Annotated in this window: 47 protein-coding genes and 1 tRNA gene (2 of these 48 cut by a window edge); 29 read left to right on the top strand and 19 right to left on the bottom strand. The window is 59.3% G+C overall.

Going from position 1 to position 57671, the window contains the following annotated elements:
- The 7 genes from JFU47_RS20175 to JFU47_RS20145 all read right to left on the bottom strand — a co-directional run.
- Positions 1–879 carry the 5' portion of an iron-containing alcohol dehydrogenase gene (locus JFU47_RS20175; protein WP_201185143.1) on the bottom strand. It extends 270 nt beyond the left edge of the window, so 879 of the gene's 1149 nt are visible here — the first part of the coding sequence; it begins with the start codon at positions 877–879; its stop codon lies beyond the left edge, outside the window.
- Positions 880–1192: 313 nt separating this feature from the next.
- Positions 1193–2017 (bottom strand): ABC transporter permease, encoded by an 825-nt coding sequence (locus tag JFU47_RS20170; RefSeq protein ID WP_056741317.1) that lies wholly within the window; start codon positions 2015–2017, stop codon positions 1193–1195.
- 12 nt (positions 2018–2029) lie between these two features.
- Positions 2030–3277, bottom strand: coding sequence for an ABC transporter permease (locus tag JFU47_RS20165; RefSeq protein WP_201185141.1), 1248 nt, complete (start codon positions 3275–3277; stop codon positions 2030–2032).
- A 198-nt stretch (positions 3278–3475) separates the two neighbouring features.
- A complete protein-coding gene (locus tag JFU47_RS20160) occupies positions 3476–4519 on the bottom strand; it encodes an ABC transporter substrate-binding protein (protein ID WP_140674599.1) in 1044 nt (347 codons plus the stop codon).
- A 50-nt stretch (positions 4520–4569) separates the two neighbouring features.
- Positions 4570–5694, bottom strand: coding sequence for an ABC transporter ATP-binding protein (locus tag JFU47_RS20155; RefSeq protein ID WP_056741314.1), 1125 nt, complete (start codon positions 5692–5694; stop codon positions 4570–4572).
- Between the two features lie 341 nt (positions 5695–6035).
- A complete protein-coding gene (locus JFU47_RS20150; RefSeq protein ID WP_003210977.1) occupies positions 6036–6665 on the bottom strand; it encodes a response regulator in 630 nt (209 codons plus the stop codon).
- 141 nt (positions 6666–6806) lie between these two features.
- Positions 6807–9203 carry a PAS domain-containing sensor histidine kinase gene (locus JFU47_RS20145; RefSeq protein ID WP_201185139.1) on the bottom strand — a complete coding sequence of 799 codons (2397 nt, stop codon included), beginning with the start codon at positions 9201–9203 and terminating at the stop codon, positions 6807–6809.
- A 73-nt stretch (positions 9204–9276) separates the two neighbouring features.
- Between JFU47_RS20145 and JFU47_RS20140 the strand changes: the two genes are divergently transcribed.
- On the top strand, positions 9277–10269 hold the full coding sequence (locus tag JFU47_RS20140) for an alpha/beta hydrolase family protein (protein ID WP_201185137.1): 993 nt from the start codon (positions 9277–9279) through the stop codon (positions 10267–10269).
- Between the two features lie 65 nt (positions 10270–10334).
- Here JFU47_RS20140 and JFU47_RS20135 read toward each other — a convergent pair whose 3' ends face one another.
- The 3 genes from JFU47_RS20135 to JFU47_RS20125 are packed head-to-tail and all read right to left on the bottom strand — an operon-like array spanning position 10335 to position 12791.
- Positions 10335–11102 carry a TerB family tellurite resistance protein gene (locus tag JFU47_RS20135; protein ID WP_201185135.1) on the bottom strand — a complete coding sequence of 256 codons (768 nt, stop codon included), beginning with the start codon at positions 11100–11102 and terminating at the stop codon, positions 10335–10337.
- Between the two features lies 1 nt (position 11103).
- Positions 11104–11775 (bottom strand): N-acetylmuramate alpha-1-phosphate uridylyltransferase MurU, encoded by a 672-nt coding sequence (murU, locus tag JFU47_RS20130; RefSeq protein WP_123368665.1) that lies wholly within the window; start codon positions 11773–11775, stop codon positions 11104–11106.
- Positions 11772–12791, bottom strand: a complete 1020-nt coding sequence (locus JFU47_RS20125) for an aminoglycoside phosphotransferase family protein (protein ID WP_201185133.1) — start codon at positions 12789–12791, stop codon at positions 11772–11774. The genes murU and JFU47_RS20125 overlap by 4 nt, the downstream gene beginning before the upstream one ends.
- 130 nt (positions 12792–12921) lie before the next feature.
- Between JFU47_RS20125 and JFU47_RS20120 the strand changes: the two genes are divergently transcribed.
- From JFU47_RS20120 to JFU47_RS20070, 11 genes are all read left to right on the top strand, one after another.
- Positions 12922–15738, top strand: coding sequence for an LPS-assembly protein LptD (locus JFU47_RS20120; RefSeq protein WP_201185131.1), 2817 nt, complete (start codon positions 12922–12924; stop codon positions 15736–15738).
- Positions 15719–17035, top strand: a complete 1317-nt coding sequence (gene surA, locus JFU47_RS20115) for a peptidylprolyl isomerase SurA (protein WP_201185129.1) — start codon at positions 15719–15721, stop codon at positions 17033–17035. Before JFU47_RS20120 ends, surA begins: the two co-directional genes overlap by 20 nt.
- Positions 17032–18021, top strand: coding sequence for a 4-hydroxythreonine-4-phosphate dehydrogenase PdxA (gene pdxA, locus JFU47_RS20110; RefSeq protein ID WP_201185127.1), 990 nt, complete (start codon positions 17032–17034; stop codon positions 18019–18021). Before surA ends, pdxA begins: the two co-directional genes overlap by 4 nt.
- A complete protein-coding gene (rsmA, locus tag JFU47_RS20105; protein ID WP_140674630.1) occupies positions 18018–18836 on the top strand; it encodes a 16S rRNA (adenine(1518)-N(6)/adenine(1519)-N(6))-dimethyltransferase RsmA in 819 nt (272 codons plus the stop codon). Before pdxA ends, rsmA begins: the two co-directional genes overlap by 4 nt.
- A gap of 121 nt (positions 18837–18957) precedes the next feature.
- A complete protein-coding gene (gene apaG / locus JFU47_RS20100) occupies positions 18958–19338 on the top strand; it encodes a Co2+/Mg2+ efflux protein ApaG (RefSeq protein ID WP_123368659.1) in 381 nt (126 codons plus the stop codon).
- Entirely contained in the window at positions 19338–20219 is an 882-nt protein-coding gene (locus JFU47_RS20095; RefSeq protein WP_123368658.1) for a symmetrical bis(5'-nucleosyl)-tetraphosphatase, read from the top strand. Before apaG ends, JFU47_RS20095 begins: the two co-directional genes overlap by 1 nt.
- Before the next feature lie 33 nt (positions 20220–20252).
- Positions 20253–20582, top strand: coding sequence for a thiosulfate sulfurtransferase GlpE (gene glpE / locus JFU47_RS20090; protein ID WP_046045372.1), 330 nt, complete (start codon positions 20253–20255; stop codon positions 20580–20582).
- 296 nt (positions 20583–20878) lie between these two features.
- A complete protein-coding gene (locus JFU47_RS20085; RefSeq protein ID WP_033056218.1) occupies positions 20879–22801 on the top strand; it encodes a PrkA family serine protein kinase in 1923 nt (640 codons plus the stop codon).
- Positions 22802–23002: 201 nt separating this feature from the next.
- The gene (locus JFU47_RS20080) at positions 23003–24274 is read left to right on the top strand and encodes a YeaH/YhbH family protein (RefSeq protein ID WP_033056219.1); all 1272 of its coding nucleotides are present in this window, start codon (positions 23003–23005) and stop codon (positions 24272–24274) included.
- Positions 24271–25833, top strand: coding sequence for a SpoVR family protein (locus JFU47_RS20075; RefSeq protein WP_046045370.1), 1563 nt, complete (start codon positions 24271–24273; stop codon positions 25831–25833). Before JFU47_RS20080 ends, JFU47_RS20075 begins: the two co-directional genes overlap by 4 nt.
- 63 nt (positions 25834–25896) lie before the next feature.
- A complete protein-coding gene (locus JFU47_RS20070; RefSeq protein ID WP_201185124.1) occupies positions 25897–27126 on the top strand; it encodes a multifunctional CCA addition/repair protein in 1230 nt (409 codons plus the stop codon).
- An 84-nt stretch (positions 27127–27210) separates the two neighbouring features.
- Here JFU47_RS20070 and folK read toward each other — a convergent pair whose 3' ends face one another.
- Positions 27211–27729: a 2-amino-4-hydroxy-6-hydroxymethyldihydropteridine diphosphokinase gene (folK, locus tag JFU47_RS20065; RefSeq protein WP_201185122.1), complete on the bottom strand. Its 519-nt coding sequence runs from the start codon at positions 27727–27729 to the stop codon at positions 27211–27213.
- The gene (gene folB, locus JFU47_RS20060) at positions 27720–28076 is read right to left on the bottom strand and encodes a dihydroneopterin aldolase (RefSeq protein WP_030129997.1); all 357 of its coding nucleotides are present in this window, start codon (positions 28074–28076) and stop codon (positions 27720–27722) included. Before folB ends, folK begins: the two co-directional genes overlap by 10 nt.
- A 74-nt stretch (positions 28077–28150) precedes the next feature.
- On the opposite strand from folB, the gene plsY reads away from it, so the two are divergent.
- Complete coding sequence (gene plsY, locus JFU47_RS20055) at positions 28151–28720, top strand: glycerol-3-phosphate 1-O-acyltransferase PlsY (RefSeq protein ID WP_123368655.1); 570 nt, start codon at positions 28151–28153, stop codon at positions 28718–28720.
- Positions 28721–28743: 23 nt separating this feature from the next.
- On the opposite strand, the gene tsaD is transcribed toward plsY, so the two are convergent.
- Positions 28744–29769 carry a tRNA (adenosine(37)-N6)-threonylcarbamoyltransferase complex transferase subunit TsaD gene (gene tsaD, locus JFU47_RS20050; protein ID WP_046045367.1) on the bottom strand — a complete coding sequence of 342 codons (1026 nt, stop codon included), beginning with the start codon at positions 29767–29769 and terminating at the stop codon, positions 28744–28746.
- Between the two features lie 199 nt (positions 29770–29968).
- On the opposite strand from tsaD, the gene rpsU reads away from it, so the two are divergent.
- From rpsU to JFU47_RS20025, 5 genes are all read left to right on the top strand, one after another.
- Positions 29969–30184, top strand: coding sequence for a 30S ribosomal protein S21 (gene rpsU / locus JFU47_RS20045; protein ID WP_002551877.1), 216 nt, complete (start codon positions 29969–29971; stop codon positions 30182–30184).
- Positions 30185–30666: 482 nt separating this feature from the next.
- Positions 30667–32634, top strand: coding sequence for a DNA primase (gene dnaG, locus JFU47_RS20040; protein ID WP_056741298.1), 1968 nt, complete (start codon positions 30667–30669; stop codon positions 32632–32634).
- A gap of 67 nt (positions 32635–32701) precedes the next feature.
- Positions 32702–34552, top strand: coding sequence for an RNA polymerase sigma factor RpoD (rpoD, locus tag JFU47_RS20035; RefSeq protein WP_008147190.1), 1851 nt, complete (start codon positions 32702–32704; stop codon positions 34550–34552).
- Between the two features lie 122 nt (positions 34553–34674).
- A complete protein-coding gene (locus JFU47_RS20030; RefSeq protein WP_140674645.1) occupies positions 34675–38421 on the top strand; it encodes an EAL domain-containing protein in 3747 nt (1248 codons plus the stop codon).
- Between the two features lie 15 nt (positions 38422–38436).
- Positions 38437–38513 (top strand) — tRNA-Ile (locus tag JFU47_RS20025).
- A gap of 113 nt (positions 38514–38626) precedes the next feature.
- Here the strand turns inward: JFU47_RS20025 and JFU47_RS20020 are convergent.
- Positions 38627–39280 carry a peptidase M41 gene (locus tag JFU47_RS20020; RefSeq protein ID WP_201185286.1) on the bottom strand — a complete coding sequence of 218 codons (654 nt, stop codon included), beginning with the start codon at positions 39278–39280 and terminating at the stop codon, positions 38627–38629.
- A gap of 205 nt (positions 39281–39485) precedes the next feature.
- Here JFU47_RS20020 and JFU47_RS20015 point away from each other — a divergent pair, with 205 nt between their 5' ends.
- From JFU47_RS20015 to JFU47_RS19970, 10 genes are all read left to right on the top strand, one after another.
- Entirely contained in the window at positions 39486–39947 is a 462-nt protein-coding gene (locus JFU47_RS20015) for an Lrp/AsnC family transcriptional regulator (RefSeq protein WP_201185120.1), read from the top strand.
- 156 nt (positions 39948–40103) lie between these two features.
- Positions 40104–41786, top strand: a complete 1683-nt coding sequence (locus JFU47_RS20010) for a flavin monoamine oxidase family protein (protein ID WP_140674660.1) — start codon at positions 40104–40106, stop codon at positions 41784–41786.
- A gap of 12 nt (positions 41787–41798) precedes the next feature.
- A complete protein-coding gene (locus JFU47_RS20005) occupies positions 41799–42593 on the top strand; it encodes a carbon-nitrogen hydrolase family protein (protein WP_123368651.1) in 795 nt (264 codons plus the stop codon).
- 48 nt (positions 42594–42641) lie between these two features.
- The gene (pqqF, locus tag JFU47_RS20000) at positions 42642–45074 is read left to right on the top strand and encodes a pyrroloquinoline quinone biosynthesis protein PqqF (RefSeq protein ID WP_201185118.1); all 2433 of its coding nucleotides are present in this window, start codon (positions 42642–42644) and stop codon (positions 45072–45074) included.
- Positions 45075–45229: 155 nt separating this feature from the next.
- Positions 45230–45304, top strand: a complete 75-nt coding sequence (gene pqqA / locus JFU47_RS19995; RefSeq protein ID WP_009045898.1) for a pyrroloquinoline quinone precursor peptide PqqA — start codon at positions 45230–45232, stop codon at positions 45302–45304.
- 76 nt (positions 45305–45380) lie between these two features.
- On the top strand, positions 45381–46292 hold the full coding sequence (gene pqqB / locus JFU47_RS19990) for a pyrroloquinoline quinone biosynthesis protein PqqB (RefSeq protein ID WP_201185115.1): 912 nt from the start codon (positions 45381–45383) through the stop codon (positions 46290–46292).
- Positions 46293–46324: 32 nt separating this feature from the next.
- Positions 46325–47077 carry a pyrroloquinoline-quinone synthase PqqC gene (gene pqqC, locus JFU47_RS19985; protein ID WP_140674669.1) on the top strand — a complete coding sequence of 251 codons (753 nt, stop codon included), beginning with the start codon at positions 46325–46327 and terminating at the stop codon, positions 47075–47077.
- Positions 47074–47349, top strand: coding sequence for a pyrroloquinoline quinone biosynthesis peptide chaperone PqqD (gene pqqD, locus JFU47_RS19980; RefSeq protein WP_123368647.1), 276 nt, complete (start codon positions 47074–47076; stop codon positions 47347–47349). The genes pqqC and pqqD overlap by 4 nt, the downstream gene beginning before the upstream one ends.
- Positions 47350–47353: 4 nt before the next feature.
- On the top strand, positions 47354–48496 hold the full coding sequence (gene pqqE, locus JFU47_RS19975; protein WP_201185284.1) for a pyrroloquinoline quinone biosynthesis protein PqqE: 1143 nt from the start codon (positions 47354–47356) through the stop codon (positions 48494–48496).
- Positions 48462–50288 (top strand): alpha/beta hydrolase family protein, encoded by a 1827-nt coding sequence (locus JFU47_RS19970; protein WP_201185113.1) that lies wholly within the window; start codon positions 48462–48464, stop codon positions 50286–50288. Before pqqE ends, JFU47_RS19970 begins: the two co-directional genes overlap by 35 nt.
- A gap of 148 nt (positions 50289–50436) precedes the next feature.
- On the opposite strand, the gene JFU47_RS19965 is transcribed toward JFU47_RS19970, so the two are convergent.
- A complete protein-coding gene (locus tag JFU47_RS19965) occupies positions 50437–50595 on the bottom strand; it encodes a YqaE/Pmp3 family membrane protein (RefSeq protein ID WP_007904205.1) in 159 nt (52 codons plus the stop codon).
- 209 nt (positions 50596–50804) lie between these two features.
- The gene (locus JFU47_RS19960) at positions 50805–52088 is read right to left on the bottom strand and encodes an aspartate aminotransferase family protein (RefSeq protein WP_201185111.1); all 1284 of its coding nucleotides are present in this window, start codon (positions 52086–52088) and stop codon (positions 50805–50807) included.
- A 169-nt stretch (positions 52089–52257) separates the two neighbouring features.
- Between JFU47_RS19960 and JFU47_RS19955 the strand changes: the two genes are divergently transcribed.
- Positions 52258–53187 carry a LysR family transcriptional regulator gene (locus JFU47_RS19955; RefSeq protein ID WP_201185109.1) on the top strand — a complete coding sequence of 310 codons (930 nt, stop codon included), beginning with the start codon at positions 52258–52260 and terminating at the stop codon, positions 53185–53187.
- Between the two features lie 227 nt (positions 53188–53414).
- On the opposite strand, the gene JFU47_RS19950 is transcribed toward JFU47_RS19955, so the two are convergent.
- The 3 genes from JFU47_RS19950 to JFU47_RS19940 all read right to left on the bottom strand — a co-directional run.
- Positions 53415–55193 (bottom strand): acyl-CoA dehydrogenase C-terminal domain-containing protein, encoded by a 1779-nt coding sequence (locus JFU47_RS19950; RefSeq protein ID WP_140674684.1) that lies wholly within the window; start codon positions 55191–55193, stop codon positions 53415–53417.
- A gap of 187 nt (positions 55194–55380) precedes the next feature.
- Positions 55381–57177: an acyl-CoA dehydrogenase C-terminal domain-containing protein gene (locus JFU47_RS19945; protein ID WP_201185107.1), complete on the bottom strand. Its 1797-nt coding sequence runs from the start codon at positions 57175–57177 to the stop codon at positions 55381–55383.
- Positions 57178–57267: 90 nt separating this feature from the next.
- On the bottom strand, positions 57268–57671 hold the end of the coding sequence (locus JFU47_RS19940) for a GGDEF domain-containing protein (RefSeq protein ID WP_201185105.1). The gene runs 886 nt beyond the window's last position; the window shows 404 of its 1290 coding nt (coding positions 887–1290); the start codon falls outside the window, past its right edge; the stop codon is at positions 57268–57270.

Raw genomic sequence — 57671 nt, 5'->3', positions numbered from 1 at the left:
GGCCATTTTGTTCCAGGTCATGACATACGGCAGCAGCAAGGCGTTGCTGACGCCATGGGCAATGTTGTAACGGCCGCCCAGCGGATACGCCAGCGCGTGCACCGCGCCGACCCCGGCATTACCAAACGCCATACCGGCCATCAGGCTGGCGGTGGCCATGTCTTCGCGGGCCTGGAGACTGGACGGATTGGCGTAAGCCTTGGGCAGCGCCTTGGCGATGAGCTTGATGGCGCCGATGGCCAGCGCGTCGGTAATCGGTGAGGCGTTGAGCGACAGATAGGATTCGATGGCGTGCACCAGTGCATCGACGCCGCTGGCGGCAGTGACACTGCGCGGACAGGTCAGGGTCATTTGTGGACTGACGAGCGCCACGTCCGGCAATAGATAGTCGCTGACGATGCCTTTCTTCAGCTGCGCGACCTTGTCGGAGAGGATCGCCACGTTGGTGACTTCCGAGCCGGTGCCGGCGGTGGTCGGAATGGCGATCAGCGGCGGGCCTTTGCGCGGCACCTGATCGATGCCGAACAGATCCTCCAGCGCGCCGTGATAGCCGGCGTAGGCCGCGACACTTTTAGCGATGTCGATGGCACTGCCGCCGCCCAAGCCGATCAGTCCGTCATGCCCGCCCTCGCGGTAGACCCGCATGCAGTCTTCGACGATGGCGATTTCCGGGTCTGGCAATACACGGTCGAAAATTTCGTAGGTTCGGTCGCCCAGCTGCGCCAGCGCCAGCTCGACCGTGCCGGACTTGACCAATGCGGCATCGGTGACGATCAGCGGGTTGTCGATGTCCAGGCGTGTCAGTTCAGCCGCCAGTTGCTCGATGGCACCTGCGCCGGTGATTAGTTTGTGAGCGATTTTGAAAGAGGAAAGACTCATGTGCGCAGCCTCTTATAGATAGGGGAGCTGGGCACAAGAGTAGCTGGGGATTGGGGTTTGTCTGCTATTCAGGGGGTGAATGATCGATGGGTTTGTGGCGCGGGACAGAAATGGGGTGGGTCCGTTGGATCGACCCCTCACCCTAACCCTCTCCCCAGAGGGTAGAGGGGACTGACCGAGGTGCTTGTACTGAATACGTCGACCTGAAAATTCCGAGTCGAACTCCGCTTCTGAAAACACCGAAGATCGGCTCCCTTTCCCCCTCTCCGCCCTGGGGAGAGGGTTGGGGTGAGGGTGGTTCCTTAGCTCGCCACTAAACCTGGGCGGTACGCAGTTTTTCGCTGCGGCCGCGCAGCCATTCCAGGGTCAGCAGCAGGATCACCGAGAAGGCAATCAGCAACGTCGCCGCGGCGGCGATGGTCGGGCTGAGGTTTTCGCGGATGCCGCTGAACATCTGCCGTGGCAGGGTCGCTTGTTCAGGGCCGGCGAGGAACAGCGTCACCACCACTTCATCGAACGAAGTCGCGAAGGCAAACAGCGCACCGGAAATCACGCCAGGCGCAATCAGCGGCAACGTCACCCGACGGAACGCCGTCAGCGGCGAAGCACCCAGGCTCGCAGCGGCGCGCACCAGGTTTTGGTTAAACCCCTGCAACGTCGCCGACACCGTGATGATCACAAACGGCACGCCCAACACCGCATGCACAACGATCAACGAGATATAGCTGTTGCCAAACCCCAATGGGGCAAAGGTCAGGTAACTGGCCACACCGATGATCACCACCGGTACCACCATCGGCGAAATCACCAGCGCCATCACCAGCGGCTTGCCGGGGAAGTCACCCCGCGTCAGGCCGATGGCCGCCAGCGTACCGAAGATCATCGCCAACACAGTCGCTGCCGGAGCAACGATGATGCTGTTCTTCAGCGAACGCATCCACTCGGCCGAAGCGAAGAAGTCCTGGTACCAGTGCAGCGAAAAGCCTTGCAGCGGGTACACCAGAAAACTCCCGGAGTTGAACGACAGCGGAATGATCACCAGTACCGGCAGAATCAGGAACAACAGGACCAGCCCGCAGAGAATGCGCAAGCTGTAGAACCACACCCGCTCAATGGGCGACATATAAGGACTCAGCATTTCGTTCTCCCCTTAGCTCAGGCGCAGGCGACTGGCGCCCACCAGCCAGCTGTAAATCAGATAAAGCACCACGGTCGCCAACAGCAGCAGCCCACCGAGTGCGGTCGCCATGCCCCAGTTGATGCTGGTGTTGGTGTAGAAGGCGACGAAGTAACTGACCATCTGATCATTCGGGCTGCCCAGCAAAGCCGGGGTGATGTAGTAGCCGATGGCGAGGATGAACACCAACAGGCAACCGGCGCCGACACCGGCATAGGTCTGCGGGAAATACACCCGCCAGAAGCTGGCGAACGGGTGGCAGCCGAGGGAAATCGCGGCGCGCATGTAGGTCGGCGAAATGCCTTTCATCACGCTGTAGATTGGCAGAATCATGAACGGCAGCAGGATGTGCACCATGGAGATGTAAACCCCGGTGCGGTTGAACACCAGCTCCAGCGGTTTATCGATGATGCCCATCGCCATCAGGCCGCTGTTGATCAAGCCACCCGATTGCAGCAACACGATCCACGCGGCGACCCGCACCAGGATCGAGGTCCAGAACGGCAGCAGCACCAGAATCATCAGCAGGTTGCTTTGCCGTGACGGCAGGTTCGCCAACAGGTAAGCCAACGGATAAGCCAGCAGCAGGCAGATCACGGTGATGATCAGCCCCATCCAGAACGTCCGGGCGAAGATATCGAGGTAGATCGCCTGATCGGGCGTGGCCGGGGCGATTTCGCCGAGGTCGTCGATACGGTGATCGACTGCCGCCAGCAAGTAATAAGGCGTGATGCTGCTGGTGTTGCGGCGCACGGCTTGCCAGTAGGCCGGATCGCCCCAGCGCTCGTCGAGACCTTCCAGCGCTTCTTTATAAGAGGCCGGTTCGGTGGCAAACGGTAAGGCGCGTGCGGTTTTGGTCAGCAGGCTGCGGTAGCCGGCCAACTCCATGTTCAAGCGCTTGGACAAATCGCCCAGGGTCTGATGCTTGCGGGCTTCAGCGAGGTCTTCGCTGGCCGCCTTGTAAACCGGTTCTGCGGGCAGGCCTCGGCCATCCCAACTGGCGATAGCCGTCACGGTGCGCGGCATGCCGCCGACCACTTCCGGGTTACCGACACTTTTGTAGAGCAGCGCCACGATGGGCACCAGGAACACCAGCAACAGAAACAGCACCAACGGCGCGATCAAGGCTTGTGCTTTCCAGCGGTTGATCCGCTCGGCGTGCTTGAGCCGCTGCTTCAAGGTGGGGTCGGTGCCCGCGTTCAGGGGAATGGCGGTGGCCATGGCGTACTCCGGAAATCTTTGATCGTTACAGAAGCGGCAAACGCCGCCTCGAACTTTGGGTGCTGATCGTTCCCACGCTCTGCGTGGAAACGCATCCAGTGACGCTCTGCGTCACAGGGACGCGGAGCGTCCCGGGCGGCATTCCCACGCGGAGCGTGGGAACGATCATCCGGTGAACCGTCGTCCTGTGTGACTTGCTTACTTGGCAGCCCAGGAATTGAAGCGCTGTTCCAGTTGCTCACCGTTGTCAGCCCAGAAGCTGACGTCGATCTGCACCTGGTTGGCGATGTTTTCCGGGGTGGTCGGCATGTCTTTGAGGACATCCTTGGCCAGCAACGGTACGGCTTGAATGTTGGCCGGGCCGTAGGCGATGTTTTCCGAGTAGGTCTTCTGCTGCTGCGGCTGCACCGAGAACGCGATGAATTTCTTCGCCGCTTCAGCGCGTGCTTTATCCAGACCTTTCGGGATGGCCCATGCGTCGAAGTCGTAGATGCCGCCGTTCCACACGACTTTCAGGTTGCTTTCTTTCTGCACGGCAGCGATCCGGCCGTTGTAGGCCGAGCTCATGACCACGTCACCGGAAGCGAGGTACTGCGGCGGTTGAGCACCGGCTTCCCACCACTGGATGCTTGGTTTGAGCTCATCAAGCTTCTTGAACGCGCGGTCCTGACCATCCTTGCCGGCCAGTACTTTGTAGACGTCTTTCGGCGCAACGCCGTCGGCCATCAGAGCGAATTCCAGGGTGTACTTGGCGCCTTTGCGCAGGCCACGTTTGCCCGGGAATTTCTTGGTGTCCCAGAAATCCACCCAACTGGTCGGTGCAGATTTCAGCTTGTCGGCGTTGTAGGCCAGCACGGTCGACCACACGAAGAAGCCCACGCCGCATGGCTGGATGGCGCCTTTGACGTAGTCTTCGGACTTGCCGAACAACTTCGGATCAAGCTGCTCGAACATGTCTTCGTCGCAACCACGGGACAGTTCTGGCGATTCAACTTCTACCAGGTCCCAGGACACGCTCTTGGTGTCGACCATGGCTTTGACCTTGGCCATTTCGCCGTTGTACTCGCCTGCCACGATCTTGCCGTTACCTGCCGCTTCCCACGGTGCGTAGAAGGCTTTGACCTGCGCTGCCTTGTTCGCCCCGCCAAAGGACACCACGGTCAGGTCCGGGCCCGCCGCCATTGCGTGTGCCGCACCGATCATGCCCATGACCAAAGCGGTGAATTTCAGGGATCTCAACATTTATTGTTCTCTCCACGTGCAGGGTTGGTGTTGTTGAAGCAGGGGGGCGATCAATGCGCCTCTAGAAGTGGGTCGAGCGCGCGAACGTGTTCGACCTGCCAGCCAAGCGGTACTACGTCGCCGACGGCCAGCGCGGGATCGAGCTCGGCAATCGGTTGTTTCACAAAAAAATCGGTCTTGCCGCAGACTTCCAGGCGAACCCGGACGTGGTCGCCCAGATAGATGAATTCCTCCACCCTCCCTGAGAAGCGGTTGACGCATTGATCGCTTGCGCCGTTGAGGCTAATGCGCTCGGGGCGAATCGACAGCGTGACCGGTTCGCCGGTCTTGCCGACGTTGACCGCCAGGGCTTCAACCTTTTCACCGCGCCCCAACTCAACCACGCAGCGATCGCCGGTGTGGCTGTGCAAGCGGCCGTTGAGGCGATTATTCTCACCGATGAAGTTGGCGACGAAGGTGTTTTTCGGCTCTTCGTAGAGGGTGCGCGGCGGCGCGATCTGCTGGATTTCGCCCTGGTGGAAGACTGCCACGCGATCGGACATGGTTAGGGCTTCGCCCTGGTCATGGGTCACGTAGACCACGGTCACGCCGAGGCGCTGGTGCAGGTGCTTGATCTCCATCTGCATGTGTTCGCGCAGTTGTTTGTCCAGTGCGCCGAGGGGTTCGTCCATCAACACCAGTTGCGGTTCGAACACCAACGCGCGGGCCAGGGCCACACGCTGCTGCTGACCGCCGGACAGCTGTGCCGGATAACGCTGGGCGAAGGTGTCGAGCTGAACCATGCTCAGGACTTTTTTGACCTTGTCGCTGACATCGCTCTTGTTCAAGCCGCGGACTGTCAACGGGAACGCCAGGTTCTCGGCAACGGTCATGTGCGGGAACAATGCGTAGTTCTGGAACACCATGCCGATGTCGCGCTTGTGCGGCGGCACGTTGTTGATGGAGCGCCCGGCCAGCTGGATTTCGCCTGCGGTCGGTGTTTCGAAACCGGCGAGCATCATCAGGCTGGTGGTCTTGCCGGAGCCGGACGGCCCGAGCAAGGTGAGGAATTCGCCTTTGCGAATCTCCAGGTTGAGGTCTTTGACGATCAGGTTCTCGCCGTCGTAGCTTTTTTGTACTCCACGAAAGCTGACCAGAATATCGCTGGCCCCTGCGCTTGAATCGACCTGGCTCATACCCACACCTTTGTTGTGATGACTGCTGTGGACTAAGCCTAGTGGACGCTGCTGACCACGCAAATCGGGGTGCAGGAGAGAATGGCCTCAGCCGTATGGAAGGTTGGGGGTAGGGATTGCCCTACAAGGATGGCGGGGATGGATAGGGGCAGCGGCAATCTTGAAGCTGCAAGCCACAAGAATGGGCAAAAGCGGCTTTGCAGGATGTCGTAAATGGACATGCCATCGAAAACCTGTGGGAGCGAGCCTGCTCGCGAAAGCGGTGGATCAGACAAAGATATGCCGACTGACACACCGCTTTCGCGAGCAGGCTCGCTCCCACAGTGGTAGATCGGAGACCTTTAGAGGAGTTTGTGCTCCATGGCGTACTTCACCAGTTCCGCCAGGGAGGTGATGTTGAGTTTCTGCATCAGCCGCGCCTTGTGGGTGCTGATGGTTTTGCTGCTCAAGGCCAGTTGCTGGGCGATGTCGTTGACGTTGGCGCCCTGGGCCAGGCGTTCGAACACCGAGAATTCGCGCTCGGACAGCAACGAGTGCAACGGCCGCGAATCGGTCAGGCCGACTTCGAAGACCATGCGATCGGCCAGGTCCGGGTCGATGTAGCGCCCGCCCGCCGCGACCTTGCGGATCGCCGTCAGCAGCAGCGCCGGATCACTGTCCTTGGTCGCGTAGCCGGCCGCGCCGACCTTCAACGCACGGGCGGCCATTTGCGCTTCGTCATGCATCGACAACACCAGAATCGCCGGAGGATTGTTCAGCGCGCGAATCCGCGGAATCGCCTCCAGCCCGTTAACCCCAGGCATGGAGATGTCCAACAAGACCACTTCGCAGGGAACATGACGCAAGGTCTCGAGCAACTGCTCGCCATTGCTCGCCTCCCCTACCACCAGCAAATCCTTGGCCAGGCCGATCAATTGCTTGATGCCTTCGCGGACGATGGTGTGGTCTTCGGCTACCAGTACACGGATCACGTTCTTCTCCAGATTCAAGATCTTTCGCGAGCAGGCTCGCTCCCACAGTGATCGGGGTGTGTCGGAGATCTGTGCACTGACCCAACTCCCTGTGGGAGCGAGCCTGCTCGCGAAGGCGTCAGTACAACCAACACAAATTTGTCAGGCTTCATCCACCGGCACTCGCACGCTCAGGGTCGTGCCTTCACCCGGTTCACTCTCAAGCGACAATTGCCCGCCCATGATCAACACTCGCTCGCGCATGCCGACAACCCCAAAGGATGTCGACCTACCGGTGGCGGGGACAAATCCTACGCCATCATCGCTGACGGTCAGACACAACTCGTCGCCTTCCAGCGCCAATGTCAGTTCGACAGTATGCGCCTGGGCATGGCGCATGACATTGGTCAGCGCTTCCTGAAGGATCCGGAACAGGCCAATCGCCTTGGCGTCACTGAGCACCGGCAGGTTCTCCGGCACCTGCACCAGACACGGAATATGCGTGCGCGCCTCGAATCGGCGGGCCTGCCACTCGATGGCCGAGGCGATCCCGGCGTCGAGAATCGGCGGCCGCAGCGCCGTGGCCACGTCGCGTACCAGTTGGAACAGCTGAGCGATCAAGCGCTTCATGCTGTTCAAGCGTTCGTTCAGACCGGGGTCGAGCTGGGCGTAGGCCAGTTCACACATCGACGTTTCCAGCTTCAGAACGGTCAACATCTGACCCAGTTCGTCGTGTACTTCCCGGGCGATGCGGGCCTTTTCCTCTTCCCGCACGCTCTCCAGGTGCGCGGACAACTCACGCAACTGCTCGCGAGAACTCGCCAGTTCCAGTTCGATGCGCTTGCTCTCGCTGATGTCCCAGACGATTCCGTCCCAGACATAGGCGTCGTCTTCGAGTCGACGGGTGATGGCCTTGATCTCGGCCCAGCGTTGTTCGCCCGAACGGGTGAGAATCCGTCCCTGCCACGACCAGTCACTGTCGGTATCCAGCGCATGGTCCTGGGTTTGGTGATAACTGGCCTTGTCGTCCGGGTGCACGAGGCTGCGCAGGCCTTTGTCGCGATGGGCCAGGGTGGCCGGTGAGTAACCCACCAGGCTCTCGCTGCCTTCACTGATGTAGGCAAAGTCGATCTGCCCCGTCACCGGTGCCCGCTCCAGACGAAAGACCAGTCCTGGTACGTTGGCGGCGATCCCTTGCAGACGTGCCTCGCTTTCCTGCAACGCAGCCAATGCACGACGGCGCTCGGTGACGTCATTGAGGTAGACCACCAGGTATTCGCTGTCGCGAAATCGCAAAAAGCTCAGCGAAACATCCACCGGCAAATTGCTGCCATCCGCCCGTACGCAGTTGGTTTCGAAACTTTGCGGACCGTCCTCGCTGGCCCGGGCGCGTTTCCACAGGTTCAGCCAGCGATCCATGTGCAAGCCGGGCTCGAAGTCGATCAGCGGCCGATCAATGATCCCACCCGCCGGATAACCCAGCATGGTTTCGGCCGCGCGATTGGCGTAGCGCACATGGCTGTCCCAGTTGACCCAAAGGATGCCGACAGTGCTCTGATCGATGGAAAACTGGGTGAGGCGCAAGGCTTCTTCGCTGGCGGCACGCAGCGCAATGTCTTCGCGCGCTGCCCGCAAACGATGCTCAAGACTGTGCTGCTGCCGACGCTGCCAGAACACGATGGCCATGCTGCTGAGCATCAGCACCGCCAACAACAGACAGAGGTTTTGCCAGAAACCCGGGGACTCGGTCAGGCGCGGGTATTTGGGTTGCAGCCATTGGTTGTGCAGCTGCTCCAGGTCCTTGGCCGGGATCGCCCGCAGCGCGCTTTCGACGATGCCGGCCAGTTCTGGCCAATCCCGGCGCGTGGCCACCCGCAACAGTTGCGGCAGACCGATATCACCGACCACCACCAGCCCGGCGAACTCCGGTTCGGCGGACAAACGCCCCAGCTGCGCTTCGTCGACCACGGCGTAACTGGCCTGCTGACTCAATAACAGTTGCAGTGCCTGGCGTTCGATCGGGACGCCTTGAAGGTTCAGGTGCGGGTAATTGCTGCGCAGGTAATCGGCGGTGGCGCCGGGCATGCGCACGGCGACGCGGGTCTGGCTGTCGAGTTTTTCCAGCTCTACCACGCCGGTGCTTTTCTGGTCGCTGACCACCAGTTGCGGCACCCGCATATACGGGTCGGAAAACTGCCAGAGCCGCAGGCCCGCGGGGGTTTGGGTCAACCCCGGAGCGATGTCGATTTCACCCTCGCGCGCGGCGGCTTCCAGTTGCGCCAGGTCGGGAAAGTTGCGCCAGCTCAGCTCGACTTTGAGCGCCTTGGCCAGCCACTTCATCAGCTCGACATTGACCCCGGACAAACGCTGCAAGCGGCGATCGTATTGGGCGTAGGGCACTTGCAACACCAGCCCCACGCGCAATTCGCCATGTTGCGCCAGCCATTGCTGCTGGCCCGCGGACAATTGCGCGACGTGCACTGGTGGCGCGGGAGCCGCCCAGCCCATCAAGGGAAACCACAAACAGCCGATAACCCACAGGCAGCGAAAACGCATCATCGAAGTCTCACACACTGACAAATACTGACCAACCCATTAGGCTGCCGGAATAACTTCTGGCCTGGAATATCCGATGCCCCCTGTCTACCGCCTGGCACTGCCAGCATTGTGCCTGTCGCTGATCCTGCCTTGCGCCTTTTCCGTCGAGGCTGCCAACCCGGCACCTGCCACTACGGAAACACCCACCGAAGAAAAACCGGTCGAGCGCCAACCGCTGCTTGAGCGTAGTCAGGAAGAAGCGTCTGCACTTGAGCGACAGATCCCTGCTCAGGAACAGCAGCAACTGCAAGCGGGCAGCGACACGTTTCTGGCCTTGTGGAAACCGGCCAATACCGCCGACCCCAAAGGCGCGGTGATTATCATCCCGGGCGCCGGCGAAACCGTTGACTGGCCGCAAGCAATCGGTCCATTGCGACGTAAATTGCCGGACGCCGAGTGGAGCAGCCTGAGTATCACCTTGCCGGACCTGCAAAGCGACGCCATTGCGCCGCGTATCGTAGAAGTGGCACCCACACCCAAAACCCCTGACACCGGTAGCAAAGACTCGACCACCGCCGCGCCCATCGAGCAAGCGGCGGGCGGTGAAGCGGAGGTGGCGGACAAGGCGATCACCGAAACTACCGAGGAACAGGCCAAGGCTGACGCTGAACGAATCTTCGCCCGCATCGATGCCGCCATTGCCTACGCCGAACAGCAAAGCGCTCGCCGCATTGTCGTACTGGGGCATGGTACTGGCGCTTACTGGGCCGCGCGCTACCTGAGCGAGAAGCAGCCCCCGCAAGTGGAGAAGTTTGTGATGGTCGCCGCTCAGATGCCGGCAAAAGCCAAACCAGAGCTGGTCGAACTGACACCAACCCTGAAGCTGCCCACCGCAGACATCTTCTATATGGACAAGCCGCTGGATCGCAACCTGGCGCTGGAACGCTTGCAGGCCAGCAAACGGTTGAAGACTTCGGGGTTCAGTCAGGTCTCGCTCAAGGCATTGCCGGGTAATTCCAAGGCTGAGCAAGAGCAGCTGTTCCGTCGGGTACGGGGCTGGTTGAATCCACAGAACGCGGTGAACTGATAGACCGCGTCGCCCCATTCGACCTGCTCGCGATGGCGGCTTCAGAGACAACACAATCTGTTGCCCTAACGAAAATCCCGCCGCTCGCGAATCAATGTGTAGGCGCTATGCAGTTCGCGAGTCTTGTCAGTGGCTTCGCGCACCTGCAGCGCCGTCGCACCGCTGCCGGCGATCTTGTCCGGGTGATGGCGACTCAGCAGGCGTCGATAAGCATGCTTGATCTGCGCCGGCTCGGTGGTCGCCGAAACGCCCAAAAGCCGCAGAGCATCTTGATAGGTCAGGGCGCTGCTGGCCTGTGCAAACTTGTGCTGCTCGTAATCGGCTGACAGAGCCTGAACCTGTCGTGACGTCCAGCCCAGCCATTTACCCCACTGCCTGATCAGCTCTCGTTCAGCGTTACCGGCGCGGCCATCCGCCCAAATCATCCGCCAACAGGCGCGCAAGACGCCTTCGGCCGCATGGGGCTGAGCGCTCAAGCGGCGCAAATAACCGCGCAAGCGGTCATCTCCCGACTTGCCGCGATTGAACGCGGCAATGGCCCGGCGCTGGGCCGACTCGGTCATATCCAGAGAACGCATTTCCTGACGGGCCTGCTGGATGTGGCCTTCCACCACCCGTCCATCGCACTTGGCCAGCCGCCCCAGCAACACAAACAGCAGTTCATCGTTGCGCAGCACCGAGCGGCCACCGAGTTTTTCTCGCAAGTGCGCCCAGCTCTGTATGTGCAAGTGCCGGTCCAGCACCTGCCCCAACAAGGCGCCAAGCATGGCCCCCGGAATGCTGGCGATGTAAAAGCCCGCTCCGGCTCCAATCAGAGTCCCTGGCCACAACATGTCAGCGTCTCGCTTCTAACAGGGTTTCGACTTCAGCCAGACGTTCGTGAGTGCCAACATCCACCCAATGTCCATTCAGGTGCTCGCCGGTGACTTGTCCATCGGCCATGGCCTTGCGCAGCAGCGGTGCAAGCTTGAAGGCGCCGGCGGAGCAACCGTCGAACAGCTGCGGGTGCAAGACCGCGATGCCGCTGTAGGTCAGGGTTGCAGTGTCCGGTTGACCGTCGCGTACTTGCCCGTCGATGAGGCTGAAATCGCCGGTCGGGTGATGGGCAGGGTTGTCCGCCAACACCAAATGCGCCAGCCCGGTGATGGGTTGGTGCAACACGCTGAAGTCGTAGTCGGTCCAGATGTCACCGTTGACCACCATAAAGGCCTCGTCACCCAGCAACGGCAGCGCGCGGAAAATCCCGCCTCCGGTTTCCAGCGGCTCACCTTCCGGCGAGTACTGAATACGTACGCCGTATTGCGAGCCATCACCCAGGTAGTTTTCGATCAACTGGCCGAGCCAGGCATGGTTGATCACCACCTCGGTAAACCCCGCCACCGCCAAGGCTTTCAAGTGATACTCGATCAACGGTATACCGCCAGCGCGAACCAGCGGTTTCGGCGTGGTCAGGGTCAGCGGGCGCATGCGCTCGCCTTTCCCTGCCGCCAGAATCATTGCCTTCATGCATTCGCTCCAGCACGCAGACTCATCAGCAACACATCCAGCTCGGCCAGTTCAGGACGGCGGGCGATCACGGCATCTATATATGCAAAGAAGCGTGGCACATCGCCGAGATAGCGTGGCTTGCCGTCACGGTGGCAGATGCGGGCAAAGATGCCGATCACTTTCAGGTGCCGCTGCACGCCCATCAGGTCACTGGCACGCAGGAAATCTTCGAAGTCAGGCTGAACCGGGATCCCGAGATCGCCCGCTTGCTGCCAGTAGGCTTCCAGCCAGCCGCGCACACGCTCCTCGGGCCAGCTGAGGAACGCATCCTTGAACAGGCAGGTCACGTCGTAGGTCACGGGACCATAGACTGCGTCCTGGAAATCCAGCACGCCGGGATTTGGCTCGCTGAGCATCAGGTTGCGCGGCATGTAATCGCGGTGCACCAGCACTTTAGGCTGGGCCAGTGCGCTGTCGATCAATAGCTCAGTCACGTTCTGCCAGAGCATTTGCTGCGCCGAGTCGAACTCGATGCCCAACTCGCGCTTCACGTACCACTCAGGGAACAATTCCAGCTCGCGGCGCAGCAACGCTACGTCGTAACTTGGCAGTGGTGCAACCATCGGCAACTGCTGAAAAGCCAGCAGCGCTTGCAGGGCACCCTTGAACAAATCGTCGGCATTTTCGCTGTCGATCACGTCCAGATAAGTCTTGTTGCCCAGGTCATTGAGCAAAAGAAAACCACGTTCGAGGTCTTCGGCATAAATTTTCGGAACATTTATTCCGGATTTCGCCAGCAAAAAAGCGATATCCACGAAGGGTTTACAGTTTTCCTGGGGCGGTGGCGCGTCCATCACGACGAAGCTTCTGCCCTCGCCTTCCCAGCGAAAATAACGTCGAAAACTCGCATCGCTACTGGCCGCGGTCAACGTGGCCGGGGGTACGGCACCCCAACCCTGTTCTGCAAAGAGGGCAGCCAATTGCTCATCGAGCCAAACTTTCAGGTGTTGCAAACGTACATCTTGGTCAGGCATTGCAAGGGTCTCCGACGGCGCTAGCCGTCAAGCGGGTCATGCTTTATTATCCAGCATCTTTTTCAGACCATCGAGAGGCGTGCGGCCCACACCGCGGGCAGATGGCACGCAGGAAGCCCGGACTAATAAGATGGCATTGAAATCCCCCGCGTTTCGTAAAAAATTTCCGTTGTTGGTTACCGGCAGTCTGCTGGCCCTGCAACCTCTAGCCACTTCGTTCGTGGTCGCCGCGGAACAGTATGACTGCTCAGTCTCTGCTTCGGGTGCCTGGAACTGTGCGCCAAAATCTCCAGCAGCTGCGCTGCCACCTCGCCCCGTCCATGACGGCAGTGCGGCGGTAAGCTCGAGCGGCGAGACTCCGGCCGACAGCGGTTTAAGTCAAGACACCGGCGCCAAGCCTGTGCTGGTGACCGAATCCAAGGGCCGTGGCCTGAAGTCGCGTAGCGAAGACTACAGTCACCTCGATTGGGTTCCGCGCGAGAAGCTCACTGCAGCGCAATTGGCCGAAACCGGTCCTTACTGCGCTGGTTCCTATATCGAACCAATTCGCCCTGGCATGAATGACAAGACGAATAAAAGTGACGCTCCGACCTTTCTCGGCGCCAAAGCCTCTCGCTATAAGCAGGATGAGCAAGTCGCGACCCTCGCGGGTGACGTGGTCATGCGTCAGGGCAGCATGCAGGTCGAAGCCGATGAAGCGAACCTCTACCAGGCCGAGAGCCGTGGCGAACTGAGCGGCAACGTCCGTGTTCGTGACAACGGCGCGCTGATCGTGGGCGACCACGCCGACGTGCAACTCGATACCGGTGAAGCCAAGGTCGACAACGCCGAATACGTGATGCACAAATCCCGTATCCGCGGTAATGCGCTGTACGCCAAACGTGCCGAGAACGCGATCATCCGCCTCAAGGATGGTACGTACACCACGTGCGAACCGGACAGCAACGCCTGGCAGCTCAAGGGCAACAACATCACCTTGAACCCGGCCACCGGTTTCGGTACCGCGACCAACGTGACGTTGCGGGTCAAGGACATTCCGGTCCTTTACACGCCGTACATCTATTTCCCGATCGATGACCGTCGCCAGTCCGGCTTCCTGCCGCCGACTATCGGCACCGGCAGCGATACCGGCTTCATGCTGGTCACACCGTATTACTTCAACCTGGCACCGAACTACGATGCCACGTTGTACCCGCGCTACATGAGCAAGCACGGGCTGTTGATGGAAGGCGAGTTCCGTTACCTGACCAAATCCAGCGAAGGTCAATTCGGCGCCGCGTACCTGAACGACGAAGATACCGATCGCAAGCTGCAGACCGACTACGAAAAAACCCGGTACATGTACAACTGGCAGCACAAGGGTGGTCTCGACTCGCGCGTCTTCACGCAAGTCGACTACACCAAGCTCAGCGATCCTTACTACTTCCAGGATCTGCAAACTGATCAGATCGGTGTAAAAAGTGCCGATTACGTGAACCAGCAGGGTTCTGTGAGCTATCGCGGCGACAGCTACACCGCTCGCCTCAACGCCCAGGCCTATCAGCTGGCGACCGTATCGAACATCACGCCGTATGATCGTTTGCCGCAGATCACTTTCAATGGTCAGCTGCCGACTCACCCGGGCGGCCTGAACTTCGACTACGAGACAGAAGTCGTACGGTTTGACCGTGACTTGAAGGACGGTAACTTCGTAAACGAAGATGGCACCGTTGAACCGCGTCTTGATAACAACGTTCAAGGCCTGGCACGTGCCAACGGCGACCGTTTGAATCTCAAACCGGGTGTCAGCTTGCCGTTGGACTGGACTTATGGCTTCGTGAAGCCATCGCTCAAGTACCAGTACACCCAGTATCAACTGGATCTGGACGGTACCGGCAAGAGCCAGATCGCAGCTCAAAATCAAGCCGCAGCTGCAGCCGGGACCGAGAATCTCAATGGTCAATTCGGCAGCAGCCAGAACCGTGGCGTGCCAATCGCCAGCATCGACAGCGGCCTGTACTTCGATCGCAACACCCAATGGTTTGGCAAGAATTATCGCCAGACCCTCGAACCGCGCCTGTTCTACCTGTACGTCCCTGAAACGGATCAGGAAGACATTCCGGTCTTCGACACCAGCGAATACACCTTCAACTACGCGTCGCTGTTCCGTGACAACCGCTTCTCCGGCTCCGACCGCGTCGGCGACGAGAACAAGCTGTCTCTGGGCGTAACCAGCCGCTGGATCGAAGACAACGGCTTCGAACGTCAACGCATCAGCGTCGGCCAGGCCTTTTACTTCAAAAACCGTGAAGTGCAGTTACCAGGCATCGATGCTAAAACCCGCGAAGATGCGAAATCCAAGGTTTCGCCTTATGCGCTGGAGTACGAATATCGCTGGAACCGCGATTGGCGCACCACCGCCGATTACAATTGGGACCCGGACACCCGCAGCCCTCGCTCGGGCAGCGCGATGTTCCACTATCAGCCTGAAGACAACCCGAACAAGATCATCAACGCCGGCTATCGCTATCGTAATGACCAGATCCGTTACGACCAGAACACCGGTCAATGGCAGGTGGGCGGCGGAGACTACGGCACCCCGGGCCAGCCTGGCTACGTGAAGGATTACTACAAAATCAAACAGCACGACTTCTCGGTGATGTGGCCTATCGTGCCGCAGTGGAACCTCATCAGCCGCTGGCAGTATGACTACAACCGCAACCGTACCCTGGACGCCTTCGGTGGTTTCGAGTACGACAACTGCTGCTGGAAACTGCGTTTGATCAGCCGCTACTTCGTCGACTATGACGAAAACAGCCAAGACACCCCGCAAAACGAAAAAGGCGACCACGGCGTCTTCCTACAAATCGTTCTGAAAGGTCTCGGCGGCCTCACCGGCGCCAAAGTAGAGAGCTTCCTCGACAAAGGCATCCAAGGTTATCGTGAACGTGAAGACCAAGCTTTCTGATTGTCTGCGCCCGCTAGTGTTGGGCGCGTTGTTCCTGGGTACCGCGGCGAACGCCGCGGTGCAGTCCATCGATAAAGTGGTGGCCATTGTCGATAACGACGTGGTCATGCAGAGCCAACTGGACCAACGGGTCCACGAAGTTCAGCAAACCATCGCCAAACGCGGTTCTGCTGTACCACCGGCCAACGTGCTGGATCAGCAGGTACTTGAACGTCTGATCGTCGAAAACCTGCAACTGCAGATCGGCGAACGTTCCGGCATCCGCATTACCGATGAAGAACTGAACCAGGCTGTCGGCACCATTGCCCAGCGCAACAACATGTCCGTGGATCAATTTCGCGCCGCCCTGACTCGCGACGGTCTGTCTTACGACGACGCCCGCGACCAGATTCGCCGCGAGATGGTCATCAGCCGTGTGCGTCAGCGTCGTGTGGCCGAGCGTATCCAGGTTTCCGAACAGGAAGTGAAGAACTTCCTTGCTTCCGACCTTGGCAAAATGCAGCTGTCCGAAGAATTCCGCCTGGCCAACATCCTGATTCCTACGCCGGAAAGCGCCAACTCCGACGCGATTCAGAATGCAGCCAAACAGGCCGACACGGTTTACCAGCAGCTCAAGCAAGGCGCTGACTTCGGTCAGTTGGCAATCGCCAAATCCGCCAGCGAAACCGCACTGGAAGGTGGTGACATGGGCTGGCGTAAAGCCGGTCAACTCCCACCTCCGTTCGATCGCATGCTGAGCACCATGGCTGTCGGCGACATTACCCAGCCAATGCGCACACCGGGCGGCTTCATCATCCTGAAGATCCTCGACAAGCGTGGCGGTGAGACCCAGACACGCGATGAAGTGCACGTGCGTCATATCCTGGTCAAACCGAGTCCGATCCGCGACGAAGCAAAAACCAAAGCCCTCGCTGAGTCCCTCTACACCCGAATCGAAGCGGGCGAAGATTTCGGCGAACTGGCGAAAAGCTTCTCGGAAGATCCGGGTTCCGCCCTCAACGGTGGCGACCTGAACTGGATCGACCCAAATGCATTGGTGCCTGAATTCCGCGAAGTGATGGCCAAGACCCCTCAAGGCAAACTGTCCAAGCCGTTCCAGACCCAATATGGCTGGCATGTACTGGAAGTCCTTGGCCGTCGTGCCACTGACAGCACCAGCCAGGCCCGCGAGCAACAAGCAATGACCGTATTGCGTAACCGCAAATACGACGAAGAGCTGCAAACCTGGCTGCGTCAGATCCGTGACGAAGCATACGTAGAGATCAAACTCCCTGGTGCAGACCAGGCAGCGCAGTGAACCCCAAGCGTTTCGCGCTGACACCCGGCGAACCGGCCGGCATAGGTCCTGACCTGTGCCTGCTGCTCGCCTCGCAAGCCCAGCCACACCCCCTGATTGCCATTACCAGCCGCGACCTGCTCCTTGAGCGGGCCGTGCAGCTGGGGGTGGTGGTCGATTTGCTGGCGGTAAATCCGGACAACTGGCCGGATGTACCCGCGCCAGCCAACAGCCTGTATGTCTGGGATACACCGCTCAACGCCAAGGTCACTGCCGGGCAACTGGACAAGGCCAACGCGGCTTTCGTTCTCGAAACCCTGACCCGAGCGGGCCAAGGCTGCATGGATGGGCATTTTGCCGGCATGATCACAGCCCCTGTACACAAGGGCGTGATCAATGAATCCGGGATCGCCTTTTCCGGGCACACAGAATTTCTCGCCGACCTGACCCATACCGCACAAGTGGTGATGATGCTCGCCACTCGCGGATTGCGCGTGGCGCTGGTCACCACTCATCTGCCTCTTCGCGAGATTGCCGATGCGATCACGCCGGAGCGTCTGGAACGGGTCACGCGAATTCTGCACGCCGATCTACAAGAAAAATTCGGTATTGCCCAGCCACGCATCCTCGTGTGTGGGCTCAACCCCCATGCCGGCGAAGGCGGACACCTGGGCCATGAAGAAATCGACATTATCGAACCTACATTAGAGCGCCTGCGCGGCGAAGGAATGGACCTTCGTGGCCCCCTGCCCGCCGACACTCTGTTTACCCCCAAGTATCTGGAGCACTGCGATGCAGTGCTGGCGATGTACCACGACCAGGGCCTGCCTGTGCTGAAGTACAAAGGCTTCGGCGCGGCCGTCAACGTGACCCTCGGCTTGCCGATCATCCGCACATCGGTCGACCACGGCACTGCCCTGGACCTGGCCGGCAGCGGCAAAATCGATACCGGCAGCCTGCAAGTCGCCCTGGAAACCGCCTACCAGATGGCCGAGACCCGTTTATGACCGAGCATTACCAACACCGGGCGCGCAAGCGCTTCGGCCAGAACTTCCTGCACGATGCCGGCGTTATCGACCGCATCCTGCGCGCCATCCACGCCAAGCCCGAAGACCGTCTGCTGGAAATCGGCCCTGGCCAGGGTGCGCTGACTCAAGGCCTGCTCAACAGCGGCGCCCAGTTGGACGTAGTGGAACTGGACAAGGATCTGATCCCGATCCTCAACCAGCAATTTGCCAGCAAGAGCAATTTCAACCTGCATCAGGGCGACGCGCTGAAGTTCGACTTCACCAGCCTGAACGCCGCGCCGAACAGCCTGCGGGTGGTCGGCAACCTGCCGTACAACATCTCTACGCCGCTGATTTTTCACCTGTTGCATAACGCCAGTCTGATTCGCGACATGCATTTCATGCTGCAAAAGGAAGTGGTCGAGCGCCTGGCAGCAGGCCCTGGCGGTGGTGACTGGGGTCGCTTATCGATCATGGTTCAGTATCACTGCCGGGTTGAACACCTGTTCAACGTTGGCCCGGGCGCGTTCAATCCGCCGCCCAAAGTCGATTCGGCTATCGTGCGCCTGGTGCCTCACGCGGTACTGCCGCACCCGGCCAAGGATCACAAGCTGTTGGAGCGTGTCGTGCGCGAAGCCTTTAACCAGCGCCGCAAGACCCTGCGCAACACCCTCAAGCTGCTGCTGAGCAACGCTGAAATCGAAGCCGCCGGTGTTGATGGCAGCCTGCGTCCCGAACAGCTCGATCTGGCCGCCTTCGTGCGCCTGGCCGACAAGCTCAGCGAACAAGTCCTACAGAAGCCCGCCGCCGACTGACAGGCTATGAGCGTTATCGGGTAGGACACCAGCCTCCATGTCTGGTTTACTACCCGATACTTGGCCTAGACTGATCTCCATCAGCTACGCCCCGCGTTCCGCTTCGTTTAAGGCCTCTTGCATGTCCGATCCTCGTTACCAGGTCGACGTCAGCGTCGTCACCCGCTATCTGGCAGAACAATCGCAACCCGAGCAAAACCGCTTTGCCTTCGCCTACACCATCACCGTGCACAACAATGGCGAGCTACCGGCCAAACTGTTGTCGCGGCACTGGGTGATCACCGACGGTGACGGGCATGTCGAAGAGGTTCGCGGAGCCGGCGTTGTCGGCCAGCAACCGTTGATCGACGCGGGCGAAAGCCACACCTACAGCAGCGGCACCGTCATGACCTCCAAGGTCGGCACGATGCAGGGTACTTATGAAATGGTTGCCGACGACGGCAAACACTTCGACGCCATCATCGCCCCATTCCGTCTGGCGGTGCCCGGAGCTCTGCACTGATGGCAACGTACGCCGTCGGTGATCTGCAAGGCTGCCTTCAAGCATTGCAATGCCTGCTCAAGCAGGTCGCCTTCGACCCGACACGGGATCGTCTGTGGCTGGTAGGCGATCTGGTCAACCGTGGCCCGCAGTCCCTGGACACCTTGCGCTTCCTCTATAGCATCCGCGAATCGCTGGTATGCGTGCTCGGCAACCACGACCTGCACTTGCTGGCTGCCGGGAAAAACATCGAACGCTTGAAGAAATCCGATACCTTGCTCGAGATTCTCGCAGCGCCCGATTCCGCGGAACTGCTGGAGTGGCTGCGTCAGCAAAAGCTCATGCATTACGACGAACAGCGCGATGTCGCCCTGGTACATGCCGGCATTCCGCCCCAATGGTCACTGCGCAAGGCCTTGAAGTATGCCGCCGAAGTCGAGGCTGCATTGCGCGATGACAACCTGTTGCCGCCCTACCTCGATGGCATGTACGGCAACGATCCGGCGAAATGGGACAACGACCTCAAAGGCGTGACACGCCTGCGGGTGATCACCAACTATTTCACCCGCATGCGGTTTTGTACCGCCGAGGGCAAGCTTGACCTCAAAAGCAAGGAAGGCCTCGACAATGCGCCACCGGGCTACAAACCCTGGTTTCAGCACAAAGAGCGCAAGACCAAGGGCCTGAAGATCATCTTCGGCCACTGGGCCGCTCTGGAAGGCCGATGCAATGAGCCTGGCATCTCGGCCCTCGACACCGGTTGTGTCTGGGGTGGCGCCCTGACCCTCATGAATGTCGACAGCGGTGAACGTCTGTCTTGCAAATGCGATGAGCATGGCCTTGCCCTGCCGCCAGTCGCCGCACTTATCCCCGAACCATCGTCAGCCAGCGCCCCGCGCTAGACTGCGCTTTCAGCCGAGCCACAGGAGCCCGCCATGAGCGAATTCAAACGTATCCCCCCAGAACAGGCCCAGGCCCTGCGCGAACAAGGCGCGGTGGTGGTCGATGTCCGCGATCCGGCAACTTTTGCTGCACTGCACATCGCCGGCTCGAAGCATCTGGACAACGTTTCCATCTCTGATTTCATCCGTGCCGCCGATCTTGATGCACCGACGGTAGTGGTCTGCTATCACGGTAATTCCAGCCAGAGCGCGGCGGCGTACCTGATCAGCCAGGGCTTCTCCGACGTCTACAGCATGGATGGCGGTTTTGAGCTGTGGCGTACGACTTATCCTTCGGAAACGGCGCAAGGCACTTCCGAATAATATTTTTGTAACGCGCAAGCCCCGGCTGCCGCGGGCTCGCGCGGTGGCAGACGAACGGTCTGCCACAACTAATTACGTATCTCGCCTTTACCTCCCGAATAAGCAACTATCCTTAAGCGCAGGCCATCCAAAACAGGGGAGAGCCGGTACACCGGCGCGCGGGTCATCGGGAGTAGCTTTCGGGGTAGTCAGCTTCGAAAGAGTTCTGGGGGGTAAACAGCGACTGCATATTCGGTCGCTGCCAGCATCGACTGAATGATCCGGCGTCGGCTCCACGTATCGAGCGAGGTGACGTCATGAGTATCTTTAGCCACTTCCAACAACGCTTCGAGTCCACACGCCAGGAAGAACTCTCGCTGCAAGAGTATCTTGAGCTGTGCAAAAGCGACCGCAGCGCCTACGCCTCAGCCGCCGAGCGTCTGTTGCTGGCCATCGGTGAGCCGGAGCTTCTCGACACCTCGGCCAACTCGAGGCTGTCGCGAATCTTTTCCAACAAGGTAATCCGCCGCTATCCGGCCTTTGAAGACTTCCACGGGATGGAAGAATGCATTGACCAGATCGTGTCGTATTTCCGCCATGCCGCTCAGGGCCTGGAAGAGAAGAAACAGATTCTCTATCTGCTCGGCCCTGTGGGTGGCGGTAAATCATCCCTGGCCGAGAAGCTCAAGCAGCTGATCGAAAAAGTGCCCTTCTACGCAATCAAGGGCTCGCCGGTATTCGAATCACCTCTGGGTCTGTTCAACGCCACCGAAGATGGCGCGATCCTCGAGGAGGATTTCGGCATTCCACGGCGCTACCTAAACACCATCATGTCGCCATGGGCTACCAAACGCCTCGCCGAATTCGGCGGCGACATCAGCCAGTTCCGCGTTGTGAAGCTGTATCCGTCGATCCTCAACCAGATCGCCGTGGCCAAAACCGAGCCGGGAGATGAAAACAACCAGGATATCTCGGCGCTGGTGGGCAAGGTCGATATCCGCAAACTCGAAGAATTCCCGCAGAACGATGCCGACGCCTACAGCTATTCGGGCGCACTGTGCCGGGCCAACCAGGGCCTGATGGAATTCGTCGAAATGTTCAAGGCACCGATCAAGGTGCTGCACCCACTGCTGACCGCCACTCAGGAAGGCAACTACAACAGTACCGAAGGTCTGGGGGCAATTCCGTTTACCGGGATCCTGCTGGCCCACTCCAACGAATCGGAATGGCACACCTTCCGCAACAACAAGAACAACGAAGCCTTCATCGACCGGATCTACATCGTCAAAGTGCCGTACTGCCTGCGGGTCAGCGACGAAGTGAAGATCTACGACAAGCTCTTGTTCAACAGCTCCCTGGCCAAGGCTCACTGCGCGCCAGACACCCTGAAGATGCTTGCCCAGTTCACCGTACTCTCGCGACTGAAAGAGCCGGAAAACTCCAACATCTACTCCAAAATGCGCGTGTATGACGGCGAAAATCTCAAGGATACCGATCCGAAGGCCAAGTCGATCCAGGAATACCGCGACAACGCGGGTGTCGACGAAGGCATGAACGGCTTGTCGACCCGCTTCGCGTTCAAGATCCTGTCGAAAGTGTTCAACTTTGATCCGCACGAAATCGCTGCCAACCCGGTGCACTTGCTTTACGTGCTGGAACAACAGATCGAACAGGAACAATTCCAGGCGGAAACCCGCGAACGCTATCTGCGCTTCCTCAAGGAGTACCTGGCACCGCGTTATATCGAGTTCATCGGCAAGGAAATCCAGACCGCCTACCTCGAGTCTTATAGCGAGTATGGCCAGAACATCTTCGATCGCTACGTGCTGTACGCCGACTTCTGGATCCAGGACCAGGAATACCGCGACCCGGAAACCGGCGAGATCCTCAACCGCGTAGCGCTGAACGAAGAACTGGAGAAAATCGAAAAACCGGCCGGCATCAGCAATCCGAAAGATTTCCGCAACGAAATCGTCAACTTCGTGCTGCGCGCCCGGGCCAACAACAACGGCAAGAACCCGACCTGGCTCAGCTACGAAAAACTGCGGGTGGTCATCGAGAAAAAAATGTTCTCCAACACCGAGGACCTCCTGCCAGTCATCAGCTTCAACGCCAAGGCCAGCAAAGAGGACCAGCAGAAGCACAACGACTTCGTCACACGGATGGTCGAGCGGGGCTACACCGACAAACAGGTACGACTGCTGTCCGAGTGGTACCTGCGGGTCAGAAAATCACAATAACCCGCTGCCGGTCAGACCGGTTGTCGTCAGCCAGAGGCCTGTGTACGCATTTTCTGTTACACAGACCTCTGGAAGGTGTTCGAAAGTCGGTAGCGAGGTCAGTCAGCGTCCAAAAGCGCTTGGGGGAGCGTGAACATCCCTTGGCACCGTCGATGCTGCATAACCGCTCGCCCCTTTCAGGACAGCTTCTAAGGAGCAGTCATGAGCTATGTGATCGACCGACGTCTCAATGGCAAGAACAAGAGCACGGTGAACCGTCAGCGGTTTCTGCGGCGTTACCGTGATCACATCAAAAAGGCTGTCGAAGAGGCGGTCAGCCGGCGCTCCATTACCGATATGGAGCACGGCGAACAGATCAGCATCCCCGGTCGCGACATTGACGAGCCGGTGCTTCACCACGGTCGCGGTGGCAAGCAGACCGTCGTGCACCCGGGCAACAAGGAATTCACCAGCGGCGAGCACATTGCCCGCCCGCCCGGAGGTGGCGGTGGCAGAGGACCCGGCAAGGCCGGCAACTCGGGCGAAGGGATGGACGAATTCGTCTTCCAGATCACCCAGGAGGAATTCCTCGAATTCATGTTCGAGGACCTTGAGCTGCCGAACCTGGTCAAGCGCAACCTGACCGGCACTGACACCTTCAAGACCGTTCGTGCCGGGATCAGTAACGAGGGCAATCCGTCGCGGATCAACATCATCCGCACCTTGCGCTCGGCCCATGCACGGCGAATCGCCCTGTCTGGCAGCAGCCGGGCAAAATTACGCGAAGCCAAAGAAGAACTGCTGCGACTCAAGCGTGACGAGCCAGACAACTTCGGCGATATTCAGGAAGTCGAAGCAGAAATCGAAAAACTCAGTGCGCGCATTCATCGCGTACCGTTCCTCGATACCTTCGACCTCAAGTACAACCTGCTTATCAAGCAACCCAACCCCAGCTCCAAGGCGGTGATGTTCTGCCTGATGGACGTGTCCGGCTCCATGACCCAAGCGACCAAGGACATCGCCAAGCGTTTCTTTATCCTGCTGTACCTGTTTCTCAAGCGTAACTACGACAAGATCGACGTCGTGTTCATCCGCCACCACACCAGTGCCCGGGAAGTGGACGAAGAGGAGTTTTTCTATTCTCGCGAAACCGGCGGCACCATCGTTTCCAGCGCCTTGAAACTGATGCAGGAGATCATGGCCGAACGCTATCCGAGCAATGAGTGGAATATCTATGCCGCCCAGGCCTCCGACGGCGACAACTGGAACGACGACTCGCCGATCTGCCGCGACATACTGATCAACCAGATCATGCCGTTCGTGCAGTACTACACTTACGTTGAGATCACCCCGCGCGAACATCAGGCCTTGTGGTTCGAGTACGAACGCATCGCGGAAGCCTTCTCTGACACTTTTGCCCAGCAACAACTGGTCTCGGCCGGGGATATCTATCCGGTCTTCCGTGAACTCTTCCAGCGCAGGTTAGTGACATGACCGCCAAAGAGCAGAAGCGCCAACCCATTTCCACCGGCTCCGAATGGACGTTCGAGCTGATTCAGGCCTACGACAAAGAAATCAGTCGTCTGGCGGCTCGCTACGCGCTCGATACTTACCCTAACCAGATCGAAGTGATCACCGCCGAGCAGATGATGGACGCCTACGCCTCCGTCGGTATGCCGCTGGGTTATCACCACTGGTCCTACGGCAAACACTTCCTCAGCACCGAGAAATCCTACTCTCGCGGCCAGATGGGGCTGGCGTACGAGATCGTGATCAACTCGGACCCGTGCATCGCCTATTTGATGGAAGAAAACACCATCTGCATGCAGGCGTTGGTCGTCGCCCATGCCTGCTACGGGCATAACAGCTTTTTCAAAGGCAACTACCTGTTCCGCACCTGGACTGACGCCAGTTCGATCATCGATTACCTGGTCTTTGCCAAGCAATACATCATGCAGTGCGAAGAACGCCACGGTATCGACGCGGTCGAGGACCTGCTGGATTCCTGCCACGCCCTGATGAACTATGGGGTCGATCGCTACAAACGCCCCTATCCGATTTCCGCCGAAGAAGAACGTCGCCGGCAAAAGGATCGGGAAGAGCATTTGCAGAAACAGATCAACGATCTGTGGCGGACCATTCCAAAAGGTGCGGACAAGTACAGCGACAAGGACAACGCGCGCTTTCCCGCCGAACCTCAGGAAAACATCCTCTACTTCATCGAAAAACACGCACCACTGCTGGAGCCATGGCAGCGGGAAATCGTGCGGATCGTGCGCAAGATCGCTCAGTATTTCTACCCGCAACGCCAGACTCAGGTGATGAACGAGGGATGGGCCACGTTCTGGCATTACACCCTGATGAACGACCTGTATGACGAAGGCCTGGTGACCGACGGCTTCATGATGGAGTTTTTGACGTCCCACACCAGCGTGGTCTATCAACCCGGCTTCGATAGCCCCTACTACAACGGCATCAACCCCTACACCCTGGGTTTTGCCATGTACCGGGACATTCGCCGCATGTGTGAACACCCGACCGAAGAGGACTACCGCTGGTTCCCAGAGATTGCTGGGACCGACTGGCTGTCGAGCATCAAATTCGCCATGAGCAGCTTCAAGGATGAAAGCTTCATCCTGCAGTACCTTTCACCCCAGGTGATCCGTGACCTGAAGCTGTTCAGCATTCTTGATGACGACCAGAAAGATGACTTGCTGGTACCGGCGATTCACGACGAAGGGGGTTACCGCATCATCCGTGAAACCCTGGCGGCGCAGTACAACCTGGGCAATCGTGAACCCAACGTGCAGATTTACAGCATCGACCGGCGTGGTGACCGCTCGCTGACCTTGCGTCACCAGCAACACGACCGCAAACCGCTGGGCGAGTCCACCGAGGAAGTGCTCAAACACCTGCACCGCCTCTGGGGCTTCGATATTCATCTGGAAACCCTGCAAGGGGACCAGGTGATGAAAACCCATCATGTTCCGCCCAGAGGTGAACACAGCGAAGGGGATTACGGCCGGCTGGACCTGGCTGTCATCCATCTTTGATCCTGTTTCTGCCTCCGGAGGTTCGACGCAAAGGTTATTCTGTCGGGCTAACGGAGGTTTTTTATGCAGATTTATAAAGTCGGCGGTGCGGTACGCGATCGCCTGCTGGGCAAGCCTGTCACCGACATCGACTGGGTTGTGATTGGCGCCACCACTGAAGAAATGCTCGCCAAGGGCTTTCGGCCGGTGGGTGCGGATTTCCCGGTTTTTCTTCACCCCAAAAGTGGTGAGGAATACGCCCTCGCCCGGACCGAGCGTAAAAGCGGACGCGGTTACGGCGGTTTTACCTTTCACGCCAGCCCAGAAGTCACCCTCGAAGAAGACCTGATTCGCCGTGACCTGACCATCAATGCCATGGCCGAAGACGATCAGCAGAACCTGACCGATCCTTACCACGGCCAGCGCGATCTCGAGGCGCGCCTGCTTCGTCACGTTTCCCCCGCGTTCGCCGAAGATCCGCTCCGGGTTCTGCGTGTTGCCCGCTTCGCAGCGCGTTATGCGGGGCTCGACTTCACCGTGGCGTCGGAGACACTGGAACTGATGCGCCAACTCAGCGAATCAGGCGAACTGGAGGCCTTGACCGCCGAACGCAGCTGGAAAGAAATTTCCCGCGCCCTGATGGAAGATCAGCCACAGGTGTTTATCGAAGTGCTGCGCGAGTGTGGCGCTCTCAAGGTATTGATGCCGGAAGTCGATGCCCTGTTCGGCGTACCGCAACCGGAAGCCCACCACCCGGAAATCGACACGGGCGCGCACACCTTGAGCGTGCTGGAGCAAGCGGCGCGGCACAAACAACCACTCACCGTGCGCTGGGCCTGTCTGCTGCACGACCTCGGCAAGGGACTGACGCCCAAGGAGGAGTGGCCCCGACACATAGCTCATGAGCACAAGGGCTTGAAACTGATCAAAGCGGTCAACGAACGCTTCAAGGCGCCGAAAGACTGTCAGGAGCTGGCTCTGCTGGTGGGCGAATATCACACCCACGGCCATCGCGCTCTGGAGCTGAAGCCGTCGACGTTGCTGGAGTTGCTGCAGAGTTTTGACGTTTACCGTCGGCCGCAGCGGTTCGAGGAATTTATCGCGGCGTGCGAGATGGACGCGCGCGGACGTAAAGGGCTGGAACAGCGAAGTTATCCACAAGCGGATTATTTACGGGGGGCGGCGAATGCTGCCCGGACCGTGGCGGTTCAGCCGTTGCTGGAGAAGGGATTCAAAGGGCTGGAGCTGGGTGAGGCGATCAAGCGAGAGCGACTTAAGGCGCTGAAGGCCTACAAAGAGGCGGCGTCTGCCTGAAAAGCTTCGCGAGCAAGCCCGCCCCCACACGGGACAGCGCACATCCCTGTGGGAGCGAGCCTGCTCGCGAAGGCGTCATCCGCATCACAACAATGCTGAAGGGGTCAGCTGCTCACCGCGCCACTCAAACGCCACGGGCGCCAACACCTGATCAATCTGCGCCTCACCCCACAGGGTCGCAAAGCTTTTGCCTACGCCCGGATGCACGCGATCCGGCGCAATCAGCGACAACGGCCACAGCACGAAGGCATTTTTCAGAATTTCTGCCCGCGGCAGGATCAAGCCATCGAAGTTGCCCACCAGATCGCCGAACAGCAGCACGTCGATATCCAGCGGCAAACCCTTGCGATCCGGCGCATAACGGCCGTTGTCCGCCTCGATGAATTTCAGCCGGCGATCCAGCTCCATCAGCGGCAAATCGGTAAAAGCCGACACCACAAAATTGAAGAATGGCCCGCTCTTGATCCCCACCGGCTGACTTTCGAACACCGCCGAGCAGCGTATATCCACCAGAAAACCTGCCAAGGCTTCCAGGCCAGCCTGCAAATGGGATTCGCGCTCGATATTGCTACCGAGCCCGAGAAACACCTGAGTCAGCGACATCCGCGCTCGATCTCCACGCCCACACCACCCGTGGCAGCCGGAATGGCGCCTGGCTTGGTCAGCTTGAGGCGCATCCAGGTGATCTTGAACTCGCTCATCAGCACTTCAGCCAGACGTTCGGCGAAGGTCTCGACCAACTGGAACTGCGCCTGCTCGGCAAAAGCCTGGATACGCGACGACACACTGGCGTAATCGAGCGCCAGCGTCAGGTCATCACCGGCGGCGGCCGGGCGATTATCCCAGGCGAAGCTCAGATCAAGACGCAAGCACTGTCGGATGCCTCGCTCCCAGTCGTAGGCACCAATCACGGTGTCGACTTCCAGGCCCTCGATAAACACTCTGTCCAAGCACTTTTCTCCGCTGCACGACAAGGGCGCAATGCGCCGTTAGAATCAGGGCGTCCTCGCCCGGAATAGTTAGCATGTTTTGGTTACTGGCGACCCTCGCCTACCTGCTCGGCTCTCTGTCCTTCGCCATTTTGCTCAGCCGCCTGACCGGTAACCCCGATCCGCGAATGAGTGGCTCGGGCAATGCCGGCGCCACCAACATGTTGCGCCTGGCCGGCAAAAAACTCGCCGTCCTGACCTTGATCGGGGACCTCTTCAAAGGCCTGCTACCCGTACTGATCGCCGGCATTGCGGACCTTTCGCTTCAAGAACAGGCCTGGATCGGCGTCTGTGCCGTGATCGGTCACCTGTTCCCGCTGTACTTTCGCTTTCGCGGTGGCAAGGGTGTCGCCACCGCTGCCGGCATGTTGCTGGGCCTCTACCCGCCCGCCGCACTGCTGGCGGTCTGCGCCTGGCTGCTGACGTTCTACCTGACTCGCACCAGCTCACTGGCGGCCTTGATCGCCACACCGCTGACCCTGCCGCTGCTGGCCTGGCAAGAACCGGCGGCACTGCTGCCCATGAGCGCACTCACGGGGCTGATCGTCTGGCGTCATCGGGGCAATCTACGCGACCTGTTTGCCGGGCGCGAACGGCATTTTTAATTACCGGGCATGAGCGCCGCTCATCACAGCGCAGACAATTGCTCCATCGGCCAACGCGCCTGCACGCTGATCGCCAGGCTTTCATGCTGACCGGCCTGCAAACGCTGGCAACCGGCAAAGGCAATCATCGCGCCGTTGTCGGTGCAGAACTCCGGACGAGCATAAAAAACATCGCCCTTCATGTCGCCGAGCATCTTCTCCAGCGAAGTACGCAGTGCCTTGTTGGCGCTGACGCCGCCAGCGATCACCAGACGCTTCATACCGGCCTGTTTCAGGGCACGCTTGCACTTGATGGTCAAAGTCTCCACCACGGCCTGCTGGAACGCCAGCGAGATGTCGCAACGGGCTTGCTCGCTGTCGTCCCCGGCGCTGACGCTCTGCTGCCAGGTGTTCAGGGCGAAGGTTTTCAAGCCACTGAAACTGAAAGCCAGCCCTGGACGGTCGCACATCGGGCGCGGGAAAGTGAAACGTCCTGCAACCCCTTGCTCCGCCAGCCGAGCGATTTCCGGGCCACCCGGATAATTGAGGCCCATCATCTTCGCGGTCTTGTCAAAAGCTTCACCGGCGGCATCGTCGAGGGTCTCGCCCAAGAGCGTGTATTGACCGATCCCGTCGACCTGAACCAGCTGCGTATGACCGCCAGACACCAACAAAGCGACGAACGGGAATTCCGGTGGTTGCGACTCCAGCATCGGCGCCAGCAGGTGACCTTCCATGTGGTGCACACCCAGCGCCGGAATACCCCAGGCGAAGGCCAGCGCCTGAGCGCAAGAGGCGCCCACCAGCAAGGCACCGACCAGGCCAGGACCCGCGGTATAAGCGATGGCGTCGATCTCGGTCGGCACACAGTCAGCTTCGGCCAACACCTGACGAATCAAGGGCAGCATGCGTTTGACGTGGTCACGCGAGGCCAGCTCCGGCACGACCCCGCCATAGGCGCGGTGCAGGTCGATCTGGCTGAACAGCGCATCGGCCAGCAGGCCGCGTTCACTGTCATATAATGCGACACCGGTTTCGTCGCAGGAGGTTTCTAATCCCAGTACTAGCATGGGTTTGCGCCTTGTTTAGGCTGAATTCGAAGGCGCGCATAATAGTCGCCACGTGATGCCCCGACCAGCGGTTTTCGATCAGAGGCTTTGCATTCCGAGCGATGAGGGGTTAACATCCGCAACCCTTAAAAACCGACGTCTTCAAGTGCTCTTTTGCCACGAGGATGTTGACCCCGGTAATGAATGAAGGTAGCTCTGGATGCCAGCCGTCAAAGTAAAAGAGAACGAACCCTTCGACGTAGCTCTGCGTCGTTTCAAGCGCTCCTGCGAAAAAGCCGGTGTACTGGCTGAAGTTCGTAGCCGCGAATTCTACGAGAAGCCTACTTCTGAGCGTAAGCGCAAAGCAGCAGCCGCTGTTAAGCGTCACGCCAAGAAAGTTCAGCGCGAACAGCGCCGCGCCGTTCGTCTGTACTAATACACAGACGTTCGTAGCAAGCTTCTGCCAAGCCCGGCCCTCAGCCGGGCTAATGGCATTTGCGGACAACGCTTGATGCTTCACCGTCAAAGCCGCACACGCGACCGAGACAAATCTGCTTCACAGCGTCAGACCTGGCTCTTTTGCCAGCGGTGCACGTCTTTTCTGACGAGCCTTCCAAGGCTACTGACGAGCACACCCACTGATTCCTCTCACGACGATCAGCCCAAGGCACCTTCTTGCGTGCCAGCTTATGAGCTATCCGAGGCCATCAACAGGCCGCAGCCGGATTCAGCGCAACACTTTCAAATAGTCGAATACTGATTGGTACTAACGTCAGTGGATTTTCGGCAGATACACTTCCCGACAGCGATTACGCAGACGACACTGGTCGAGCCGCACATTTTGCGCGCCTCAAACAACGACCCGCGCTCAGCCGCTCTTCGTTTCGGATCAATTGCAGCGCAGATGACGAGAACGCCATGGCCGGGCTAATTCCCCAGAGCTTCATTGACGACCTTCTGAACCGCACCGACATCGTCGATGTGGTCAGCTCGCGCCTGCAAATGAAAAAGGCCGGCAAGAATTACACCGCTTGCTGCCCGTTCCACAAAGAGAAAACCCCCTCCTTCAGCGTCAGCCCCGACAAGCAGTTCTATTATTGCTTTGGCTGCGGCGCTGGTGGCAACGCCCTCGGCTTCATGATGGACCACGACAATCTGGATTTCGTCCAGGCTGTCGAAGAACTGGCCAAAGCCGCCGGCATGGAAATCCCCCGCGAAGAAAGCGGACGGCCGCACAAACCGCGGCAGCCGACCGATTCGCCGCTCTACCCGCTACTCACCGCCGCCGCCGACTTTTACCGTCAGGCACTGAAAAGCCATCCATCGCGAAAAGCAGCTGTGGATTACTTGAAAGGTCGCGGACTGACCGGCGAAATCGCCCGAGACTTCGGCCTCGGCTTTGCCCCGCCCGGCTGGGACAATCTGTTCAAGCACTTGAGCAGCGACACCCTGCAACAGAAAGCCATGATCGATGCCGGCCTGCTGATCGAGAACGCCGAAACCGGCAAACGCTATGACCGCTTCCGCGATCGCGTGATGTTCCCGATCCGCGACAGCCGCGGACGAATCATCGCCTTCGGCGGCCGGGTATTGGGCGACGACAAGCCGAAATACCTGAATTCACCGGAAACCCCGGTATTCCATAAGGGCCAGGAACTCTACGGCCTCTATGAAGCACGCAAGAACAACCGCAACCTCGACGAAATCATCGTCGTCGAAGGCTACATGGATGTTATCGCCCTCGCCCAGCAAGGCCTGCGCAATGCTGTCGCGACCCTGGGCACCGCCACCAGCGAAGAGCACTTGAAGCGCCTGTTTCGCGTCGTGCCCAACGTGCTGTTCTGTTTCGACGGCGACCAGGCAGGTCGAAATGCCGCCTGGCGGGCATTGGAGGCAGCGCTGCCGAGCCTGCAGGACGGGCGGCGCGCACGCTTTCTGTTCCTCCCCGAAGGCGAAGACCCGGACACGCTGGTCCGCTCCGAAGGCACTGATGCCTTCCGCGCACGGATCAACCAGCACGCCCAACCATTAGCGGATTATTTTTTTCAACAGCTGACCGAGGAATCGGACCCACGCTCGCTCGAAGGCAAGGCCCACATGGCCACCCTCGCCGCGCCGCTGATCGACAAAGTCCCGGGGGCGAACCTGCGCATCCTGATGCGTCAGCGCCTGACTGAAATTACCGGGCTTAGCGGTGAAGCCGTGAGCCAGCTGGTACAAAGCGCACCTCAGGAAGCACCGCCGGCGTACGACCCGGGCATCGATTACGACGCCATGCCGGATTACAGCGACTACCATCAGCCGCAGGCACAAGAGATGTATGTGCCGCAGCAGGAATGGACGCCGAAGAAACCCGGCGCAGGCGGCAAAAAATGGGACAAAAAACCGTGGGACAAAAACGGTAAACGCGGTGGTGATCACGATCAACCCCGCGCACCACGGGTGCCGGCCGCTGTAGAGCCACCGACCCTGGCCGCCTTGCGCACGCTATTGCATCACCCGCAACTGGCCGAGAAAGTCGAGGATGCCGGGCACTTTGCTGCCGAGGATCACACCAACACGCAATTACTGGTGGCCCTTCTCGAAGCCGTACAGAAGAATCCCAAGCTAAACTCATTTCAGTTGATTGCACGCTGGCACGGTACGGAGCAAGGACGTTTGCTCAAGGCGCTGGCGGAAAAGGAATGGCTGATTGACGGAGATAACCTTGAACAACAGTTTTTCGACACCATTACTAGCTTGTCAGCCCGCCAACGCGAGCGAAACCTGGAACAACTTCTCAGGAAAGCACGTCAAAGCGAACTGAGTGCCGAAGAGAAAAATCAACTGCGCGACCTATTAAGTCGCAATGTTTCCGCAACAAGCCCGACCTCAACTGGCGCGTGAGGTCATAGCTCAGGTATAATCCTCGGCTTGTTTTTTGCCCGCCAAGACCTTCAGTGGATAGGGTGTTATGTCCGGAAAAGCGCAACAGCAGTCTCGTATCAAAGAGTTGATCACACTTGGTCGTGAGCAGGGTTACCTGACTTACGCGGAGGTCAACGACCACCTGCCGGAGGATATTTCAGATCCGGAACAGGTGGAAGACATCATCCGCATGATCAATGACATGGGGATCAACGTATTCGAGGTTGCGCCAGATAAGGATTCTCTTATGCTGGCCGACGCCGATACCGACGAAGCCGCGGCCGAAGAGGCAGCAGCAGCGTTGGCAGCGGTCGAGACCGACATTGGTCGCACCACCGACCCAGTGCGCATGTACATGCGTGAAATGGGTACGGTAGAGCTCCTCACACGTGAAGGCGAAATCGAAATCGCCAAACGTATTGAAGAGGGCATCCGCGAAGTGATGGGCGCAATTGCGCACTTCCCTGGCACGGTTGACCATATTCTGTCCGAATACACTCGCGTCACCACCGAAGGTGGCCGCCTGTCCGACGTTCTGAGCGGTTATATCGACCCGGACGACGGCATTGCGCCGCCTGCTGCAGAAGTGCCGCCGCCTGTCGACCCGAAAGCCGTGAAAGCGGACGACGACACCGACGACGACGACGCTGAAGCCAGCACCGACGACGAAGAAGAAGCCGAAAGCGGTCCGGATCCGGTCATCGCAGCTCAGCGCTTTGGCGCTGTCTCCGATCAGATGGAAATCACCCGCAAGGCGCTGAAAAAGCACGGTCGTGGCAACAAGCTGGCAATTGCCGAGCTGGTGCTTCTGGCTGAGCTGTTCATGCCGATCAAACTGGTTCCGAAGCAATTCGAAGGCCTGGTCGAGCGTGTTCGCAGTGCCCTGGATCGTCTGCGTCAGCAAGAGCGCGCGATCATGCAACTTTGCGTTCGCGATGCTCGTATGCCGCGTGCCGACTTCCTGCGCCAGTTCCCGGGCAATGAAGTCGACGAAAGCTGGACCGACGCACTGGCCAAAGGCAAAAGCAAATACGCTGAAGCCATTGGTCGCCTGCAACCGGACATCATTCGTTGCCAGCAGAAGCTGACCGCGCTGCAAACCGAAACCGGTTTGACGATCGCCGAGATCAAGGACATCAACCGTCGCATGTCGATCGGTGAGGCCAAGGCCCGCCGCGCGAAGAAAGAGATGGTAGAAGCGAACTTGCGTCTGGTGATCTCCATCGCCAAGAAGTACACCAACCGTGGTCTGCAATTCCTCGATCTGATCCAGGAAGGCAACATCGGTTTGATGAAAGCGGTAGACAAGTTCGAATACCGCCGCGGCTACAAATTCTCGACTTATGCCACCTGGTGGATCCGTCAGGCGATCACTCGCTCGATCGCCGACCAGGCCCGCACCATCCGTATTCCGGTGCACATGATCGAGACGATCAACAAGCTCAACCGCATTTCCCGTCAGATGTTGCAGGAAATGGGTCGCGAACCGACCCCGGAAGAGCTGGGCGAACGCATGGAAATGCCTGAGGACAAGATCCGCAAGGTATTGAAGATCGCTAAAGAGCCGATCTCCATGGAAACCCCGATCGGTGATGACGAAGACTCCCATTTGGGTGACTTCATCGAAGACTCGACCATGCAGTCGCCGATCGATGTCGCCACTGTTGAGAGCCTTAAAGAAGCGACTCGCGAAGTTCTGTCCGGCCTCACTGCCCGTGAAGCCAAGGTTCTGCGCATGCGCTTCGGTATCGACATGAATACCGACCACACCCTCGAGGAGGTTGGTAAGCAGTTCGACGTAACCCGTGAACGGATTCGTCAGATCGAAGCCAAGGCGCTGCGCAAGCTGCGCCACCCGACGAGAAGCGAGCATTTGCGCTCCTTCCTCGACGAGTAACAACAAAACCCCCGGCCCAGGCCGGGGGTTTTGCTTTTATACAGATTAAATCCCCCGCACCTCCCTCCCTCCGAATTGCCCGTCTACACTCGAAACATTCCCCGAGCCATAACGAGACCGTTATGCCCAGACTGCCGACCGTGCTTTTTTTGCTGTCGCTATTGACCTGGACCGCAACGGCTGGCGCGCTGACTCTGACCGACGAAGAACGTAGCTGGCTTACGGCCCACCCGGACTTGCGCCTGGGTGTCGATGCGTCATGGCCACCCTTCGAGTTTCGCGACGATCAGGGCCGCTATCAGGGTCTTGCAGCAGACTATATCGACCTGATCCGTCAACGCCTGGCCATCAAGCTCACGCCCATCGAGCCCGTTAGCTGGACCGTTGTCCTGGAACAGGCCAAACAAGCCAAGCTCGACCTGTTGCCTGGCATCATGTCGACCCCGGAGCGCCAGAGTTATCTGTCGTTCACACGCCCCTACCTGGACTTTCCGATTGTCATCCTTGCCCATGTCGGAGGCCCCCAGCCACGCAAACTCGAAGACCTGTACGGGTTGAAAGTCGCCGTGGTGGAAAACTACGCCCCCCACGAACTGTTGCGCACCCACCATCCCGATCTCAATCTGGTAGCGATGCCCAACGTCAGCTCAGCACTGCAGGCGCTGGCAACTGATGAAGTGGATGCGGTGGTCGGCGATCTCGCCTCCAGCGTCTGGAGCCTGCGTCAGCTCAAGCTCGACGGGCTCTACGTCAGCGGCGAAACCCCCTATCGCTATCAATTGGCGATGGGCGTGCCCCGGGACAACAAAATACTGGTCGGCATTCTGGATAAAGTCCTGGCAGACATGACCCCGGACGAAATAAGCGCCATCCAGGAGCACTGGGTCGGCAACGTCCTCGATCATCGAACCTTCTGGTCCGATCTGCTGGTTTACGGTCTACCGGGATTGCTCCTGCTGATCATCGTGCTGGTGGTCGTTATCCGGATCAATCGCCGACTGAGCTCAGAAATCGCTCGCCGGGTCGATCTGGAACAAGAACTGCGCAGCAGCGAATACCACTACCGCGGACTGGTAGAGAGCCTTTCGGCCATCGCCTGGGAAGCGCGGATCAGTGATTTCACCTACAGCTACGTATCGCCCCATGCCGAAGATCTGCTCGGTTACCCCCTGTCTCATTGGCTGATTCCGGGCTTCTGGCGCAACATCATTCACCCGGCCGACCTGACCCGCGCCCAGACCTTTTGCGATCACGAAGTACTGGCCGGGCGCGACTACAGTCTCGATTACCGGGTCATCACCGCCGATGGCCGCTGCATTTGGGTGCGCGATATTGTCAGCCTGATTGAGCACGGCCATGAACCGGTGTTGCGCGGGCTGATGATCGACATCAGCGAAGCCAAGCGCACCGAAGAGGCGTTGCGCCTGTCGGAACAGAAGTTCGCCTCGGTGTTCCAGCAATGCCCGGACATACTAGTCATCGCGCGACTCTCCGACGGCTGCCTGCTGGAGGTCAACGAAGCGTTCGAAGAACAGATCGGTCTCAAGGCCGAAGACGTCATCGGCCAGACGGCCACCGACCTGAACATCTGGGGCATACCCGGCGTCGGGCCAGGCTTGTTGCAACGGTTGCAGGCCGGCAGCATCCGTAACCTGGAGATGCCCTTTCGCCGCAACAATGGCCAAGTGTTTACCGGCCTGATCTCCGCTGAACCGTTCGACCTCGATACAACCCCTGCGCTGGTAGTGGTCGTGCGGGACATCAGCCAGCTCAAGGAAACCCAGAAACAGCTGCAAACCTCCGAAGAGAAATTCGCCAAGGCCTTCCATGCCTCTCCCGATGGCTTGCTATTGTCCCGGCAGAGCGACGGCTTACTGATTGAGGTCAATGAGGGTTTCAGCCGCATTACCGGTTTCAACAGCGCGATGTCCGTGGATCGCTCCGCCCTCGAGCTGGGAATCTGGGTCAATCTCAACGAACGCAAACAGATGCTCGATCTGCTGCACCGGGACGGATTCGTCCGCGACTTCAGTTGCCATATACGCCGCAGCGACGGGCAGATCCGCCTTTGCGAGGTGTCCAGCCGTCCGCTGCCGATCGGCGATGAAGATTGCATGCTGACCATCGCCCGGGACATCACCGAGCGACACCTGATGCAGGAGAAACTGCAACAGGCCGCGACGGTATTCGAGAGCACCGCCGAAGGTGTATTGATCACCGACACTCAACAGCACATCAGCGCGGTCAACCGTGCGTTTACCGAAATCACCGGCTACAGCGAGAGCGAAGCGTTGGGCCACACCCCTCGCCTGCTCGCCTCGGGCCTGCACGACAGCGCGTTTTATGCCGCCATGTGGCATCAGCTGACCGCCGAAGGTCATTGGCAGGGCGAAATTTCCAACCGGCGCAAAAATGGCGAGCTTTACCCGAGCTGGCTGACCATCAGTGCGGTGCGCAACCGGGACAGGTTCATCACCCACTTTGTCGCGGTGTTCGCGGACATTTCCAGCCTCAAACACGCCCAGGCCAAGCTCGACTACCAGGCTCACCACGACCCGCTGACCGGGCTGCCGAACCGCACGCTGTTCGAGAGCCGATTGCTGACTGCGCTGAACAACCAACAGGAAAACGGCGGCCAGGGCGCGGTGCTGTTCCTGGACCTGGACCGTTTCAAACACATCAACGACAGCCTGGGTCACCCAGTCGGTGACCTGCTGCTCAAGGGCATTGCCGTGCGCCTCAAGGAGCAGTTGCGCGACATCGACACCGTGGCGCGCCTGGGCGGCGACGAATTCATCATCTTGCTGCCCGGGCTGCAGCAATCCAGTGATGCCGACAACATCGCGACCAAATTGCTCAATTGCTTCAGCGCACCGTTCCAGGCTGGCGAGCATGAGTTTTTTATCAGCGCCAGTATCGGCACCAGCCTGTATCCCAAGGATGGCTGCGACGTCGCCACGCTGGTCAAGAACGCCGATGCGGCGATGTACCGCTCCAAGGCCAAGGGTCGCAACCGGGTCGAAAGCTACACCCGCGACCTCACCGCTCAAGCCAGCGAGCGAGTGGCACTGGAACATGAACTGCGACGCGCTATCGAGCGCAACGAACTGCACCTCCATTATCAACCGAAGATCAGCCTGGTCGACCATCGCCTGGTCGGCGCAGAAGCGCTCATTCGCTGGCGCCACCCGACCTTCGGCGATGTTCCACCGGAGCACTTCATTCCGCTGGCCGAAGAAAACGGCATGATCCTGCAAATCGGCGATTGGGTTCTCGAAACCGCCTGCCGGCAGATGTTCGAGTGGAATCAGCTTTACGAACCCGTCGGCCCGCTATCGGTCAACCTCGCGGGCGCTCAATTGCGCCAGCCGAACCTGCTCGGTCGGATCGAACAATTGCTCAAGGACAACCGCCTCAAACCCGGTTTCTTGCAACTGGAAATTACTGAAAACTTCATCATGAGCCAGGCTGAAGAGGCGCTGGCAGTGCTGCATCAACTCAAACACCTGGGTGTGCAACTGGCAATCGACGACTTCGGCACCGGTTACTCGTCCCTGAGTTACCTCAAACGTCTGCCACTGGATATTCTCAAGATCGACCAGTCTTTCGTCCGCGGCCTGCCGGATGATCCCCACGACGCAGCCATCGTTCGCGCCATCATCGCCCTGGGCCGCAGCATGCAATTCACCATCATCGCCGAGGGCGTCGAAACCCTCGCGCAGCAGCAATTCCTCGCCGCCGAAGGCTGTGAACAGATCCAGGGCTATATCGTCAGCCTGCCCTTGCCACCGGAAGAATTTGCCGCGACGTTTCTTCGTATAGCCATTTCAGACTTTTCGGATAGCACAGCAGAGAAACCGTCGCTATAATCCGCGGCCTACTGAGGGCCTATAGCTCAGTTGGTTAGAGCAGGGGACTCATAATCCCTTGGTCGTAGGTTCGAGTCCTACTGGGCCCACCAAACAAGAAAGCCGCGCAATGCGCGGCTTTTTCGTACCTGATGTTTAATGCAGTTTGCTGTAAGCGCTCCATGAACCCCACATTTTAAAGGTGGGGCTCATGGAGCGCTTACCGTCAACTTCTAGAAGCAACGGCTAACCCTGGAATAGCCTGCACCGGCCGCAGCCGTTCAAGCATTGCACCCGTCAACACGACCTCATACGTATCCGCCGCCCTACCCCATTGCTCCACGATGACCATGCCGTCAACCAGCACGCGTCCCAATTCGGTAATCGTATCGGCCAAGTCCTCTACGACTTTTTGAGTCCGAAACCATACGCGATCAGTAATCTCTTTCAGCTCAGCCGTTATGCGGTCAGACGACGCCGGATCCGTATCGGGGTAGGCGATATTGCGCAGCAAGTGCCGTAACTCCCTTATTTTTGCGTAATCCTGTTCCGCCCCGAGCTCTCCTTTGAGGATGGCTGTCGCTTTCGACTTATCGACGCATTTTTCGGGCGAATGCTTTGAAACTAATGCCTGCCCCATAGCGCCAGCAAACAGGACCATCATCCGCGCTTCCAGATGCTCCTTCATGGCTTCCATCGACGAAATTGACCGCACCAAGCTAATGGACGCCCCGCCTTGATGCCTTAAGTCCATGGTCACTGTCAGGGTCACGCCGCCCGTTTCAAACCCCAAGGCTCGGGCAATGACGTAGTGCGCCATTTCGTGATTGGCAATCTGCAACGCACGTTCCCGTACAACGGGCGGCATTTTCTTTGTCATTTCCATCGCCTCGCATCCCTCGATTTCGCATTCGACTACGACTGACTGTTGGTGTCCATCCTGTCGATCGCGCCTTGTTCAAGCCAAAGAAAAACCCGAGATGTAGAAAACGGTATGAACGGTACTGAGGCGAGATCAACCATCCGCGGTGCGAGATGTGCCTGTAACATGCCAACCCATTGATCTGTGCCGCTGGAGACGACCTTTGCCTGACACTCGCCCACCCATTCTTGACGAAATCGACCGCCAATTGATTGCAGCCCTGCAGATCAATGCCCGCGAAAGCGTGGCCATGCTCGCGCGACAATTGGGCATCGCTCGCACCACCGTGACTTCGCGTCTGGCCCGGCTGGAAAAAGCCAAGGTGATCACCGGTTACGGCGTGCGTTTGGGTCAACGTGTCGTGGATGGCGGCTTGCAGGCGTACGTCGGGATCACGGTGCAACCGCGCTCGGGCAAGGAAGTGTTGCGACGTCTCAGCGCGATGGCTCAGGTGCAACAATTGTGCGCGGTCAGTGGCGAATTTGATTACGTGGCGTGGTTGCGCACCGATTCACCTGAGCAGCTGGATCAGTTGCTGGATCAGATCGGCAGTGTGGATGGCGTGGAGAAGACCACGACCTCGATCATTCTCAGCAGCAAGATTGATCGCGGCCAGCCGGTTTAATCCAATCTGTTCGTCACACTCGTCAAATTGCAGCACTAATAAGCAAAACGACGACACATTGCGTCTTATTAACGTGCTCTACGCTCACTAGAATGGCTGCCATCTTTTCCTATACTCAGACGCGCACTCCGCGTCCGGTCGCCAGCAAGGTCAGCCATGAACAAGAACAATCGCCATCCTGCAGACGGTAAAAAACCAGTCACCATTTTCGGTCCGGACTTTCCCTTCGCCTTCGACGACTGGATCGAGCACCCGGCCGGCCTGGGCAGCATTCCTGCGCACAACCAAGGCGCTGAGGTTGCGATCGTCGGTGCCGGCATCGCAGGCCTGGTGGCTGCGTATGAATTGATGAAACTGGGCCTAAAACCCGTCGTCTACGAAGCCTCGAAAATGGGCGGTCGTCTGCGCTCGCAGGCGTTCAATGGCGCCGAAGGCATCATCGCCGAGCTCGGCGGCATGCGTTTCCCGGTGTCGTCCACCGCGTTTTATCACTACGTCGACAAGCTCGGCCTTGAAACCAAACCTTTCCCGAACCCGCTGACACCTGCCTCGGGCAGCACGGTGATCGACCTCGAAGGTCAGACCCATTACGCACAGAAGCTGGCGGATCTTCCTGCACTGTTCCAGGAAGTCGCCGACGCCTGGGCCGACGCGCTGGAAGCCGGTTCGCAGTTCTCTGACATCCAGCAAGCGATCCGCGACCGTGATGTGCCGCGCCTCAAAGAGCTTTGGAACACCCTCGTTCCGCTGTGGGACGACCGCACCTTCTACGACTTCGTTGCCACTTCCAAAGCCTTCGCCAAGCTCTCGTTCCATCACCGCGAAGTGTTTGGTCAGGTCGGTTTCGGTACCGGCGGCTGGGACTCGGACTTCCCGAATTCGATGTTGGAAATCTTCCGCGTGGTCATGACCAACTGCGACGATCACCAGCACTTGGTGGTCGGCGGCGTTGAACAAGTGCCGCTGGGCATTTGGCGTCACGTGCCGGAGCGCTGCGTGCACTGGCCCGAGGGCACCAGTCTCAGTTCGTTGCACAGGGGCGCTCCACGCTCCGGCGTGAAGAAAATCGCCCACGCAGCAAACGGCCGTTTTACGGTCACCGACAACTACGGCGACACCCGCGAATACGCCGCTGTTCTGACCACGTGCCAGAGCTGGCTGCTGACCACCCAGATCGAATGCGACGAAACCCTGTTCTCGCAAAAGATGTGGATGGCCCTCGACCGCACCCGCTACATGCAATCGTCGAAAACCTTCGTGATGGTCGACCGACCATTCTGGAAGGACAAGGATCCAGAAACCGGCCGCGATCTGATGAGCATGACCCTCACCGATCGCCTGACTCGCGGCACCTACCTGTTCGACAACGGCGACGACAAGCCGGGCGTGATTTGCCTGTCGTACTCGTGGATGAGCGACGCGCTGAAAATGCTCCCGCACCCAGTGGAAAAGCGCGTGAAGCTGGCGCTGGATGCATTGAAGAAGATCTACCCGAAAGTCGACATCGCTGCGCGGATCATCGGCGATCCGATCACCGTGTCCTGGGAAGCCGACCCGCATTTTCTCGGGGCTTTCAAAGGCGCCCTGCCCGGCCACTATCGCTACAACCAGCGTATGTACGCGCACTTCATGCAGGCTGACATGCCGGCCGAGCAGCGCGGGATTTTCATCGCTGGTGACGATGTTTCATGGACGCCTGCCTGGGTCGAAGGCGCGGTGCAGACTTCGCTTAATGCGGTGTGGGGCATCATGAAACACTTCGGCGGTGAAACTCACGCCGAGAACCCGGGTCCAGGAGATGTGTTCAACGAGATCGGTCCGATCGCCCTGCCCGAGTAAGAGGAATCCGAAATGCGCGTAGCCCTTTACCAATGTCCACCGCTGCCCCTGGATGTCGCAGGTAATCTGCAACGTCTGCATCAATTGGCGCTGGAGGCCAAGGGCGCGGATTTGCTGGTGCTGCCGGAGATGTTTTTGACCGGTTACAACATCGGCATCGATGCCGTCAGCGTGCTGGCGGAAGTGCACAACGGTGAATCGGCGCAGCAAATCGCGCGCATCGCCAAGACGGCCGGGATCGCCATTTTGTATGGCTATCCCGAGCGCACCGAGGATGGGCAGATCTACAACGCCGTGCAGTTGATTGACGCCAATGGCGAGCGGTTGTGCAACTACCGCAAGACTCACCTGTTCGGCGACCTCGATCACTCGATGTTCAGCGCCGGACCGGATGAGTTTCCGCTGGTTGAACTCAATGGCTGGAAGCTCGGCTTCCTGATCTGCTACGACCTGGAATTTCCGGAAAACGCCCGACGCCTGGCCCTGGCCGGCGCCGAGCTGATTCTGGTGCCCACGGCGAACATGATTCCCTACGACTTCATCGCCGACGTCACCGTCCGCGCCCGGGCCTTCGAAAACCAGTGCTATGTGGCTTACGCCAACTATTGCGGCAACGAAGGCGAGATCCAGTATTGCGGCCAGAGCAGCATCGCCGCGCCGGATGGCAGCCGCATCGCCCAGGCCGGCCTCGATGAAGCACTGATTGTCGGCGAGCTGGATCGTCAGTTGATGGTCGAATCCCGCGCCGCCAATCGCTACTTCCTCGATAGGCGCCCCGAGCTTTACAGCGAGCTTAACAAGCGCTGATCAACCGTTATCCGCTAGCATTGGCACTTCTCTGCTCTGGAAGTGCTCATGCCTGCGCTGAATCACCCCCACCTTCACACTGAAACCCTGGCCAACGGTCTGCGGGTGACGCTGCGTCATGTGCCCGATTTGAAGCGCAGTGCTGCGGCGTTGCGGGTCGCTGCCGGCAGCCATGACGTGCCGCTGGCCTGGCCCGGACTGGCGCACTTTCTCGAACACTTGCTGTTTCTCGGTACAGAGCGCTTTCCCGCAAGCCAAGGCCTGATGGCCTACGTCCAGGGTCATGGCGGTCAGGTGAATGCGCGGACCAGCGAACGCACCACGGACTACTTTTTCGAGTTACCGCCGCAGTCGTTTGCCGGGGGACTGGAGCGCCTGTCGGACATGCTCGCTCATCCGCGTATGAATCCAGACGATCAGCGGCGGGAACGGGAAGTGCTGCACGCAGAATTTGTCGCCTGGTCGCGGGATACGGCCGCTCAACAGCAATTTGCGCTGTTCGACGGCCTTTCAGCGGCGCATCCACTCCGAGCTTTTCATGCCGGCAACCGCTACAGCCTTCCGGTGCCGCAGCCTGAGTTCCAGCACGCCTTGCAGGATTTCTATCAGCGGTTTTATCAGACCGGGCAGATGACCTTGAGCCTGACGGGGCCGCAAAGTCTCGATGAGTTGAGGGCGATGGCTCAGCGCTTTAGCGCTGCGATTCCCGTAGGGGAAAAGGTCCCGCAACAGGCGCCTACATCACTGATGGATTCTTCGGACAAAAGTTATCAACAGGCTGGAGCGCGTCGACTGGATCTGTTGTTTGCCGTCGACGCATTGCCCGATTCATCGCCCGAGGCGCTGGCGTTCCTGTGTCATTGGCTGAACGCCGCGAAACCCGGTGGTCTACTGGCGCAATTGCGCGAGCACGGGCTGGCTGACAGCCTGAAAGCTGCGCCGTTGTATCAGTTCGCCGGCCAGGCTTTGTTGCACATCGAATTCACGTTACCTGCCAACGCGACGCCCGACGGGATCCGCGAACAGCTACTGGATTGGCTTGGGTTCTTTGCCTCACAGCACCCCTGGACCGGGTTGCGCGAACAATACGCCGCCCTGCTGCAACGTCAGCAGCAAGTCAGCGGAGCCCTGCAACTGGCCCGACTGGACAGCGAACAGCGTGAAACAGGGTTATCCGAATCGGGCATTGCAGCCCTCAAGGAAGTCCTGAAACAAATCGGCGCTGTGGATAACTTCACCGGCCAATGGCAACTGCCAACACCTAATCCGTTTCTGCGCGCAGAGGCTCCGGCCCCAAGTGCCGGACTGATCCGCGGCCAGACCAGCAAACACCGAGGCCTGCGGACCTTTGCCCAGGATCGCTCACGCGGTCGTCGTGAACGTTCGCCCATGCAGTTCAGTCAGGCATTGCCGGACAGCAGTGCCGAAGGTGCAGTTTACCTGCGCTGGCGTCTGGACTCGGCACCTCGCAGCAACGTTCAGACGAGCCTGGAAAAGCGCCTTCAGCCGTTGCGTGAAGACGCTCGTCAGGCAGGTGTCGATTTTTCCTTCAGCGCATCGGGCAATGAATGGCTGCTGAAAATGACCGGGCTACAGGAGCCGATGCCGACCGTCCTCGAACATGCGCTGAAAGAACTGACAACACCTGATGCGGGCTTCTCGCAAGAAGAACCGCCGAGCGTTGCGTTGATGCCGATTCGACAGTTGCTTAAAGCGCTGCCTGATCACTGCCTTGAGCGCACCGCTGACTCGGACGATTTGATGCAGCTTTGGTTGGGCGCACGCTGGGATGGTCTGGCGACCGGGCTGTCCGCCCAGACACAAGCAGCGATGGGCCTTGCCTTGAGTCGTGTGCCCGGCACTGCGGACAATCACCTGACGCCGCCCTCCCCAATAAACGCGCAACATCTGTGGAGCGCGGTCGATACCGGGTCCAGCGAACACGCGCTGCTGCTCTTCTGTCCGACCGCAACTGCAAACATCGCTGATGAAGCCGCCTGGCGCTTGCTGGCTCACGTCTGCCAGACGCCGTTTTACCAACGCCTGCGGGTAGAACTGCAGCTCGGTTATGCGGTGTTCAGCGCCCTGCGGCAGATCCATGGGCAGACCGGGCTGCTGTTCGGCGTGCAATCGCCCAGCGTCGCCCCTCTGGATCTGCTGGAACACATCGAACACTTCCTGAGCGGATTGGCCGGGATGATCGACGCCATCAATGACCAGTCCTTCATTGACCAACGCCAGGCCCTGGCCGATCAATTCGATAGCGCGGCACTGCCCAATGCGCCGGCCGCCGAACTGCTCTGGCAGGGCAAACTGGCCGGCCACTCGTCGGAATATCTGACTCAACTGCCTCAGGCAATTCTGAAGATCGACCGCGAAACGTTACTGGCCGCGGCACAACGACTGAATCAGGCCGAAGGCGGTTGGCGCTGCCTGGCCAGCGGCCTGTGCCCGGGCTCGCCTTGGCAAGCGGCAAAATGATCATTACCGGTGCTGCAATTAGCTTTCTCAAAGATTCCCGGCCAATCGCCCTGTAATTTTGAGTAACATAGCCACCTAACTATCTGAACATCTCCGGCTGGAGGTGGACTATATGTATAGATCTCAACTGTCCCATCACCTGAAGGAGCGCTTTTATGTCCTGGTCCAAACCTGCTTACACCGACCTGCGTATCGGCTTTGAAGTCACCATGTACTTCGCAAGCCGCTAATCTTTTTGTAGCGCAGTGCAACGCCTCGGCTCGCCGAGGCGTTTTTATTTTCAGTTTTCAAAATGATGGAGCGGCCATGTTTGTCCAGATTCTAGGTTCCGCCGCCGGCGGTGGTTTCCCCCAGTGGAACTGCAACTGCGTGAACTGCGCCGGCTTCCGCGATGGCAGCCTGAACGCCAAAGCGCGGACCCAGTCGTCCATCGCGATTTCCGATAACGGCGTGAACTGGGTGCTGTGCAACGCATCGCCGGACATCCGCGCCCAACTCCAGAGCTTCGCCCCGATGCAACCGGGCCGCGCCCTGCGCGATACCGGCATCAACGCGATCATCCTGATGGACAGCCAGATCGACCACACCACCGGCCTGCTCAGCCTGCGCGAAGGTTGCCCGCACGAGGTCTGGTGCACCGACATGGTCCACGAAGACCTGAGCACCGGTTTTCCGCTGTTCACCATGCTGACCCACTGGAACGGCGGGCTGACCTGGAACCAGATCGAGCTCGACCGCTGCTTCACCATCCCGGCCTGCCCAAACCTGCGCTTTACCCCCCTGCCGCTGCGCAGCGCCGCACCACCGTACTCGCCGCACCGTTTCGACCCGCACCCGGGCGACAACATCGGCCTGATCGTTGAAGACCTCAACACCGGTGGCAAACTGTTCTACGCACCGGGCCTGGGCAAAGTCGACGCACCGCTGCTGGAGATCATGGCCGGCAGCGATTGCCTGCTGGTGGACGGCACGATGTGGGATGACGACGAAATGCAGCGCCGTGGCGTCGGCACCCGCACCGGTCGTGAAATGGGTCACCTGGCACAGAACGGCCCCGGCGGCATGCTCGAAGTGCTGGAACAGCTGCCCAACCAGCGCAAAGTACTTATCCACATCAACAATACCAACCCGATTCTTGATGAGGATTCGCCAGAGCGTGCAGAACTGGCGCGGCGCGATGTTGAAGTGGCGTATGACGGCATGAGTATTGTGCTGTAGGGATTTGTTCCCTCAGTTCCCGGAGAACCGAAATGACTGACACCGCAATGTCCCCCGCCGAGTTCGAAGCAGCCCTGCGCGCCAAGGGCGCCTACTACCACATCTATCACCCGTATCACGTGGCGATGTATGAAGGCCGGGCAACGCGCGAGCAGATCCAGGGCTGGGTCGCCAACCGCTTCTACTATCAGGTGAACATCCCGCTCAAGGACGCCGCAATCCTCGCCAACTGCCCGGACCGCGAGATTCGTCGTGAGTGGATTCAGCGCCTGCTCGACCATGACGGTGCCCCCGGCGAAGACGGCGGCATCGAAGCCTGGCTGCGTCTGGGCCAGGCCGTCGGCCTCGACCCGGATCAGCTGCGCTCGCAGGAGTTGGTACTGCCCGGCGTACGTTTTGCCGTCGACGCCTACGTCAACTTCGCCCGCCGTGCCAGTTGGCAGGAAGCCGCCAGCAGCTCGCTGACCGAACTGTTTGCGCCGCAGATCCACCAGTCGCGCCTCGACAGTTGGCCGCAGCATTACCCGTGGATTGATCCGGCCGGCTACGAGTATTTCCGCACCCGCCTGGGCCAGGCTCGTCGCGACGTGGAACACGGCTTGGCGATCACTTTGCAGCACTACACGACGCGGGCCGGCCAAGAGCGCATGCTGGAAATTCTCCAGTTCAAACTGGACATTCTTTGGAGCATGCTCGATGCCATGAGCATGGCCTACGAACTGAAACGCCCGCCGTATCACAGCGTGACCGAGCAACGGGTCTGGCATAAAGGAATCACCTTATGAGTTTTGATCGCAGCAAGACCCCGAGCTGGCGTACCGGCTACCGCTACCAGTACGAACCGGCGCAGAAAGGTCATGTGCTGCTGTACCCGGAAGGCATGATCAAACTCAACGAAAGCGCCGCACTGATCGGCGGTTTGATCGACGGCGAGCGTGATGTCGCGGCGATCATCGCCGAACTGGACGCCCAGTTCCCCGGCGTACCCGAGCTCGGTGACGACATCGAGCAATTCATGGAGGTCGCCCGTGCTCAGCACTGGATCGAACTTGCCTGAATCCGTGTCAGACAAGTTACCGCCCAAACCGGAAATCGGCCTGCCGCTGTGGCTGCTGGCCGAGCTGACGTATCGCTGCCCGCTGCAATGCCCGTACTGTTCCAATCCGCTGGACTTCGCCGAGCAAGGCAAAGAACTGAGCACCGAACAGTGGATCAAGGTATTTCGCGAAGCGCGGGAGATGGGCGCCGCGCAATTGGGCTTCTCCGGCGGCGAACCGTTGGTGCGCCAGGACCTCGCCGAGCTGATTGCCGAGGCGCGCAAGCTGGGTTTCTACACCAACCTGATCACCTCCGGCATCGGCCTGACCGAGCAGAAAATCAGCGACTTCAAGAAGGCCGGCCTGGACCACATTCAGATCAGCTTTCAGGCCAGCGACGAGCAGGTGAACAACTTGCTGGCTGGCTCGAAAAAAGCCTTCGCCCAGAAGCTGGAAATGGCCCGCGCAGTGAAAGCCCACGGCTACCCGATGGTGCTGAACTTCGTGACCCATCGGCACAACATCGACAAGATCGACCGGATCATCGAGCTGTGCATCGCCCTTGAGGCGGACTTTGTGGAGCTCGCCACTTGCCAGTTCTACGGTTGGGCGCAGCTCAATCGGGTCGGTCTGTTGCCGACCAAGGAACAACTGGTCCGCGCCGAACGCATCACCAACGAATACCGCGCAAAACTTGCAGGCGAAGGGCATCCGTGCAAGCTGATTTTCGTCACTCCGGACTATTACGAAGAACGCCCGAAAGCCTGCATGAATGGCTGGGGCAGTATTTTTCTGACAGTCACGCCGGACGGAACCGCTCTGCCGTGTCACGGCGCCCGACAGATGCCGGTGCAGTTTCCCAACGTGCGCGATCACAGCATGCAGCACATCTGGTACGACTCGTTCGGCTTCAACCGCTTTCGTGGTTACGACTGGATGCCCGAGCCTTGCCGCTCTTGCGACGAGAAGGAAAAAGACTTCGGCGGCTGTCGCTGCCAGGCATTCATGCTCACGGGGGACGCGAGCAATGCCGACCCGGTGTGCAGCAAGTCGGAACATCACGGCGTGATCCTCAAGGCCCGCGAAGAAGCCGAGCACGCGACCCAGACCATCGAACAACTGGCCTTTCGCAATGAACGAAATTCACGACTCATCGCTAAAAGCTGAACCCTTCAGCGCTGCCAAGGCTGTTGCGGCCGGCATCGACTTCGCCGAGTTGCAGGTCGGCCCACATGGTTTGTTCTGGAACGAGTACCGCCCCGAGGACGCCGCCTGCCGAATCTGGCATTGGCGAGGCGGCCAGGCGCACTGCCTGACGCCTGCGGGCTTCAGTGTGCGCAGTCGCGTGTACGAATACGGCGGCGGCGCGTTCTGTCTGACCGATGACGGGATCGTTTTCGTCAACGAGGCGGACCAACAGCTGTATCGACAGTCGCTGGCCGGCGAGACACCTGAGTTACTGAGCTTGGGCGAATGCCGATACGGCGATCTGCAGTTCGCTAACGGGCAGGTATTGGCGGTTGAAGAAAACCGCGATCGGCATCGCCTGGTGGCTATCGATGTGGCTGACGGAGTACGTCATCTGCTGGCCGAAGGCGCTGATTTCTATGCCGCGCCGACGTTGAGTCCCGACGCGCAACGACTGGCGTGGATCGAGTGGGACCGCCCGGATCAGCCATGGACCGCGACTCGCCTGATGGTCGCCGAACGCCAGAACGATGGCCGTTTTGCTCTGCCGCGTTGCGTGGCAGGCGAAGACGCTGAGGAATCGCTGCAACAACCGAGGTTCGATACAAGCGGCCGTCTGTTTTGCCTGACAGATCGCAGCGGCTACTGGCAGCCTTGGGTGGAATCGGCAGACGGTCTTAGCCCGCTGCCGAGTGCCGCAGCGGATCATGGGCCAGCGCCGTGGCAGCTGGGTGGCAGCACCTGGTTGCCGCTGAGCGAAGGCCGCTATCTGGCGAGCTGGACCGAAGACGGGTTTGGCAGACTGGGTGTTTGTGGTGACGCCGGTGAAGATTTCACGGGCGATTACAGCCGCTTCCGCTCTCTCGCACTGGATGAGCAGTTCATTTACTGCATCGCCGCTTCGCCAGTCAGTTCGTCGTCAGTCATTGCCATCGACCGCCAGACCCGGCAGCTCAAAACACTGGCTGGCGGTATTGCACCGTTGCCTGCCGAGCAGATCAGCGTCCCGCAAACCCTGCGTTACCCGAGCGGTTCGGGCGAGGCGCACGGCTTCTTCTATCCAGCAATGACCCGTGAGAAAAAACCGCCTCTGGTGGTGTTTATCCACGGCGGCCCGACTTCGGCCTGCTACCCCATGCTCGATCCGCGAATCCAGTACTGGGCGCAACGCGGATTCGCCGTGGCCGACCTCAACTACCGCGGCAGCAGTGGCTATGGTCGGGCTTATCGACAAGCGCTGCATTTGAGCTGGGGCGAAGTGGACGTGGAGGACGCCTGCGCAGTCGTCGCTCATCTTGCCAAACGCGGACTGATCGACGGTAACAAGGCGTTTATTCGCGGTGGCAGTGCCGGTGGTTACACCACCCTGTGCGCATTGGCCTTCCACAACGTCTTCCGCGCCGGCGCCAGCCTGTATGGCGTCAGTGACCCTGTGGCGCTGGGCCGGACGACTCACAAGTTCGAAGGCGATTATCTGGATTGGCTGATCGGCGACCCGGTGCAGGATGCCGAACGCTACGCCGCTCGAACGCCGTTGCTGCACGCGGGCAACATCAGTAAGCCGGTGATTTTCTTTCAGGGTGAACTGGACGCCGTGGTGGTGCCGCAACAGACCCGCGACATGGTCACGGCGTTGCAGGACAACGGCATTCTGGTTGAAGCGCATTACTACGCTGACGAACGCCATGGCTTTCGCAAGGCCGGCAATCAGGCCCATGCGCTGGAGCAGGAGTGGTTGTTTTATCGAAGAGTGATGGCGTTGGCGGACTGAAGTCTGCTGCCCGTGCAGGAATTGTGTCGCCCCATTCGCGAGCAGGTCGAATCGTCGCACCGTCGCTCCCACAATGGATCTGTGGTGTACAGAAACCCCTGTGGGAGCGAGCCTGCTCGCGAAAGCGATCTAACTGGCGCCGTGAAACTCAGCGCTTGGCAATGATGTACACCGCATGCACGATCCCGGGGATGTAACCGCACAGTGTCAGCAGAATGTTCAGCCAGAACGCGCCGGCGAAACCGACTTGCAGAAACACACCCAGTGGCGGCAACAGAATGGCGATGATGATGCGAATAAAGTCCATGGGGCAGCTCCTGATTTGAAGTTGGCTCGCGTGAGCCACACAGCTAATCGACCTTTGCCGTTCGTCAGGGTTCAGTTCTGTGACTTCCGAGCAGCAACCCATCGCGGTGAATTTCGCAGACAAAAAAACGCCCCACGCAAAAAAAATCAGGCATGGGGCGATGCGTTATACCGCGAGACGGTTCGGGAATTCGTGTAGGGCGGGTCTGATCAGACGGCAATCCCTTTGCGGCACTGCAGTTGCGCAGTGCGCACACGGGAGAAGGCACGGGCCAGGCGCAGGAGCATTTCGTCAACGTTGGCTTTACTGACGGTCAGGGCCGGGGTAAAGCGCAGGCAATCAGGCTGCGCAGCGTTGAGCAGCAAGCCTTCGTACAACGCCGCTTTGACGACGGCGTCAGCCGATTCGTCGGACAGGTCAAGGCCCCAGAACAGTCCTTGCCCGCGCAACTCGCCGTGACCATAGCGATGGGATAAACGCTGAAGACCTTCGCTCAGGTGCTGACCGGTTTCCCCGACATGATCGAGAAACCCCTTGTCCTGCACGCTGTCGAGGACGGCAAGACCGGCAGCCGTCATCAGTGCATTGCCATGATGAGTACCTGTCACTTCGCCGACCTCGAAACAGCAGGCCTTACCCCGTGCCAGCAATGCCGCTAATGGCACGCCACCACCCAGCCCTTTACCGAGAACAACGATATCTGCCCGCACGCCGTAGGATTGTTCGGCGAGCAAAGTGCCACAACGCCCTAAACCGGTTTGCACTTCGTCGAAGATCAGCAGAATGCCCAGCTCACGACACAGGTGCTCGACGCCTTTGAGGTAATGCTCGGTCGCCGGTATCACCCCGGCTTCGCTCTGGATCGGTTCGAGCATGATCGCCACGGTCTGAGCGTCGACGGCCGCATGCAAGGCTGGAAGGTCATTGAACGGAACATGACTGAAGCCTGGAAGCAGCGGCTCGAATCGGTTGGTCAGAATCGAACTGTCCGACGCCGAAATCGTCCCCAGACTACGACCATGGCAGCCGTTGTTGGCAACGATGATCCGCGAAGCCCCGCCGCGATGCCGTTGACCCCATTTGCGTGCCAGTTTGATCGCCGCTTCACACGCTTCGCTGCCGCTGTTGAGCAGGTACGCCTGATCACTGCCGGTGCTGGAGCATAGACGCTCAGCCAGATTAAGCATGCCGCGGTTATGCAGGCCGAAACCGGGATTGATCAGCGACTGAGCCTGCGTCGCGATGGCGTTGACCAGTACCGAAGGGCTGTGCCCGAGGCTATTGGCCCCGCCACCCTGTGAGAAATCCAGATAAGCGCGGTCTTCGCTGTCCCACAACCATGATCCCTGGCCGCGCACGAATATCTGTTTCGGTCGCTCGACACTGGGCATCAGGCACTCGCTGGAAAGATTGGCGTCTTTGGACGGCAAGAAGGCATCGACGGCCAAGTCTTCGAGACTCGGAGGATTGCGCCGCAAGCTGAACAAGTTCATCTGATCAAACCCCGTGCGAGGTTTTTTGCCTTACCTATGTAAACACCATCGAAGCAAACGGTATTCATCGCGCTCTGTGGCCCTGTAAGCCTTGTGAATGCGGTTAGACTAGGCTCAGACAAGGCCCTGAGCCATTTCGTTTTCCCAGCATTTTCGATAAGCACACCTTATGGATTTCAAGCAACTGCGTTATTTCGTCGCGGTCTACGAAGAAGGCCATGTGGGCCGGGCTGCCGAGCGGCTTTCAATCTCTCAACCGGCGCTGTCCCAGCAGATCCGCCACCTCGAACAAAACCTCGATGTGAGCCTGTTCGAACGCAGCAGCAAACGGCTACTGCCAACCCTGGCTGCTCACACTTTGTACAACCACGCCCTGCCCTTGCTGGATGGATTGCAGCGGGCACGGGAAGCCTTGGGCAACTTCAAGGGCCAGGCACTGCGCACATTGGCCATCGGTGTATTGCAGACCGTCCATACCAGCCTGGTGCCGCAGATGCTTGAACGCGTGCGCAAGGCGCAGCCGCATTTGGTGGTACAGATCTATGAACTGACGGGGCTGGAAATCGAGCGGCGCTTGCTCAACGGCTCGCTGGACATCGGCATCAGCTATCTGCCACCTCGTCAGCCGGGGTTGCATGGCGTGATGCTGTACGAAGACGAGCTGACCCTCGTCATCCCGGCGGATCACCCGTTGCGGGAATTCAAGAAAGTCTCGATGAGTCAGGCCGCCGAATTGCCGATGTTGCTGCTGGGCGAAGAGTTTCAAGTGCGGCAGATCTGGCAGGCACAACTGGCCAATCTGGGACGACGTCCGCAGGTGCAGGCCGAGCTGAACAACATGGCGGGGATTCTCGACAGCCTGCCGCACACACGACTGGCGACGGTGCTGCCCGGACGCTCACAACAGGCACACGGCAACAAGGAACTGTTGTGGAAACCACTGAGCGAGCCGCGGGTGCCGCTTAAAGTTGGATTGGTATGTCGGGATGTGCAGCGACAACAGGCCTCGCTGGCCTTATTGCGGACGTTGCTGGAAGAAGTGATGAATGGCTTGAATGGGCGTTTGAGCAGCCCGGCAACACTGGATGAGATGAGCTGAGCACTTTTCTTCAGGCCAAAGAAAACCCCGCCGAAGCGGGGCTTTGCAGACTGTTTCCCTGACATCCATTTCACTCCGCCGTCCTGGCAGAATCCTACGTGTCCGTGTTGTTGCTTTGCGCTTCCTGCGCGACGTCCATGTGAAGTAGATTAGCTGTGGATCCAATCTTCATCTATGGGAGAAGAGCAGCACGTCATGTAAGAGAATGCTTACATGACGTTACATTGTCAGAACTGCCCTGCATCCAGCAGGAACAACGACTCGCTGCCGGCCTTCACCGACGCGCTCAACGAGTGAATGCGCGGCAGCAGACGTGCGAAATAGAAGCGCGCCGTGCCCAACTTGCTCGCGTAGAAATCGTCCTGCGCCTCTTTGCCAAAAGCGGCCTTGGCCATCAGTGCCCACATGTACGCATACGCCACGTAACCGAATGCTTGCAGGTACTCGACCGAGGCAGCACCGATTTCGTTCGGGTTGTTTTTTGCCCGATCCAGCAACCAGGCGGTCAGTTCGTCGAGAGTAGTCACCGCATCGTTCAGCGGTTTGGTGAACTCCACCAGATCAGCGCTGGCGGTCGCGGTGAAATGACGGATCTCGTCGGCAAACAGGTTGTAGAACGCGCCGCCGGTGCCGACGATTTTGCGCCCGACCAGGTCCAGCGCCTGAATGCCGTTGGTGCCTTCGTAGATCTGGGTGATGCGCACGTCGCGCACCAGTTGCTCCTGGCCCCACTCACGGATGTAACCGTGGCCGCCGAAAACCTGCTGGCCGTGAACCGTGGTTTCCAGGCCCAGGTCGGTCAGGAACGCCTTGGCCACCGGAGTCAGCAAGGCCACCAAATCTTCCGCGCGTTTGCGGGTCGTGGCGTCTTCGCTGAACTTGGCGGTGTCCAGTTGCATGGCCACGTAAGTCGAAAAGGCACGACCGCCTTCGTTCGAGGCTTTCATGGTCAGCAACATGCGACGCACGTCCGGGTGGACGATGATCGGGTCGGCAACCTTGTCCTTGTTCTGCGCGCCGGTCGGCGAACGGCTTTGCAGACGATCGCGAGCGTACTCGACGGCGTTCTGGTAGGAGCGCTCGCCGGTGGCCAGGCCTTGAATACCCACGCCCAGACGCTCGTAGTTCATCATGGTGAACATCGCGGCCAGACCTTTGTTTGGCTCGCCGACCAGATAACCCACGGCCTCGTCGAAGTTCATCACGCAGGTCGCGGACGCCTGGATGCCCATCTTGTGTTCGATCGAGCCACAGTTCGCCGGGTTACGCGCGCCCAGGCTGCCATCGGCATTGACCATGAACTTCGGCACCAGGAACAGCGAAATGCCTTTCGGCCCCGCTGGCGCGTCCGGCAGTTTGGCCAACACCAAGTGAATGATGTTCTCGGTCAGGTCGTGCTCGCCGCCGGTGATGAAGATCTTGGTGCCGCTGACCTTGTAGGAACCGTCGGCCTGAGGCTCGGCCTTGGTGCGGATGATCCCCAGGTCGGTACCGGCGTGTGGCTCGGTCAGGCACATCGAACCGGCCCAGACACCGGCGTACATGTTCGGCAGGTACGCGGCTTTCAGCTCTTCGCTGGCATGGGCGTTGATCGACAGGCAGGCGCCCGCGGTCAGCATCGGGTACAAACCGAACGACAGGCTGGCGGAGTTGACCATTTCTTCGACCTGCGCCGAAACGGCTTTGGGCATGCCCATGCCGCCGTAGGTGGGATCGCCACCGACACCGACCCAACCGCCTTCAGCGTAAGTCTGATAAGCCTGTGGGAAACCTGCCGGCGTGGTGACAGCACCGTCCGCCCAATGGCAACCTTCTTCGTCAGCCGCACGGCTCAGCGGCGCGATACTTTTGCTGGTGACTTTGCCGGCTTCTTCAAGAATGGCTTCAACCGTTTCAGCATCGACGGTCTCGGCCAGCGCAGGCAGCTCAGCCCAGAGTTTGGCGACCTCGAAAACTTCATTGAGGACGAAGCGCATATCGCGCAGGGGCGCTTTGTAGTCAGCCATGGCAAACCTCGCAAGATCTAAACAGGTGATTCGTAGGAGTGATGTTTTCGTTGGCTCCGAGTGTAACCCAACAACTTTTGCGACACATAGGGTCAGACAGTGACCGTTTTGTAATTTTTAGTCACCGACTAATCAGTCACAAAAAAACCCGCAACATGGCGGGCTCCTTTGTCACTGGTTTTAAAGATTAAAGCGCAAACAACTCCGCCGGCAGCTTCATCAGGCAATCGCTACCCGCTTCGATGGCGGCGCGATGAGCGGCAGTGCGCGGCAGCAAACGCTTGAAGTAAAACTCGCTGGTCGCCAGTTTTGCCTGGCAGTAATCGGCATCGCCGATTTCCGAATCGAGCTGCGACTGAGCGACCAGCGCCATGCGCAGCCACAGATAGCCGAGGATGATGTAACCGCTGTACATCAGGTAATCCACCGAAGCTGCGCCGACTTCATCCGGGTTTTTCATCGCCGCCATGCCGACCTGGGTGGTCATCTCTCCCCACTGCTGATTCAGGTCGTTGAGCTGCGCCACATAGCTGGCGAGTTGTGGATGCCCGGCGTTTTCCGCACAGAACTTGTGGACGATTTTGGTGAACCCACGAAGCAATTTCCCCTGACTGCCGAGGACTTTTCTGCCAAGCAAGTCCAGCGCCTGAATGCCGTTGGTGCCTTCATAGATCGGTGCAATCCGGCAGTCACGAACCAGCTGCTCCATGCCCCACTCGCGGATGAAACCGTGACCACCGAACACCTGCATGCCGTGGTTGGTCACTTCCAGCCCGGTATCAGTCATGAAGGCTTTGCAGATCGGCGTGAGGAACGCCAGCAGGTCTTCGGCGTCCTGACGCGCCGTCTCATCCGGACTCAGATGCGCCACGTCCAGCAACTGCGCGGTGAAATAAGTCAGCGCCCGATTGCCTTCGTTGAAGGCCTTCATGGTCAGTAACATCCTGCGCACATCAGGATGAACAATGATCGGATCGGCGGCTTTTTCCGGCGCTTTCGGTCCGGTCAGTGCGCGCATCTGTAGACGGTCGTTGGCGTACTTGATCGCGCCCTGAAAGCTCGCCTCCCCCAGACACAAACCCTGCATGCCGGTGCCCAGTCGTGCATGGTTCATCATGGTGAACATGCAATTCAGTCCCTTGTTCGGCTCTCCGATCAAGAAGCCCTTGGCGTCGTCGAAGTTCAGCACGCAGGTAGCCGAGGCCTTGATGCCCATTTTGTGTTCGATGGAGCCGCAGGAAACGCCGTTGCGCTCTCCCGCCTCACCTTCGTCGTTGGGTAGGAATTTAGGAACGATAAACAGTGAAATGCCCTTGGTCCCGGCCGGAGCGTCCGGCAGTTTCGCCAGCACCAGGTGAATGATGTTGTCACTCATGTCGTGTTCGCCGGCGGAGATGAAGATCTTGCTGCCGGAAATCGCATAGCTGCCGTCGGCCGCAGGCACGGCGCGGGTTTTGATGATGCCCAGGTCAGTGCCGCAATGGGCTTCGGTCAGGCACATGGTGCCGGTCCATTGACCAGCGGTGAGTTTGCTCAGGTAAGTCTGTTTTTGTTCCTCAGTACCATGGGCGTGGATTGCCGACATCGCGCCATGAGTAAGGCCGGGGTACATACCCCAGGAGGTGTTGCTGGAGCCGACCATTTCGCTGATCACCAGCCCCAGCGAACTCGGCAAACCCTGGCCACCGTAAACCGGATCAGCCGCCAGACCGTGCCAGCCACCTTCAACGTATTGTGCGAAGGCCTGCTTGAAGCCTGTAGGCGTAGTCACCACGCCATTGTCGAAATGGCAGCCTTCTTCGTCGCCGCTACGGTTCAGCGGGGCGAGAACGTTCTCACAGAACTTTGCACCTTCTTCGAGGATCGCATTGACCATGTCCGGGCTGGCATCAGTGGCGCCCAGCGCGGCGTAATTGCTGTGAAAATCGAAGACGTGGTCGATCAAAAAGCGCATGTCGCGCAGGGGAGCTTTGTACTCAGGCATGGTCATTTCTCCGGCAGCAGATCCCCCAAACCTACTGCCGCGCACCCGGCCTCACAATCACAGTCCAGACGCTGAATGCGCCATCATCACTCAATCATTGGCGGCGTCCATGCGCACCGCGCCACGACGGTTCTGACCGAACGCCACGACACAGTTTCGACCGGCCCCCTTGGCGCTGTAGAGCGCCTCGTCAGCGGACTTGAGCACTTTCTCGGGGGTGCGCTGCTCCAGTCGTTCGGCCACGCCGATGCTGACGGTGACCGACACACTTGAGGCGCCCGAGCCCGCGCGACGCTGACGACCTTGCTGGTCATCCTGAGGACGGCTGTCCTGATTGCGCAGTTGAATGTTGTAGGTGGCGATGGACTCGCGGATGACTTCCAGGTGCGGCATGCACTCTTCGAGGGTCTTGCCTGCGAACACCAGGGCGAATTCCTCACCGCCGTAGCGATACGCCCTACCGCCTCCGCCGATTTTCGACAGTTTGCTGGCGA

This window comes from Pseudomonas sp. TH39(2020) (assembly GCF_016650715.1).
GTDB classification, from domain to species: domain Bacteria; phylum Pseudomonadota; class Gammaproteobacteria; order Pseudomonadales; family Pseudomonadaceae; genus Aquipseudomonas; species Aquipseudomonas mandelii_C.
This window is presented reverse-complemented; position numbering and strand designations above follow the sequence as displayed.

Coding starts and splice junctions, on each gene's coding strand:
- folK (WP_201185122.1), bottom strand. CDS start 27,729: ATGTCGCTGACTCAGGTGTTTCTCGGGCTCGGTAGCAATATCGAGCGC.
- JFU47_RS20145 (WP_201185139.1), bottom strand. CDS start 9,203: ATGATGCGTTTTCGCTGCCTGTGGGTTATCGGCTGTTTGTGGTTTCCC.
- tsaD (WP_046045367.1), bottom strand. CDS start 29,769: ATGCTAGTACTGGGATTAGAAACCTCCTGCGACGAAACCGGTGTCGCA.
- JFU47_RS20095 (WP_123368658.1), top strand. CDS start 19,338: ATGGCAACGTACGCCGTCGGTGATCTGCAAGGCTGCCTTCAAGCATTG.
- JFU47_RS20010 (WP_140674660.1), top strand. CDS start 40,104: ATGAACAAGAACAATCGCCATCCTGCAGACGGTAAAAAACCAGTCACC.
- JFU47_RS19945 (WP_201185107.1), bottom strand. CDS start 57,177: ATGCCTGAGTACAAAGCTCCCCTGCGCGACATGCGCTTTTTGATCGAC.
- JFU47_RS20140 (WP_201185137.1), top strand. CDS start 9,277: ATGCCCCCTGTCTACCGCCTGGCACTGCCAGCATTGTGCCTGTCGCTG.
- JFU47_RS20085 (WP_033056218.1), top strand. CDS start 20,879: ATGAGTATCTTTAGCCACTTCCAACAACGCTTCGAGTCCACACGCCAG.
- JFU47_RS20160 (WP_140674599.1), bottom strand. CDS start 4,519: ATGTTGAGATCCCTGAAATTCACCGCTTTGGTCATGGGCATGATCGGT.
- apaG (WP_123368659.1), top strand. CDS start 18,958: ATGTCCGATCCTCGTTACCAGGTCGACGTCAGCGTCGTCACCCGCTAT.
- JFU47_RS20080 (WP_033056219.1), top strand. CDS start 23,003: ATGAGCTATGTGATCGACCGACGTCTCAATGGCAAGAACAAGAGCACG.
- glpE (WP_046045372.1), top strand. CDS start 20,253: ATGAGCGAATTCAAACGTATCCCCCCAGAACAGGCCCAGGCCCTGCGC.
- pqqD (WP_123368647.1), top strand. CDS start 47,074: ATGAGTTTTGATCGCAGCAAGACCCCGAGCTGGCGTACCGGCTACCGC.
- JFU47_RS20165 (WP_201185141.1), bottom strand. CDS start 3,277: ATGGCCACCGCCATTCCCCTGAACGCGGGCACCGACCCCACCTTGAAG.
- murU (WP_123368665.1), bottom strand. CDS start 11,775: ATGAAGGCAATGATTCTGGCGGCAGGGAAAGGCGAGCGCATGCGCCCG.
- JFU47_RS19970 (WP_201185113.1), top strand. CDS start 48,462: ATGAACGAAATTCACGACTCATCGCTAAAAGCTGAACCCTTCAGCGCT.
- rpoD (WP_008147190.1), top strand. CDS start 32,702: ATGTCCGGAAAAGCGCAACAGCAGTCTCGTATCAAAGAGTTGATCACA.
- plsY (WP_123368655.1), top strand. CDS start 28,151: ATGTTTTGGTTACTGGCGACCCTCGCCTACCTGCTCGGCTCTCTGTCC.
- JFU47_RS20125 (WP_201185133.1), bottom strand. CDS start 12,791: ATGCCTGACCAAGATGTACGTTTGCAACACCTGAAAGTTTGGCTCGAT.
- JFU47_RS19955 (WP_201185109.1), top strand. CDS start 52,258: ATGGATTTCAAGCAACTGCGTTATTTCGTCGCGGTCTACGAAGAAGGC.
- JFU47_RS20070 (WP_201185124.1), top strand. CDS start 25,897: ATGCAGATTTATAAAGTCGGCGGTGCGGTACGCGATCGCCTGCTGGGC.
- JFU47_RS20020 (WP_201185286.1), bottom strand. CDS start 39,280: ATGACAAAGAAAATGCCGCCCGTTGTACGGGAACGTGCGTTGCAGATT.
- JFU47_RS20005 (WP_123368651.1), top strand. CDS start 41,799: ATGCGCGTAGCCCTTTACCAATGTCCACCGCTGCCCCTGGATGTCGCA.
- pqqB (WP_201185115.1), top strand. CDS start 45,381: ATGTTTGTCCAGATTCTAGGTTCCGCCGCCGGCGGTGGTTTCCCCCAG.
- JFU47_RS19950 (WP_140674684.1), bottom strand. CDS start 55,193: ATGGCTGACTACAAAGCGCCCCTGCGCGATATGCGCTTCGTCCTCAAT.
- dnaG (WP_056741298.1), top strand. CDS start 30,667: ATGGCCGGGCTAATTCCCCAGAGCTTCATTGACGACCTTCTGAACCGC.
- JFU47_RS20170 (WP_056741317.1), bottom strand. CDS start 2,017: ATGCTGAGTCCTTATATGTCGCCCATTGAGCGGGTGTGGTTCTACAGC.
- JFU47_RS20120 (WP_201185131.1), top strand. CDS start 12,922: ATGGCATTGAAATCCCCCGCGTTTCGTAAAAAATTTCCGTTGTTGGTT.
- rpsU (WP_002551877.1), top strand. CDS start 29,969: ATGCCAGCCGTCAAAGTAAAAGAGAACGAACCCTTCGACGTAGCTCTG.
- rsmA (WP_140674630.1), top strand. CDS start 18,018: ATGACCGAGCATTACCAACACCGGGCGCGCAAGCGCTTCGGCCAGAAC.
- pqqC (WP_140674669.1), top strand. CDS start 46,325: ATGACTGACACCGCAATGTCCCCCGCCGAGTTCGAAGCAGCCCTGCGC.
- JFU47_RS20030 (WP_140674645.1), top strand. CDS start 34,675: ATGCCCAGACTGCCGACCGTGCTTTTTTTGCTGTCGCTATTGACCTGG.
- JFU47_RS20155 (WP_056741314.1), bottom strand. CDS start 5,694: ATGAGCCAGGTCGATTCAAGCGCAGGGGCCAGCGATATTCTGGTCAGC.
- JFU47_RS20135 (WP_201185135.1), bottom strand. CDS start 11,102: ATGTTGTGGCCAGGGACTCTGATTGGAGCCGGAGCGGGCTTTTACATC.
- JFU47_RS19965 (WP_007904205.1), bottom strand. CDS start 50,595: ATGGACTTTATTCGCATCATCATCGCCATTCTGTTGCCGCCACTGGGT.
- JFU47_RS20075 (WP_046045370.1), top strand. CDS start 24,271: ATGACCGCCAAAGAGCAGAAGCGCCAACCCATTTCCACCGGCTCCGAA.
- JFU47_RS19960 (WP_201185111.1), bottom strand. CDS start 52,088: ATGAACTTGTTCAGCTTGCGGCGCAATCCTCCGAGTCTCGAAGACTTG.
- pqqF (WP_201185118.1), top strand. CDS start 42,642: ATGCCTGCGCTGAATCACCCCCACCTTCACACTGAAACCCTGGCCAAC.